The organism is Streptomyces sp. NPDC059256, from assembly GCF_042753785.1.
Classification (GTDB): domain Bacteria; phylum Actinomycetota; class Actinomycetes; order Streptomycetales; family Streptomycetaceae; genus Streptomyces.
Genome location: NZ_JBHYZO010000006.1, coordinates 114186 through 171856, shown reverse-complemented (window position 1 = coordinate 171856; position 57671 = coordinate 114186). Strand labels below are relative to the sequence as shown.

Here is a 57671-nt window from a genome sequence, read left to right as displayed (position 1 = left end):
GCGTCAGATCGAACTCCAACCGGGCGATGTCCTCGGGCAGTTCCACCCCCGGACGGGCGTCCTCGTGCGGCTTGAGCATCTCCAGCAGCCGCCACGCGCCGCCCTCCGCCAGATCGCTGCGGAGCTGGATCCCCTCGGTCGCGGCAACCGTGTCGAGCGCCAGCACCGTGGCCCGCCGCCCGCCGGAGAGGCTGACCTCCGTACGGGTCCCGGGAGCCACCGCGGGAGAGCCGGGCAGTTCGTCGTACTGGCCGCCCTGGCCCATGGGGGGAGCGCTGCCACCGCTGAGCACCCGGATCGGAGCGCCCGTGCGGAAGTCCGCCTGATCGTCCTGCGAGCGGTCCCACGACGCGCCCTGTCCGATCGCCAGCATGCCCATGGCGACCGAGAGCACCAGGAGCAGGACGGGGCCCGCACCGCGCATGGGGCGACGGCTGAACTGCCAGCCGGCCAGGGAGGCGGTCAGCCCCTTCCCGCGTGCGGCGCGGCGCTCGGCGAGCCGTGCGGCCGGCGGCAGGAGCCGCAGGGTCAGCACCGTACCGGCGAGCAGCGCCAGCGCCGGGGCCACCACGAGCAGGGGATCGATGCCGAGCCGGCCTTCGCGGTCGCCGCTGAGCGCACCGCTGCCGAGGGTGCGTCGGTCCAACTGCCAGTAGGCGACCGCCGCGACCGCGAGCAGGGCGACATCGGCACCGGCCCGCAGTGGTCCCGGCAGCGTCCTGGCCCTGCCGCGGGCGGCTCGGGCGGCGCTGAGGGCGGGGATCGTCACCGCTGTCGCACACGCCAGCGCGACCGCGGCACCGATGAGCCACAGCTGTGGTGTCGGTCCGGTGTCGCCCAGTTCGTCCCGGAGCCCGATCCTGGCCAGCAGACCGTGGCCGGCGAGCAGTCGGGTCAGCGGGCCGGCGAGCAACGGAGCACAGACGGCGGCCGGCAGGGCCAGCAGCAGTGCTTCCAGGGCGGCGAGGGCGCCGAGCCTGCGTCGGGAGGCCCCACGCGCCACCAGCACCCGGGTCTCGCTGTCCCGTTCCTGGCCCAGCAGTCGGGCGACGAGCAGCAGGGTGTATCCGGCGAGCAGGACCAGTTGCAGGGAGACCAGCAACAGTGTTGCGCGGGACACCAGGAGCGCTCGTTCCAACTGGTCGAGCACGCTCGGCAGCGAGGTACGGGCGACGACGCCGGTCGTCAGCGCGGGTTGGGCGGACAGCAGTTGCTGGCTCTTCCCGGCGGCGCTGCGCAGGTCGTCGATCCGCTCCGCGTCCAATCCGCCGAAGTCGGCCGTGGCGATCCAGGCCAGCCCACCGGGGCGGATACCGCCCGCGGCGAAGCCGCTGGGGTCGACGAGCAGCGGACCGTACGTGGTGAAGACGTCCTTCTTGACCCCCCGGCCGTTCAGTTCGTCGAGCTGCCAGTAGGAGGCGCTGCGGTCCAGCGGCCGATAGGTGCCGGTGACCTTGATCCGTACGGGTGGGCCGCCCATCCGGTCGGTGACCGTGAGGACCCGTGGCCCCGGAGCGAGCTTGAGCTGCTTGGCCGCGGCCTCGGGCAGCGCGACCGGAATCACCTTGCCGGTCCCCGGCGCCGGCCAGGTCCCCGCCGACAGACGGACGTGCGAGCGGTCGACGGCGGCGAAGAGGGTGAGGTCCGGTTCGCCCTTGCGTGCGGTGGGTGACTGGAGCGCCCGGGGCAGGGCGTACGGACCCGAACGTTCGAACGTGCGCAGGGTGACGGGGAGGCCGTCGAAGGCGAGTCGCGCGCCGCGTTGGGCGTCCCGCGCCGCCTCCACCCGGTCCAACTCGGAGTTCTCCGTGGTGATGACCAAGGCCGCAGCGGATGCGTCCCTGGTCTGTAGGGCGTGGCGCAGTCCGGCGTCCGACACGGATCCCGCGAAGGCGGCCAGTGCGGCGAGTACCGAGGTCGTGAGCAGGATGGCGAGGAGCGCCGCCGCCAGGAGCAGTCGATGCCCCCGGGCGCGCAGGAACAGAAACCCCGCCACGACAATCCCCCTGCTGCGCCAGCCCTCGCCCGGTGAGACCGGTAAAGGTGTAGGCCCCCTGAAAGCCTTTTCTACTTTCGGATGCTTTCAGAAGGTGCGTCTGAAGTGGCGATTGTTGCGTAGGAATTGATGAGATCGTGATCGGAGGGAAGTGGATCGGCCAACGAAACCGGCTGATGAGCGGCTTGCGGGTCGGCGTCACGCAAGCCCGTCAGGCAAACCCGTCACGCAAGCTCTTTCGGCCGTGGCCGCACAAGCCCTGGCAGTCGCGGCGATCCTCACGAGAGGGCGCGGCGAACGACGAGGTGCCCGATCCCACAGGGACCGGGCACCTGAAGTGCGTCCTATACCTCGTCCTATACCTCGGGCCGCTGAGCAGCCGCCGCCTTGCGCTCCTTCTCGGCGCGCTCCTGCTCCTCCATCTCGGCGAAGACATCGATCGGCGGGGGAGCCTTCGCCAGGAACAGCCAGGTCAGATAGACGGCCAGCAGCAGTGGTGGGATCTTCAGCGCCACCAGGACCCAGCCCAGTTGGGTGGTGTCCGCCCACCAGTAGAGCGGGAAGAGGATGGCGCACTTGGCGAGGAAGATCAGACCCCAGGCCCAACTCGCCTTGGCATAAGCCTTCTTGCGGCCGGGGTTGCGGGTCCGCCAGGAGAGGTTCTCCTTGAAGATGGGCCCCAGGATCAATCCCACCAGCGGCACACCGCACAAGGTGGTGATGATGTAGGCGAGTGCGGTGCCCAGCGTGTAGAGCATTCCGGGCAGATAGAAGTCCTTGGCATTGCCCGTCATCATCGCGAAGACGACGCCGAAGGCCACCCCGAAGACACCGCTGAACGCGTGCTTCACGGTGTCCTTGCGCACCAGTCGCACTCCCACCAACAAAAGGGAGACCGTCAGCGCCGCGATGGCGGAGACATGGAGATCCCTATTGATCGTGTAGATCGTGACGAACAACAGTCCGGGCAGAACGGTCTCCACCATGCCCCGAACGCCACCGAACGCCTCGGAGAGCGCCGCCTCCGTGACTGCTTTGGAGTCGTCGTCCTGCTGCGGGTCGTTCGTGGTGGTCGGTTTGTCGAGAGACGTCACCGGCTACTCCTGTCCGAGTGGTCGGAGTTCGTATTTGGGATTGAACAGCACACGGCGGCCGTGGCTCATCGAGATCCTGCCGGACGCTATGAGCCTGCGGCCGGGCTCGATGCCGACGATCGCGCGGCGACCGAGCCAGACGACATCCAGCGGAGCGCTGCCGTCGAAGAGCTCCGCCTCCAGGGCGGGCACCCCCGCACGTGGCCTGAAGGTGACCGTGCGCAACGTACCAGTGACCCTGACGATCTGCCGGTCACCGCACTCGGCTATGCGAACGCACCCCGACGCCTGGGCGTCCTCCCGCAGCTCCTCGGACTCCAGGTCCTGCTGTGAGCTGGAAAGCCGGTCGAGCATGCGGCGAAAGCGACCGGTCGGCCTCGCGGCTCTGCCGTCCTTCGCTGAACCACTCTCCGAGCGGGGTGTTGCACTCATGGAGCAAGCGTACCGGCCACTGCCGACACCTTCCCGGGACCCCGACCGGACGGTGAGGGACGACACCGACCCGTTCCCCACGGAAGGAGGACGCCGAGGACGTCATCCACGACTGTACGGCTGCGCCCGGCCGCCCCGGTGGCGCCCCGGGCCGATCCGAAGGCCGTATGCGGCCCCGAGCGCACGCGACCCGCTCAGAATCGCTCGAACCGGTATCCCATGCCAGGCTCGGTGACGAAATGGCGCGGATGCGAGGGGTCAGCCTCCAGCTTGCGCCGCAGCTGCGCCATGTAGACGCGCAGGTAGTTGGTCTCGGTCCCGTACGAAGGCCCCCACACCTCCTGCAACAGCTGCTTCTGGCTGACCAGCCGGCCGGTGTTGCGCACCAGGACCTCCAGCAGATGCCACTCGGTCGGGGTCAGTCGGACATCGCGTCCGTCCCGGTGGACCTTCTTGGCCGCCAGGTCGACCGTGAACCCCTCGGTCTCCACGACCACCACGTCGTCGTCCCCACCGCCGACCGGCTCCGCCCGCCGCACCGCTGCCCGCAGCCGTGCCAGTAGCTCGTCCATGCCGAAGGGCTTGGTCACATAGTCGTCGGCGCCCGCGTCGAGCGCCTCGACCTTCTCGTCCGAGGTCTGCCGGGCGGAGAGCACCAGGATCGGTACGCGCGTCCACCCCCGCAGTCCGCGGATCACCTCGACACCGTCCATGTCGGGCAGGCCCAGGTCGAGCACGACCACGTCCGGGTGGCGCGCGGCGGCCAGCTCCAGGGCGGTGGCACCGTCCGGTGCGGCATCCACCTCGTACTTGCGCGCCTTGAGGTTGATCACGAGCGCTCGAACGATCTGCGGCTCGTCGTCGACTACCAGCACCCTGGTCATGGCGGGCCTGCCTTTCTGCATCGTCGACTGAGCGACTGTCGTCCCGTCGGGGGCCGGGTGTCGTGCAGGCACGACACCGACCGCTGCTTCCACCGTGCGTCCGCCCGCTGCTTCCACCGTGCGTCCGCCCGGAGCGTTCATGAGGTGACCTGGGCGGGCAGGTCACCGCTCACCGGTTCCAGCCCGGGGGCGGCCTTCAGCGTGAGGACCATGGTCATGCCACCGCCGGGTGTGTCCTCCGCGGTCAGGGTGCCGCCCATCGCCTCGGTGAACCCCCGGGCGACGGCGAGGCCAAGACCCACCCCGGCGCCGCGCGGAGCGTCCCCGTACCGCTGGAACGGTTCGAAGATCCGTTCCTTCTCCTCGTCCGGAACCCCGGGGCCACGATCGGCCACCCGTACCTCCACCCTGTCGCCCAGTGCGCTCGCGGCCACCGTGACGGCCGTGTCGAGGGGGCTGTACTTGACCGCGTTCTCCACGATGTTGGCGACGGCACGCTCCAGCAGCCCCCGGTCGACGGCCACCATCGGCAGCGACTCCGGAATGTCCAGCTCCACGCTCTCCACCGGCACCGACACCAGAGCCATCGGCACCACCTCGTCCAGATCGGTCACCCGGATCAGTGGGGTCACCGTGCCGGTCTGGAGCCGGGACATGTCCAGCAGATTGCCGACGAGGTGGTCCAACCGGTCGGCGCCGTCCTCGATGCCGGCCAACAACTCCGCCTCGTCGTCGTCGGACCAGGCCACGTCGTCCGACCGCAGCGAGGTCACCGCCGCCTTGATGGCCGCCAGGGGAGTGCGCAGATCATGGCTGACCGCGGCGAGCAGCGCCGTACGGATGCGGTTGCCCTCCGCGAGCGCCCGCGCCTCCTCCGCCTCGTCGACCAGCCGCTCCCGGTCGAGGACGACCGCGGCCTGGGCGGCGAACGCGGCCAGGACCCTACGGTCCTCGGCGGGCAGCACCCGGCCCGAGAGCGCGAGTGCCATGTGGTCGCCCACCGGCATGTCCACGTCGGCGTCCTCCGGGCGCACGACACAGCGGGGTCCCACACTGCCGGCGATCGTCCATGGGTCGATGTCCCCCGCGCGCTCCAGCAGGGCGACCGACTCCATGCCGAACGTCTCCCTGACCCTTTGGAGCAGGGCGTCCAAGGTGGTCTCGCCGCGCAGCACACTGCCGGCGAGGAAGGAGAGGATCTCCGACTCGGCGCGCAGCCTGGCCGCCTGATGGGTCCGGCGGGCCGCCAGATCGACCACGGACGCCACCGCGACCGCCACCGCGAAGAAGATCACGATGGCCACGATGTTCTTGGGGTCGTAGACGGTCAGGGTGCGCACCGGGGGAGTGAAGTAGAAGTTCAACAACAGGGAACCCACCGCAGCGGAGGCGAGGGCGGGCAACAGACCGCCGAGGAGCGCCGACAGCACGGTCAGGAAGAGGAAGAGCAGCACGTCGTTGGCGAGCCCCAGCGAGTCACCCATGGCCGTGAGCAGCAGTGACAGCAGGATTGGGGCGACCACTCCCACCAGCCAGCCCGCGATGATCCTGGTACGGCCCAGCCGTGCCCCACGGGCTACGGGCAACCCGCGCCCCTTGCCCGCCTCGTCATGGGTGACGATGTGGACGTCGAGGTCGGGCCCCGAGTCGCGGGCGACGGTGGCGCCGACTCCGGGGCCGAAGATGTACTGCCACGCCTTGCGGCGGCTGGACCCCAGGACGATCTGGGTGCCGTTGACGCCACGGGCGAACTCCAGCAGGGAGACCGGAATGTCGTCACCTATGACGTGGTGGAACGTTCCGCCGAGGTCTTCGACCAGGGTCCGCTGCACCGCCAGTTCCTTGGGCGACGCCGAGGTCAGACCGTCGCTGCGGGCGATGTAGACCGCCAGGATCTCGCTGCCCGAGCCCTTGGCCGCCATCCGGGCCGCCCGACGGATCAGGGTGCGGCCCTCCGGCCCGCCGGTGAGCCCCACCACGATGCGCTCCCGGGCCTGCCAGGTGGAGCGGATGTTGTGTTCGCCGCGGTACTGCTGGAGGTACTCGTCGACCCGGTCCGCCACCCAGAGGAGGGCCAGCTCCCGCAGGGCCGTCAGATTGCCGGGGCGGAAGTAGTTGGACAGGGCCGCGTCGACCTTGTCCGAGGTGTAGATGTTGCCGTGCGCCATCCGCCGCCTGAGCGCCTGGGGTGTCATGTCCACCAGCTCGATCTGCTCCGCCCGGCGCACCACCTCGTCGGGCACGGTCTCCCGCTGGCGCACCCCGGTTATCGACTCGACGACATCGCCGAGCGACTCGAAGTGTTGGATGTTCACCGTCGTGATGACATCGATGCCCGCGACCAGCAGCTCCTGGACGTCCTGCCAGCGCTTGGCGTGACGGGATCCGGGCACGTTGGTGTGCGCCAACTCGTCCACCAGGGCCACCGCCGGCGACCGCTCCAGTACGGCGTCGACGTCCATCTCGGTGAAGACGGATCCCCGGTACTCGATCTGCCGGCGCTGGACCTGCTCCAGCCCGTGCAGCATGACCTCGGTACGGGGACGGTCGTGGTGCTCCACGAAGGCCACCACGCAGTCCGTGCCGCGCTCGACCCGGCGATGGGCCTCGGACAGCATGGCGTAGGTCTTGCCGACGCCCGGTGCCGCGCCGAGATAGATCCTGAGCTTGCCGCGTGCCATGGCCTCATTGTCTTTCAGAAACAGCTGGGTGCGCTGTCATGACCATACGGCGGTGGAATCGGGCATTTCGGGCCAGGGGGGTGCCTGAGCGGCGGATTTGACGTGATTCTGATGCGGTGGGGACGCTGCGCCGCATCCGTGGTCGACGGTTCGCGCAGACCCCGTTCCCGCCCGACCCCGGGTGCACCGCGCATCCCGTGGGCCCGTGACCGACCGTCCCTGGCCCCGCTCGTGCCCGCCGCCCTGCCAGGCTCCACCTGCGCGGCCCCGCCTGCCCGGCCCCGCCCGGTGGGACTACGCGCCCGGTGGGACTACGGACATCACACCGGGTCAGCCCTCGGTGATCTCTCCGTCACTGAGTTCGATCACCCGGTCCGCCAACCCCAACAACTGTGCGTCATGGGTGGCCACCAGGGCGGTCACACCCTCGCCCCGCACCACTGCCCGCAGCAGTTCCATCACGGCGAGCCCCGTGTCGGCGTCCAACTGGCCGGTGGGCTCGTCGGCGATCAGCAGGGCGGGTCGATTGGCCAGTGCACGGGCGATGGCCACGCGCTGCTGCTGCCCGCCGGAGAGCTCCCCGGGGCGTTGGGCGGCGTGGTCCGCGAGGCCCACCAGCGAGAGCAACAGCTGAACCCGGTCCTCCCGCTCGCGCTGGCGCGTCTTGCGCAGCCGCATCGGCACGCCCACGTTCTCGGCGGCCGACAGGATCGGGATCAGTCCGAACGCCTGGAACACGAACCCGATGCGATCACGACGCAGCTCCAGGAGCTGCTTCTCGCCCAGTCCCGCCAGTTCGATCCCGTCGACGACGATGCGTCCCTCGTCGGGGGAGTCGAGGCCGCCGACCAGATTGAGCAGGGTCGTCTTGCCCGAACCTGATCTGCCCTTGAGCGCCACCAACTCCCCGCGACCTATCTCGAAGGAGACACCCCGCAGCGCGTGGACGGCCGCGGCACCGGATCCGTACGAACGGTGCAGGCCCTCCACCCGCACCATCGGACCCTGGGCCGGTTCATCGGCCAGTGCCGTGCTGCCGCGGGCTCCTGTGCTCTCGGTCATGAAGCGCGCCCTTCGTACGGGGGTTCCGGTTCGATCTCGGAACAGTACGAGAAAACACCGCTGGGTCGCACTCCCCAGGGAAGTGCGACCCACCGGTCCGAGCTGTTCAGGAGCGCGTCAGCGCACCTCGGTGATCTCCGGGCCGCGCTGGAGCTGCCCCATGCCACCGGAGAAGCGCGAGCCCTCCTGCTCCTCCTGCTGGACGCCCTCGGGCACCATCTGTGCGTCGTCGGGCAGCTTCAGGACGATCGGGTCGCGCGGCGCCATGGGTCCTTCGCCACGGACGACGACGGTGTCCTTGAAGATCTGCTCCAGCAGACCGGCCGCCTCCGGCTGCACGGCGCCCTGGCCGGAGATCACACCCCGCAGGAACCACCGCGGACCGTCGACCCCGATGAAGCGCACCAACTGCACCCCACCGGTACCGTCGGGCAGCTGCACGGGCACCTGGGCCCGCAGCTCCCAGCCCAGCGGACCTTCGACCTCGTCGATGATGCCGCCCTGCTGGGTGATGCCGGAGGCGATCTCCTCGCGGACCTCGCCCCAGATGCCTTCCTTCTTCGGCGCTGCGAACGCCTGGAGCTGTACGGCGCTGTCGCGCAGCACGACCGTCGCCGCGACGATCGCATCGCCGGCGACCTCGACCCGCAGTTCCATGCCCTCGACCCCGGGCACGAACAACCCACCGAGATCGACACGGCCCTCATCGGCCTTGGAGACCTCGGAGAGGTCCCAGGGGCCGTCCGGCCGTGGCGCGGGCGGCAGGTTCACCCGACGGCCCTTGCCCGGGGCGTCCTCAGTGCCATCAGCATCGTCAGCGTTCTCCGAGTCGAGCTCGGCGACCTGCTCGGCCTCGGCCGCTGCGTCCGCGTCCCCCGCGGAACCACTCTTCTTGCGACGTCCGAACACGTCACTGTCCTTCCCGGTCGGATACGACGGAAGCGTATCGATTCCCACCCGTTGAGCCGTCCACAGCGGCATGACCGCCGGTGGACCCGAAGCCCCCCTCGGCCCGTGCCGAGCCGGGAAGCTCCGCCACCTCGTGGAAGCGCACCTTCTCGACCTGCTGGACAACCAGTTGGGCAATCCGGTCAAATCGCTCGAACCGCACCGTCTCGTGCGGGTCGAGATTGACCACGATCACCTTGATCTCCCCACGGTACCCGGCATCAATCGTCCCCGGGGCATTCACGAGTGCTACGCCGCAGCGGGCCGCCAGTCCGGAGCGCGGATGGACGAAGGCGGCGTACCCGTCGGGAAGCGCGATGGCGACCCCGGTCGGCAGCACGACGCGCTCACCGGGAGCGAGCTCGGCGCTCTCACAGGTGACGAGGTCCGCACCCGCGTCCCCGGGGTGCGCGTACGAAGGCAGCGGCACCTCCGGGTCCACTCGACGGATCAGCAGGTCCACGGGGCTGTTGTGGTCGGACGTGCGGGACATCAGGGATTCACCTCGAAAGCGCGTACGCGTCGGATCTGGTCGGGGTCGGACATGGCGGCCTGGATCTCCGCGGGCCGGCCGTTGTCGATGAAGTGGTCGACCTTGACCTCGATGAAGAGGGCCTTGGCGCGTACGGCGACGGGTCCGTCCGGGCTGCCGATGCGGCCCACGGCACTGGAGTAGATCTTCCGACCGGCGACCGCTGTGACCTCCGCCTGGAGGAAGAGCTGGGTGTCCACCGGCACCGGTCGCACGAAGTCCGTCTCCAGTCGGCCGGTGACGGCGATCGTCCGCAACAGCCAGTTCAGCGACCCGAGCGTCTCGTCCAGTGCGGACGTGAGGACCCCGCCGTGTGCCAGTCCCGGCGCCCCTTGGTGCGCCGGCCGTACGGTGAACTCGGCGGTGATGCTCACGCCGTCGCCCGCCCGCGCTTGCAGATGCAGACCGTGCGGCTGGGCCTCTCCACAACCGAAGCAGTGGTCGTAGTGCGAGCCGAGCAGCTCACCGGGGGCGGGGGCGTCGGGGTGCCGCACCGGAGGTATGGCGTCGGCCGGGGGGACCATGGCCGGATGGCTGGGACTCGACCCCCGGGAATTCTCAGTGCTCACAGGCGCAGACCTTACCCGCGTGACCGGCCCGCAGCCGCACCGTGCCAAGCTAGTCGGCATGCAGCCCTCCGCCCCTGGCGCCACGGCCGTGCGCTACGAAGAACGTCTGACCGCTCCGCCCACCTGGTGGGCCCTGACCCTGCTGGCCGGCGTCTCGGGCGGTCTGGTCACACTCCCCCTCGGTGTCCTTCCCATGCTCGGCGGTCTGGCCGGCGGCGCACTGCTGACCGCGGTCCTGGTGAGCTCCTACGGATCCGCTCGGATCCGGGTGGTCACCGGGTCGCTGGTCGTGGGTGACGCCCGCATTCCGCTGAGTGCGCTGGGGGAGCCGGAAGTCCTGGACGCTCAGGAAGCGGTCGCCTGGCGCTCCTACAAGGCGGATCCACGGGCCTTCATGCTGCTGCGCAGCTACATTCCCACGGCCCTGCGGATCGAGATCACCGATCCGGCCGACCCGACGCCGTACGTCTACCTCTCGACCCGTGATCCACAGGGGTTGGCCGACGCCCTCCGCGGCGCCTGACCGAACCGGCCCGGGGCGCTCTCGGGCCGCCCGGTCGCGCCGGGCGCCGGTCTCGATGCCGGCTCCTTGCCCTGGCCGTCCGGCGGAGTGGCTCAGCCCTCCAACTCGTAGGGCTTCTTCAGGTGCTCCAGTGGCTGCGCGGGCTGCTCCAGTGGCGGCAGCGACGGCAGTGCGTCCCAGGGGACCTGCCGAGTACGGAGATCCTTGCGGATCCGGTCCGCGAGGTGCCGGGTGTCCCGGCGGTTCATCACGGCTCCGACCGCCGCGCCCACCATGAACGGAATCAGGTTGGGCAGGTTGCGGATCATCCGCTTCATGATCTGTTGGCGCAGCTCGCGTTTGAGCCCGCCGCTCATGGCGGCGTTCTTGTACGTCGACGGCTTGGTCACGTCGACGCCGCGCTCGTCCGACCAGGCGGCCAGATAGGCGCTGCTGCGCTCTTTGAGACTGCCCGGGGGCCTCAGGCCATAGACCTCGTGTAGTTCGGCGATCAGCTTGAGCTCGATCGCGGCAACGCCGGTGATCTCTGCCGCCAGCTCAGCGGGCATTGCGGGCGGTACGGGCAGCATCGCGGCAGCGCCCACACCGGCGCCCACCGTCGCCGTGGCATTGGACGCGCCCGCGACCAGCTTGTCAGCGAGCTGTTCGGGACCCAGTCCGGGGAATTGCCCTCGCAGGGTCGCGAGGTCACGCACCGGCACGCGCGGTGCGTTCTCGATGATCCGGTCGGCGATGTAGCCCACGGCCGCCTTGGCGCCCTCGCTGCTTCTCCGCACGCCGTTGCGCACGGAAGCCAGCCGCCCCGGCCGACTCGACCCGTGGGGCCGGTCAGCCGTGTCGCGCGGGAGTGCTTCGAGCGAGGCTGAAGTGTCTCGCCCGCCTTCTCCCGCACCGTAGGGCAGGAGGGCGGACGAGTCCGTGTCGGAGGGCGTACTGCCCTCGTCCGGTCCCGTACCGCCCGGGTACGCCTCTGCGGGCGCCTCCGACGGCTTCTGACGTCGGAAGCGTCGCTTCCTGGACGGTGTTTCGCCTGCCACAGCCGACCGGACCTCAGTCGCAGTCGCGGCAGATCGGCTGGCCGTTCTTCTCACGGGCCAGCTGACTGCGGTGGTGTACGAGGAAGCAGCTCATGCAGGTGAACTCATCGGCCTGCTTGGGCAGCACCCGGACGGCCAGTTCCTCATTGGAAAGGTCCGCGCCGGGCAGTTCCATGCCCTCTGCTGCTTCGAACTCGTCGACGTCGACCGTAGATGTCGACTTGTCGTTCCGTCGTGCCTTCAGCTCTTCAAGGCTGTCGGAATCGACGTCGTCATCGGTCTTACGTGGGGTGTCGTAATCCGTTGCCATGTCGCTCTCCCCCTCTGGGTGATTTCGGTGTCTCCAGCGCACGTAACGCGTGAGAGGCCGGACTTGTGCCCGACCTGAGGCGGAGATTTTGCCTCACATCAAGGTCTGTTACTCAATCGACACCCAACCGGATTCCCCGATGGTGATCAGGTTGGATGGCGAAGGGGACCGTACACGATCCAAATGTCGCAGCTCACGGGCGCCACCCCGTGTACTTCCCGTGATCTCGACCCCGGGAAACCCGGACTTTTCCCGGCTTTCTGGAGGGTCCCTTGATCACGGAGAGTAGATGGCCGGAAAGCCATCTCTGTGATCGATCCCACATGTGCAAGCTGGGAACGGGTCCTGAAAATTCCGCGTAAAGCGAACGAAGTCGTGCGACGCGAAACACGGTCTAGATAGGAAGTGTGACGCGCATCACGAGCCCTCCGCCCTCGCGAGGCTCCGCGATGATACGTCCCCCGTGGGCCCTGGCCACCGATCGGGCGATCGACAACCCCAGTCCCACGCCCTTGTCACTCCCCGTGCGCTCCTGTCGGAGCCGGCGGAACGGCTCCCAGAGGTTGTCGATCTCGTACGCGGGGACCACGGGGCCCGTGTTCGACACCACGAGGATCGCCTGCCCCGCCGCGGTCTCGGTGGTCACCTCGACCCAACCGTCCTCCGGGACGTTGTACCGCACGGCGTTCTGCACCAGATTCAGTGCGATCCGCTCCAGCAGCACTCCATTGCCCTGGACCACGGCCTCGGCGTACTCCCCGCGGATCTCCACACCCTTGCTGTCGGCCTCCGCCCGGGTCTGGTCGATCGCGCGGGTAGCCACCTCGGCCAGATCCACCGGCTTGCGTTCGAAGGTCTGGTTGTCGCTGCGGGCGAGCAGCAGGAGCCCCTCCACCAACTGCTCGCTGCGCTCATTGGTGGCGAGCAGCGTCTTGCCGAGCTGCTGGAGCTCCATGGGGGCGCCGGGGTCGGAGAGGTGGACCTCCAGCAGGGTGCGGTTGATCGCGAGCGGCGTACGCAGCTCGTGGGACGCGTTCGCGACGAACCGCTGCTGGGCGGTGAAGGCCCGCTGCAACCGGTCCAACATCTCGTCGAAGGTGTCCGACAGCTCCTTCAGCTCGTCGTCCGGGCCGTCCAGCTCGATCCGGCGCGTCAGGTCCGATCCGGCGACCTGACGGGCGGTACGGGTGATGCGCCCGAGCGGGGACAGCACCCGGCCCGCCATCGCGTAACCGAAGGCGAAGGCGATGATGCTCAGACCCAACAGGGCGAAGAGCGAGCGGCGCAGCAGATCGTCCAGCGCCACCTCGCGTTGCCGGGCGAAGCACTCCTTGAGGACCGCGTTGGCCTGATCGGCCGAGAGGTCGTGCCGCAGCGCCGGGCAGGAGTTGGCGGTGAGCTCGATCGTGCTCTCGGGGAGCAGCTTGAACGGCAGCGCGTTCCCCGAGTGCAGTGCCTGGGCCGCCAGCAGATAGATGATCGACAGCAGCAGCACGCCCGCGATCAGGAACATCCCGCCGTACAGCAGGGTCAGCCGTATCCGAATCGTCGGACGCAGCAACGGGCGGACCGGGTCACGAGGATCCCAGGTCGGTTTCGGGGGCGCCGACGGATGCGGCGGGGTTGCGGCCACCGCAGCTCAGATCCGGTATCCCGAGCCGGGAACGGTAACGATCACCGGCGGCTCCCCGAGCTTGCGGCGCAACGTCATCACGGTCACCCGGACCACGTTCGTGAAGGGGTCGGTGTTCTCGTCCCACGCCTTCTCCAGCAGCTGCTCGGCCGAGACCACCGCACCCTCGCTGCGCATCAGGACCTCCAGGACGGCGAACTCCTTCGGCGCGAGTTGGATCTCACGGCCGTCGCGGAAGATCTCGCGTCGATTGGGGTCCAGCTTGATCCCCGCCCGCTCCAGCACGGGGGGCAGGGGCACCGTGGTGCGCCGACCCAGCGCGCGCACCCGGGCGATCAGCTCGGTGAAGGCGAACGGCTTGGGCAGGTAGTCGTCCGCGCCCAGCTCCAGACCCTCCACCCGGTCGCTGACATCGCCGGAGGCCGTCAGCATCAGGACCCGGGTCGGCATGCCGAGCTCGACGATCTTGCGGCACACGTCGTCACCGTGGACCAGGGGGAGGTCACGATCGAGGACGACCACGTCGTAGTCGTTCACCTCGATGCGCTCCAGTGCCGCCGCACCGTCGTACACGACGTCCACGGCCATCGCCTCCCGGCGCAGTCCGGTGGCCACCGCATCGGCGAGCAGCTGCTCGTCCTCGACGACGAGTACGCGCACGTCTCGTTTCCTTCCTCCGGGCCCGTCAGCCATGATCAGGGCAGCGTTTTGCACGTGCTGTGCGCCTCCATCCTGCCCGTTACGCGCGTAAACCGGCGGTAAGGCGAGGACGCCCCCGAGCAGCCGGAGCAGGGCCCGGGGAATTGACCCGATTCTCGGGCCAGTTGAGGTTTCCCCCGCGAGCGCTTGGGGGAGGACGCTTAGACATCCCGAGATCACGCCCTGCCTGTGGCGGCGACGTTGGACGTGGCAACGCCACAAACCCGGCCCTTCGGCCAAAGGTGATCAATCACCCCGCTCCCTGCTGCGGCAGGGGGACCCCGAGGCACACCCCCGTGCCACCGACCCACGACGAGGGGGCGCACATGGACGCATTTACCGCAGGACTGCTACAGCGCATCAAGGCCGCGGAGACGGACCTCACATTGGCCCGGGAGACGGGTGACGAGTTCCTGGCCGAGGTCGAGCAGGAGGAGCTGGAAGACCTCCACCGGCTGGCTGCCGAGCACGGTGTGGAGGTACGCGCGGCTTAGTAGGTCGCAGCCTGGCACACCATGGACCCCCGTCGAGTTGAGACGGGGGTCCATGGCGTTCTGGGCGCCTCCTGGCCACAGGCTGCTCCCGGGAGTACCCCTGGGGGCCTGCGTGGCTCCTGGGGTCCTTGGTGGGCCCTGTGGGGGCTGGCTGGGCCGGCCGCACCGTCGGTGTCAGGTCCGTGCCAGGTTGGCGCCCTGCCCTTGCCAGACCGGGGCTGGGTCCTGTCAGAAGGGCGCCGACCTCAGTCGTGCCAGGCGCCGAACTCCTCCAGCAGGCCCTGGAGCGGTTCAAAGACCCCGGGGCTCGCCGCGACGGTGAGGTCGTACGAAGGTCGCTGACCGGGTCGGCCGCCCGTGTGCGCTCCGGCCTCACGTGCGATGAGGTCGCCCGCGGCGAGGTCCCACGGATGTAGTCCGCGCTCGTAGTAGCCGTCCAGCCGCCCGGCGGCGACATCGCAGAGATCCACCGCCGCCGAGCCGCTGCGCCGGATGTCCCTGAGCCGGGGAACCAGCTGGTGGGCGACGATGGCCTGGTGGGTGCGGACGGACTCGACGTAGTTGAAACCGGTGGCCACCAGTGACTGTTCGAGCGGCGCCGCGGGGCGGCACCGCACCGCCTTGTCATTGATGTACGCGCCCCTGCCGAGCACCGCCCGGCAGGTCTCCCCGCGCATCGGCACCTCGACCACGCCGACGAGCGTCGCCCCATCCCGCTCGGCGGCGATGGAGACCGCCCAGGTCGGCAGCCCGTACAGATAGTTCACCGTGCCGTCGAGTGGATCGATGACCCAGCGCACACCGCTGGTGCCGGTGGTGGACGCGCCTTCCTCGCCGAGGAAACCGTCATCGGGCCGGCGTTCCGACAGAAAACCGGTGATGAGCTTCTCGGCGGCGATGTCCATTTCGGTCACCACGTCGATGGGGCTCGATTTGGTCGCTGCCACCCCCAGGTCGGCGGGGCGGCCGTCGCGCAGGAGTTCGCCCGCTCGTCCGGCGGCCTCCAGGGCGAGATCCAACAGTTCGGACAGGAGGGGGTCGCTGGCGTCGGTCACGGCGATTCCTTTACCCGGTGGGATGATCCTTCTAATCCTCGTGCGGTCCGATCGGGCCCGGTCAGGCCGTCATGCGCACTGAGGCACGAGCGGTGAATCACATCGGCGGGGGAGGGGCGACCGGAGCCGAACGCCCCACAGCCGCGCGTCGAAGCGCCGACGGGTGTCGGAGGGTTCTCGATCCGTCCGGAGAATCCCCGTCCAGGGATCAGCCCCTGCGCTCCTCCGCGCCGGCAGCCGCCGGCTTGGGGGTGCGTCCGGGGCAGCAGCCGAGCGGGCACAGATCGTGCGACGGCCCCAGCGAGCCCAGTGCACAGGGCCGGACGTCCGCCGTTCCCCGCTCGCTGGCGGCCCGTTCCACGACCAACTCGCGCAGCGCCGCCGCGAAGCGGGGGTCCGCCCCGACCGTCGCCGACCGCCGGGCCGGGAGCCCCAGCTCCGCCGCCTTGGCCATCGCCTCCGTGTCGAGGTCGTAGAGGACTTCCATGTGGTCGGAGACGAACCCGATGGGAATCATCACCACCGCGGGTGCCCCCGAGCCGTGGAGGTCCTCCAGATGATCGCAGATGTCCGGCTCCAGCCAGGGAATGTGGGGTGGGCCGCTCCGCGACTGGAACACCAGCTGCCAGGGGTGCTCGACGCCCGTCTCCTCGCGTACGGCATCGGCGATCAGCCCGGCCACTTCCCGGTGCTGACGCAGGTAGGCCCCACCGTCACCGTGCCCTTCCACCGGACCCGAGGTGTCGGCCGCCGTCACCGGGATCGAGTGGGTGGTGAAGGCCAGATGGGCTCCGGCGCGCACGTCCTCGGGGAGGTCGGCGAGCGACCTCAGTACCCCTTCGACCAGCGGGCGCACAAAGCCGGGGTGGTTGAAGTAGTGCCGAAGCTTGTCGACGCGTACCCCCGTCAATCCTTCCGCTTCCAGGCTGGCAAGTGCCCCGGCAAGATCCTCTCGATACTGACGGCACCCCGAGTACGAGGCATAGGCGCTGGTCACCAGGACGGCGATACGCCGGTGACCCTCCTGGGCCATCTCCCTCAGGGTGTCGGTCACATAAGGCGCCCAGTTCCGGTTTCCCCAGAACACCGGCAGGTTCAGACCGTGGTCGACGAAGTCCTTACGCAGGGCGTCCAGGAGGGTGCGGTTCTGCTCGTTGATCGGCGAGACGCCGCCGAACAGGAAGTAGTGCTGCCCCACCTCCTGGAGCCGCTCCTTGGGGATGCCCCGGCCGCGCGTCACGTTCTCCAGGAACGGGACGACGTCGTCCGGGCCCTCTGGTCCGCCGAAGGAGAGCAGCAGCAGGGCGTCGTAGGGGGAGGGGTCAAGCGCATCGGACATGGCTCCGATCCTGCCACCCTTCCGCGCGCGGGAAGGACGTACCCCACCGTACTCAGCCGTACTCGGCCACTGCCGCCGATCACACGTGGCTCTCGCCGAGCCGCCCCCGAGGTGAGGGAGACATAAGACATCGGAGTACGTCATGCTGCCGGAAACATCGGCCGGGCTCATCGCCGGCAGGGAAACAAAGGAATCCAGGGGGCAAAAGCACCACTGAGTGACGAGTCGCCTGGATCGCATGAGATGTGCGCAGAATACGGATGTACGGGCCACATATCCGGGCGTAGCCTGTCAGCGCCATCCTTACGCTTGACCGGAGCCTCACTTGCCCAGTCCCTACCGCGCCATTTTCGCCGCCCCTGGCAGCAAGTGGTTCTCCGCCGCCGGCTTCTTCGGCCGCATGCCCCTGTCCATGATGGGCATCGGCGTCGTCACCATGGTTTCCCAACTCACCGGCCGCTACGGGCTGGCGGGCGCCCTCGCGGCCACCCTCGCGATGTCCGCCGCCGTCATCGGACCGCAGATCTCCCGCCTCGTCGACCGCCACGGCCAGGCCCGGGTGCTGCGTCCGGCGACCCTGGTAGCGGTCGCGGCGGTCTCCGGGCTGCTGCTCTGCGCCCAGAACGGCGCCCCGGACTGGACCCTCTTCGTCTTCTCGGCGGGCGCAGGCTGTGTGCCGAGCGTCGGATCGATGATCCGGGCGCGCTGGGCGACCATCTACCGGCACTCTCCGCGCGAACTGCACACCGCGTACACGTGGGAGTCGATCGTCGACGAACTGTGCTTCATCTTCGGTCCGATCGTCTCCATCGGACTGTCCACGGCATGGTTCCCGGCCGCGGGTCCGCTGCTGGCGACCGTCTTCCTCGTGGTAGGCGTCTTCTGGCTGACCGCCCAGCGGGCCACCGAGCCGGTGCCGCACCCCCGCGAGGAGCACACCAAGGCATCCGCACTCCGCTCGCCCGGACTTCAGGTCCTCGTACTCGCCTTCGTGGCCACCGGAGCGATCTTCGGAGCGGTCGACGTGGTCACGGTCGCGTTCGCCGACGAGGAGGGCCGCAAGTCAGCGGCGAGCCTGGTCCTCGCCGTCTACGCGCTCGGCTCCTGTCTCGCCGGGCTCGTCTTCGGGCTGCTCCACCTCAAGGGGTCGCCCGAACGTCGATGGCTGGTAGGGGTCTGCGGCATGGCCGTGAGTATGATCCCCCTCCAAATGGTCGGGAACCTCACATCCCTGGCCGTTGCGCTCTTCATCGCAGGTCTGGCCGTCGCTCCGACCATGGTCACCACCATGGCCCTCGTCGAGGCGCACGTACCGCGCAGCAAGCTCACCGAGGGCATGACCTGGGTGAGCACCGGTCTCGCGGTCGGGATCGCCCTCGGCTCGTCGGGTGCGGGCTTGGCGGTGGACGCGGCGGGCGCGGAGGCCGCGTACGCGGTCGCTGGAGTCGCGGGGGCGGCCGGGATCGCGGTGGCGTTGCTGGGGTACCGCCGGCTGAAAAGGCCGGTCCCGACAGGGGAGGAGCAGCAAGACGATGAGCACGGCCAGCCGGAGAAGTGCGATACGACCACGGCGTAACTGGGCGGGCACCGTGACGGTGCGTCCGACGCGCGAGGTGACCCCGGCATCGGCCGATGAGGTGGTCGACGCGGTGCGCCGGGCCGCCTCGGACGGTCTGCGGGTGAAGACCGCCGGTACGGGGCACTCCTTCACCGCCATCGCGGACACCGACGGGCTGCTGATCCGCCCCGACCTCCTCACCGGCATCCGGCACATCGACCGCGCCGCCATGACCGTCACGGTCGCCTCCGGTACGCCGCTGAAGCGACTGAACGTGGCCCTGGCCCGGGAGGGACTCTCCCTCGCCAACATGGGCGACATCATGGAGCAGACGATCGCCGGTGCCACCAGCACGGGCACGCACGGCACCGGCCGTGACTCCGCTTCGCTAGCCGCTCTGATCACGGCACTCGAACTGGTCACGGCGGACGGCACGGTGCTCCACTGCTCGGCGACCGAGCACCCCGAGGTGTTCGCGGTCGCCAGAGTCGGACTGGGTGCGCTCGGCGTGGTCACCGCCATCACCCTGGCCGTGGAACCCGTCTTCGTGCTGCGGGCGCGGGAAGAACCCATGTCGTTCGACCGGGTCACCGCCGAATTCGACGCCCTCCACACCGAGAACGAACACTTCGAGTTCTACTGGTTCCCCCACACCGACAACTGCATCACCAAGCGCAACAACCGCAGCGCGGGCCCGCCTGCTCCCCCGGGCGCCGTCAGCGGCTGGATCGACGACGAGTTGCTGTCGAACGGCCTGTTCCAGGTGGCCAACTCGATCGGCCGGACGGTGCCGGCGGTCATCCCGGCCCTCGCCAAACTCTCCAGCCGCGCCCTGTCCGCCCGCACCTACGCGGACATCCCCTACAAGGTCTTCACCTCGCCCCGCAGGGTCCGTTTCGTGGAGATGGAGTACGCGTTGCCGCGCGAGGCCGCCGTGGATGCGCTGCGCGAGGTCAGGGCGATGATCGAACGCTCACCCTTGAAGATCAGCTTTCCCGTCGAGGTCCGGACGGCTCCGGGCGACGACATCGCCCTCTCCACGGCGTCGGGCCGGGAGAGCGCCTACCTCGCGGTCCACCTGTACCGCGGCACGCCGCACCGGTCCTACTTCACCGCCGTCGAGCGGATCATGACCGCCCACGGCGGTCGACCCCACTGGGGCAAGATCCACACGCGCGATGCGGAGTACCTCGCCGGTGTCTACCCGCGGTTCGCCGAGTTCACCGCCGTACGCGACCGGCTCGACCCCCAGCGGATGTTCGGCAACGACCATCTGCGACGAGTGCTCGGACCCTGAGCGGAGGCGACGGCTCCACGGTTCATCGACCGCGGCCCGGCCCGGGTTCATCGACCGGCGTCGGGAGCTGAGGGCCCGGGTGCGGGCGCCCCTTCTTCTGTCGGGGGCGCCGGTGCCGGGCCGGACGGCGGGGGTGATCCGTCGGGTGCGCCGGTGCCGGGCGCACCGTCGGGCGAGCCCTCTTCCTCGGTGCTCTCGTCCGGTTCCCCTGCGGGACGCTCTGGAGCCTTCGTCCCGTCGTCGTCCGGGCCGGGCGACGCGCCGCCCCCCGGAGCGGGGCTCTGCTGAGGCTCGTGCGGCCGGTCGTCGTGGGAGTCATCGGGAGTGGGCGACGGGGAGTCCGCCGGGCCGCGCTGATCGGTGCTCCCCCCGCCCCCGCCGACCACCGAGCCGACGGTGGTGCCCGTACCGCCGCTGAGTTCGGAGCCCGAGGCCACCTCGTACGCGGTCACCCCGCCCATCGTCACCCCGAAGACGACGGCCGCGGCGATCAGGGGCCGCTTCCATCCCCGCACTCGGGATCCATGGGTGGTCGCGCTCGTGAACTCACCCGGCTCAGCGGACGTCCATCCCGTCCGGTCCGGTGCGGGCGTCGAGGTCGCGGTGCGCGCGGGCGACTTCCGGCTCATCGGGCGGGCTTGGACCGTCACTTCGCGCAACTGCTCGCCGGTACGGCTGAAGAAGTGCTGGAGGACGGAGCCGCCACAGGTGGCGACCACGCTCACGACCCCGGCGCCGATGATGGTGCCGTACACCCCGAGCCTGGAGGCGAGCACCGCCGCGGTGACCGCGGCGAGTGCGCTCCCCGCGACCTGGGGGACGCTCAGGTCCAGCCTCCGTTCGCGCCCTTGGGTTCGGCCTTCTTCGGTGTCCGGCTTCTGATGCATCCTCAGCCCCTGCTTTCCCTTCTGTCGTTCTGCGTACCTCTGAGGGACAAATGGGAGATGCGAATAGTTCCCTTTGGGAAGATTCTGTGAATCAAGACACCTGTTGCCCGTATACCGCCGGTGAGGTGGCGAACGCGCCGCGAAGTTAGCGGCGCGGCAGACCACTCGGATGGCCCGAATGGAGTACTGTGGCGAGCCTTGGGCAGGGTCTCCCTTGCGGAGTCCTGATCTCAAGAAGGGGGCCGAAAGTGGCGCTCGATCCGGCGACGCCGCGATATCGCGTGGAAATCTGCACGCAGCGTGACGAAATGTGACGCTGAGTGGTTAACAGGTAACCGTGCCATAACGGCGATCCAGGGCCTGTGCCCGACACGCCGGGCAACTCGGCAAGGTTGTGGCAGGCTGCACCCGGGCAGGCCACACTCGACTAGCGGAAGCAGCGACGCACAGGTGACGTCGGCAGGCACCACCCGGGAGGTCCCCATGCCCGAACTGCGTGTCGTGGCCGTCTCCAACGACGGCACACGACTGGTGCTCAAAGCTGCGGATAGCACGGAATACACGCTTCCGATCGATGAGCGGCTGCGCGCTGCGGTGCGCAACGATCGTGCCCGGCTTGGGCAGATCGAGATCGAGGTCGAGAGTCACCTGCGACCCCGAGACATCCAGGCGCGGATACGTGCAGGAGCCTCGGCCGAAGAGGTCGCCCAACTCGCTGGCATTCCGGTGGAACGGGTGCGCCGCTTCGAGGGCCCCGTGCTCGCTGAGCGTGCGTTCATGGCCGAGCGCGCCCGAAAGACCGCCGTACGTCGTCCCGGTGAGAACTCAGGACCCCCGCTCGGCGAGGCGGTCCAGGAGCGACTCACCCTGCGCGGCGCGGAGAAGGACACCACCCTCTGGGACTCCTGGCGTCGTGATGACGGCACCTGGGAGGTGCTGCTCATCTATCGCGTGGCCGGTGAACCGCACTCGGCGAGTTGGACCTACGACCCGCCACGGCGGTTGGTCCAGGCCGTCGACGACGAGGCCCGGGCGTTGATCGGCGAGACCGACGACACCATCACCAGTACGCAGGAACCGAGTTTCCCCTTCGTTCCCCGGATCGCCCGACTGCCTCGCGATCGGCCGTTGGATCGCACCCTCGACCGTCCCGGCGGCCCCGGCGGCCCTGCTGTCGGGGGGGAAGAGCCCAGCAGCGGTGAGCGGGACTCGCTCACCAGCCTGCTGGAAGCGGTGCCCAGCTTCCGCGGCGACATGGTCGTACCCGAGCGTGTGGTGCAGTCGGAGACCGTTGAAGAGGTGGAGCAGGAGCCCGAAGCGGAGGAGCCCGTGGCGCCCGCTGCCTCGGCCGGCGCTGGCTCGGCATATGCGGATGTGCTGATGCCGCGGTCGGTTGCCGGACATCGGGATCGGCTGACGGGCACGACGGATCGTCAAGCGGAAGCGGACGGCGTGCGTCCAGGTCGACGTGCGGCGGTCCCCAGTTGGGACGAGATCGTCTTCGGTACCCGTCGGAAGAAGCAGGACTAGCGCCGGCCCCCTCTTCCGAGGGTGCATGAGCGGTCGGTGAAGGACGGCACCTCGCCCGGCGTCGTGGGCCCAGCGCCCAATGGCGCCGGGCCCACTCTCGTGGAGACGCCCCCACCCATCAACGGCATTCGCCGCTTCGGGTGAAGGACGAACCCGCGGTCGGTCGGGGGAGGGCGGATCAGGGAGCGGCCACCTGGATCAGGGCGTCGAAGATGCGTTGCTGGTTCGGGTCCTCGTGCGCCGTGTCCTCGGGATGCCACTGGACGGCCGTCAGCCACTCCCGTGCACCGACCAGTTCCAGCGCCTCGGGCGTTCCGTCGGCGGCCCGGGCGGTGATGCGCAGTCCTTCACCGAGCCGGTCCACCCGCAGCCGGTGGTAGCAGGAGACCTCGGCCTTCTCGCCTCCGGTGATGCGCGCGATCCGCGAGCCCGGACGGAGCGTCACGGGGTGCACCAGATCCCGGTGTTCCCGCTCGGGTCCCTCGAATCCCTGGCGAAGGGTCCCGCCGAGCACGGTGTTGACGATCTGTAGCCCGCGGCACACCGCGAGCAGCGGTCGACCCAGGCGTAGCGCCTGGCGGGCGACTTCGAGATCGAACCCGTCCTGTTCATCGTCGATCCCGGGCGCCCGCGTCGGCCGATCGTGCTCCTTGAGCTCGTCGTGCTGCTCGTAGTGGTGCGGCGCGAGGTCGTCGCCGCCCGGGAGCACCACGGCGTCGAACCGTGCCAACCTGGCCGCCACGTCCGCCGCGTAGGCGAACCCTCCTGGCGCGTACGGATGGATGGTGACCGGCTCACCGCCGGCCCGCCAGACGGCTTCCACCAGGGCCCGAGCGCTGACTTCGGCCCCGTACCGCACCGCGGACGCGGAGACGGCGAAGCGGGCGGGGATGGCGATCAGCGGTCGGGGAAGGGTCACGTCTGGTCCCGGTCGGCTAGAGGCGGCACGAGCCTGCTGGAAGGGGTCTCAGGGCGTCCTCGACAGGCGGACCGCAGGGCCCGGGTGAGGAGTTGCGCCGCCGGTGGGTGGGGGGAGGCATGGGGTGGTCGTGCCCTCCTGATGACGGGCGGCCGGCAGGAGGGTGGTGCCGGCAGATCGCGGCTCGATGACACCGGCGCTCGCTGCAACGCCCGACGGAACGGTTCGATTCCGAGGTGGCGCTGTGCCTTTGGGCCGTGCGTGGATCACCCGGCTCGTCTGCTGACCCGGATGGTGTCCGCCCCCGGCGCTCGTGAGGTGTCGCCCTTCATTCCGTGTGAGATCAAACGACAAGCGGATGGTAGGCGTGGGGGTCGGTCGACGGCAAGGGCGGCCGGTGGGGGTGCAGCGGAGCATCTGCGCCCCATGAGGTGCCCGTGGCTCTCCCCGGGCAGACACAAGGCCGCGGCACCCCCAGGGTGCCGCGGCCTTGACGCTTTTCGGAGCAGGAGGATTCGTATGGGCCGAGTCGATCACCGCGTACGGCAGCTCGGTCGGCTCCGAATGACGAGTGAGTGGGTCAGGGGCTTCGGACGGTGGTGCCCAACTGCCGGAGAGGTACGGACGCGGGCCGCTCTCCCCGGAGCGGTCGGTCGTACGGCTCGGTTTCCCCCGATCCAGGTCCGGCTGCTGAACTGCCGGGTGCGGTGACCAGGCTGCTCCCGCTGATGGTCGAGTCGGGCGAGGCGAGCAGACGTCGGGGGAGGTAAGCAGACCGGCCCGCGGGATACGACGGGCCTGCCGCCGCACCCCACCGGGATGACCGTGCCGGCTCAGGCGCGCCGTTGGGTGATGAGCCGAGCGCCGCGGGACTCCTTCTCGGCCTCCTGCCACAGCCGGCGCAACATGCGAGCCCGTTCCGCCGGGCGCATGCGTGAGATCGCGATCTCCGCACAGGCGACCCCGTCCCCCCACGGCATCGTCATGGTCGCGCGCTGGTGCGGGATGGGTGTCGGAGCCGGATGGCTCGCAGAGGTGAGCGAGCGGGGTTCACCGGACCTGGAGTCGGTGGCCGCGGCGCGAGCGTCGGCCCGCTGCTTCTGCTGCTGCGGGGTGAGCCGGGACAGATTGCGCACATGGACGACCTTGCGACGTCCGGCGAGCAGATCGGCCTGGAGCTCCGGGCCGAGTTCCAGGACGGACAGCTTGGAGGAGATCGTCGACTGGGCGATGCCGAGCCGCTTGGCCGCCTTGCTCTGGGACCCGTAGAACTCCACCAACTTCTTGAGCGCGTGTGCCTGTTCCAGCGGATTCATGTCGTCCCGGTGGACGTTGGCGACGAAGGCCGCCTCCAGGAGCGACCGGTCGGTCGACACGAGCGCGTCGTCGACACTGACCCGTACATGGGTGAGCCCCGCCCGACGGGCCGCCTCCAGGCGCCGATGCCCGTCGATCACGATGTACCGGGCGCTGGAGTCGAGTTCGACCGCACGGGTCGGACGCTCTCGTACATAAGCTTGGACGGAAGCGACCGTGATGGCGTTGACGAGACCGATCTCCCGCACGCTGGTGGTCAGCGACTCCAAATCCCTCAGGGCTTCGCGTGGATTATCGGGGTTCTGGCTGATGTGACTCAGCGGCAGTTCCGACGGATGGCTGACGGTGGCGTCGGAGGGGGTCTGCCCTGGGGCGGTCATGGTGAACATCTCGGAGGACATACTGATGGAACCCTTCTCTGGCCTGCCGCCCAAGCCCCCCGCGTTCAAGCCCGGGCACTTTGGCAAGATGACAGGGGTCACCAGCCACCGCCTGGCCATGACCTTGCCAATCGCTTGCCACATGGCAATCGATTGCAGAAGATGCATGGCATGACAAACGGGGGAATGCACTTCCGCATCCTGGGAAGGATGGAGTGGCTTTCCCGGGACGTCGCTCTGCCGATCGGACGCCGCCGCGAAAGGCTGTTGCTCGGACTGCTCCTGCTCGACATAGGAAGAGTCGTGCCAGCGCATCGGCTCGTCGATCTCCTGTGGGACGAGGAAGACCCTCCGTCCAGCGCACGTGGCAGCCTTCAGGTCCACGTCTCGCGACTGCGCGGTCGCTTCACGGCGGCGGGGGCCGAGCAGCACGGTTTCTTCCTGTCCCGGGGCAACGACGGATACCTCGTGGACGGGGACCCCGAGGCCGTCGATCTGCACCGCGTCCGCCGTCTGTGGCAGCGCGCCGAAAGGGAGCAGGACGTGCACGAGCGGCTTCGGCTGCTCAATCTGGCACTCGACGACTGGGGTGGCCCGGTCCTTGCCGGTACCGCAGCGGAAGGGCTCGTGCGCCGACTCGGCACCGGCGTGGACGCGTTATACCTCTCGGCGGTCACCCAGCGGGCGGAGGCGCGGCTGGCCCTGGGACACCGGGGGCTCCTGCTGGAGGAGTTGGCGCGGGCGACGGCGGAGTACCCGCACCACGAGCGACTCGCCATGCTCCGTATGATCGCCCTCTACCGCGCCGACCACCGTGGTGAGGCGCTGAAGGTCTACCACGAGACCCGGGCCAGGCTCGCCCAGGACCTCGGTCTCGACCCGGGCGCCGATCTGAATCGCGTACAGGGGATGATCCTGCGGGCGGATCCCGAACTGCTCGACGGACCGATACTGCCGGACGCGGTCCGTGCAGCCCAGCAGGGGTACGGACCTGCCCGCGGCAACCAAGGGCTGCCCGGTTCCGCACCCCGTGCCCGTGCGGCCGGCGGTGTCGAAGGGGGTGCGCCCGGGCCGGGACAGGTGCGGGACTCCGACGGGGATTCGGCTTCCATATCGGCTTCTCCTGTGACCAAGGCTCTCGAAACCCACCAGGCCAGAGCACAGCCTGTCGAAAAGGATGTAAGTCACCGACCCCAAACCAGCCATTCCGATCTGCGCGGTTCCTTGTCGTATCGGGTGGATGATCACTCCGATCCGGGGCCGGTGCCCACCCGCCCGGTCGCGGAATCCGTGCAACGCCGTTCCCGGACGGGCGCGTTCATCGGCCGGGCACATGAACTGGAGCGCCTGACCCAGCTCGCATCGCTGGCACGCGGCGGCTCCGGAGTCGTCATGATCGTGGGCCCCGCAGGCAGCGGAAAGACCGCGCTCGCCCTCCAGTGGTGTCGCGGCAGCACCGATGCCTTCCCCGACGGTCAGCTCTTCCTGAACCTCCGCGGACACGGTGACGAGAGCCCGATGAATCCCAAGGAGGCCCTGTCCGGCCTGCTGCGGGCCCTCGGGGTGCCCTACCAGAAGCTGCCCCACGACGTACCCGCCCTGGCCGAGCTCTACCAGCGCACCCTGACCGGACGCCGGGTGCTCGTCGTCCTCGACAACGCCGAGACCGCCGAGCAGGTCAGACAACTCCTTCCGTACGAAGCCGGCTGTCTCGCACTGGTCACCAGCCGCAACCGACTGGGCGCGCTGATCGTCAGTCACGGCGCTCCCATGCTCCCGCTCTGTCCGCTCGCCGCTGACGACGCGGAAGAACTCGTGCGCAGCGTCATCGGACCCGCCCGCGCCGCGGCCGAGCCCGATGCCCTCGCCGATCTGGTCGCCATCTGCGACCGCACCCCCCTCGCGCTGCGGATCGCCGCGGCCAATCTCGCCCTGCACCCCCAGAGCCTGATCGCCGATCACGTCGCCGAGATGCGCTCGGGCAACCCGCTGGAGAGCCTCGCAGTGGCCGGCGACCCCGACTCCGCGGTCCGAAGGGCCTTCGAGCACTCGTACCGCCGACTGGATCCGCAGGCCAAGGAGGCGTTCCGTACGCTGGGGCTACTGCCCTGTCCCGTTACTACGGCAGCGGCCGTCGCAGCGCTGCTGGGCCGCTCTATCGGCGCCGCACACCGGGTGATCGACCGCCTCTTCGCCGAGCACCTGGTGGAACGCAACGGCCAGGACCGGCTGCGGCTGCACGATCTGATCTGGTGGTACGCACGACTCCTCGCGGACGCGGAGGAGTCGGTCACCGCCCATCGCGAGGCCCGCCGCCGATTGCTGCGCTGGTACACGGCCTGCGCGGACGCCGCAGCTCGGAGCCTGTATCCGCAGATCCTGCGGCTGGACATCGAACCGGTGGCACCCGAGGATCGCCCCGAGACCTTCCTCGATCCACAGGCCGCAGCGGACTGGTTCGATGCGGAACAGGTCGGACTGGTACGACTGATCGAGACCGAGGCCGTCGGCGAGCCCCACCCGGCCGTATGGATCCTCGCCGACACCCTGCGCGGCTACTTCTGGCTCCGCAGGGACGCCGAGACATGGACCGCGGTGGCCACGGTCGCGCTCCGCGCCGCCCAACAGGCGGGCGATCTGCGCGGTCAGGCGGCGGCCCAACAGAGCCTTGGCCTTGTCACCTTCACCCTCGGCGGTCTGGAGCTCAGCAGGACCCACTTCGAGCAGGCCATCGAGTTGGCCAGGCGTTCGGGCTGGGGCGAGTGCGAGTCCGTCGCACTGTCCAACCTCGCCGGAGTCTCGGCCGACCTCGGACTCCTCAGCCACGCGGCCGAGTTCTACGCCCAGTCCATCGGCATCGACCGCGGTCTGCGGCGCACCCCGCACCAGCCCCTCCAGGGCCTGAGCGAAGTGCTCTACGGCATGGGCCGACTGGTGGAGGCGGAGCAGTTGTGCCGACGTGCACTGGCGATCTCCCGACAGATCTCGGCACCCGACAGCATCGCCCGGATCAGCACCACCCTGGCGATGATCTCGCTCGACCTGGGGGATCTCAGCACGGCCGAGGGCCTGGCCAGACAGTCCCTGGAGGGGTTCCAGGCCATCGGCAACCTCGCAGGGGAAGGCGATGCCTTCAGCGCTCTGGCGCTCATCGCAGCGGAGGGCGGGGACGACCTCGCCGCCCTGCGGTACGGGCTCGCCGCTTGCCGCCTGAGCCGTAGGTCCGGCCGCCCCAGGATCAAGCTCGATGCGATGCTGGCCCTCGGCCACGCCCGCTACCACCGCCATGAGTACACCCGTGCCTTCGAACACTTCCGCATCGCCCGCAGGACCGCAGAGCAGATGGGCTATCTCAAGGGACGGACCATGGCCCTCCTCGGCCTCGGGGTCTGCGCGGTCAGGGCCCGTCGCCATCACGAGGCCCTGGGATACGCGGCGGGAGCACTCGCCCTGGCCCAGGCATCCCAACTACGGCTCCTGGAGGGGCAGGCCCAGGCCGTCATCTCCCTGGCACAGGAGCAGAGTGGGCACCCCGCTGCCGCCCAACGGGCCCGGGAACAGGCAGTGGCCATCTACCAGACGTCGGGGTACCGGCCCGTGCGTTCACCGTTCGGGGAAGCAGTGGATTCCGGTACGGCCGCCCCGCGTGCGTGCGGCAGGGCATAGACTTTGACGTACCGTCAGTGCCGATCGTGGGTTGCGCCCTGGCTTTCGCGTCCGCCGACTCGGGTCGGGACAGGAAGGCGGGCAGTGCTTGCGGGAGGGGCCGCCCAAGGGCCCGATCTCGTGCCCGTCATGACGGTTGACTCGCCAATTGCCCCGGCCGTCACCTGCGCATCAGCGATGGACGGGCCCTTTTCGATGTATGTGCCGCTCATCCGTGTCGGTGTTGGTCCGAACGGGTGAGGGGTACGAGGATACGGGTATGAGTAGGTACGAGAGGTACGACGTCACCGACGAGCAGTGGGCGGGGCTGGCCCAGGTCGTCCCGTTGCGCGGACGAGATGAATGGCCGTCGAGGGCCGACCACCGCACCGATCCACGCGAATACGAAGCAGCGCAGCGCCGGTTCATCGTGCTGAGGGTGCAGGTCTTCTCGGATGCCCGAGAAGTCGCCGACTACCTCATGGGCCAGACACCCGTGCTCCTCGACCTCACCGGTGCGGACACCGATGTGGCCAAGCGCATCCTCGACTTCACCAGCGGCGTCGTCTTCGGTCTGGGCAGCGCCATGCACCGCGTCGACCGCAACGTCTTCCTCCTCACCCCGGAAGGAACCGAGGTCGACGGGACCGTGGAGACGACGGACGACACCTTCACGCGCTCCGTCCCCCGTTCGTAGGAAGGCCGCTGAGACGGAACGGTTCGGCGTGTCGAGTGCTGCGTACCGTCCCGCCCATGGCGACGGACATCTCTCCCGACAGCGACCACGACCTCCGACCCACAGTCACTGAGCTGCGGCTCTCCGCCTTCAGAGCCCATCGCGCCGTCACCTTGCCGCTCACCTCGCTCACACTCCTGGCGGGGGCGAGCGGCAGCGGAAAGACGAGCGTCCTCCAGGCGTACGAAGCACTGGGGCGCCTCGCGGCAGGCGACGTACTGCGGGAGGTCTTCCCGGACCCGGCCCTGTGCGTGCCCGAGTGGGCGGGCGGCGATGGCCAGGGCAGAAGGGGCTTTCGCCTCGGCTGCACGGTCGACGGTCCGACCGGGGCGGTGCGCCTCGACCTCGCGGTGCAGGTGGAACCCGCCCTGCGGATCGTGGGCGAGCGGCTGAGCTGTGCGGGGCGGACGCTCTTCTCCACCGCGCTGCGCGATCCGCGCCGATCCCGTGTGGAGGGCGCCTGGTACACGTCCGGACGGTCCACCGTGACCCGAGCGGCACTCCCCGACGACCGACTGGGCACCTCCCTGTTGCCGCTGCGGGTGGCCGGCAGGACCGACGGCCAGTTACACGTCCTGGCCGCGGCGGAGCAGACGGTGCTCGGGCTGCGCTCGGCCTTCGCATGCGACCCCCAGCCCCGCGGGATGCGACGGCCCGTGGCAGTGGGAGAGGGCAGACTGCGGCAGGGCTGCGACAACCTCGCTGAGGTGCTCCACCGAACGCGACGGCAGTGCGCCCAGCGCCATGCCCGACTGGCAGCGGCGGTCCGCGCCGGGTGCGCGGGTGAGATCACGGGGCTAAGCGTCGAGGAGTTGGCCGACGGCACGGTGCGGGCGCTGCTGGCCCGTGGGGAGGGGAGGGCCACTCCGGTGGGCCGGCTCGGGGACGGCGAGTTGCGCTACCTCGCCCTGGCCCTGGTGTTGCTGACCGGCCCCGGAGTGCTGGCGGTGGATCAGGTGACGGAGGTGCCCGACGCGTACCAGTCGCTGACCGTGCTCGCCGATGGCCTCGACCGTTGCTTGGATCGCAGGCAGGCGCGGGAACTGGTCAGGCTGGCCGCTGAGATGGCGGGCCGGGGCCATGTGCGGCTGGTCGGGGCGGTTGCCGACGCCGGCTTCGCACACGGGGTGGAGGGGGTGACGGTGGTAGATCTGGAGCCATGATGAGAGATGAAGGATCGCCGCAGGGGCCCGCACCGTGGAGTAAGGACCGTTCGCCCGGCGGGTCGGATGCCCCAGTTGTCGGCGCGCCGGTTGAGGGCGCCACGACGGGGCCGCATCGAGGCACCGACGACCTGGAGGTGTCCGGTCTCCAACGCAGACTGGCCGACTTTGCTCGGGTGCGGCAGTGGGGGCCGTTCCACACTCCGAAGAACCTCGCGGTCGCCCTCAGCGTGGAGGCGTCCGAGTTGGTGGAGATCTTCCAGTGGCTCACTCCGGAGCAGTCCGCCCGGGTGATGGAGGACGAGGAGTCGGCGCATCGGGTGCGCGACGAGGTGGCTGACGTGCTCGCCTACCTGCTCCAGTTCTGCGATGTCCTGGGGGTGGACGCATTGGCCGCGCTCTCCGAGAAGATCGACCGCAACGAGTCCCGTTTCCCCGCCCCTTGAGGTGCGCTTGGTGCCCCTGGGGAGCGCTTGGTCCAGACCGCATTTTCTTTTGATCAAGGAAATATCACTCTATGGAGTCATTGAGATATCCACAACCGGCCAGCTGTCCACAGATTTCCGAATTCCCCTGGTGTTTAGGCTCAACAAGCCTCACTCTGGGTAATGAACTGAAAGGGTAGTAGTCGTATGAACGGGGGCAGCGTGCATGGATGCGGAACGGCTCGTGACGGTGAGCCGCAATGCCCTGGCGAAGTGCCGGGTGGTACGGGACGTGGTGGCGGAGGCATGGCAGGCCCAGGCGCTCGCCCAGGCGATCGGAGCCTGGCTCGCGGTCTACGGGCCGGCCGAGGTGAGGGGCGAAGCGCGGGCACTGTGTGAGACGGGCGCCCGTGGAGTGCGAGCCCTCGATCAGCCCGACATGCGCAGTGGGGCCATCCGCGCCGCCCAACTGAAGGGTGTGGCCGACGTCCGGGTGACCTTGACGGCACTGGTCGTCCTCTTGGAAGACGTCGGCATCGCCCTGGTGGGCATCGCCTGCACCACGGGGCAGGAGGCGCTGTACTGGCAGTGCATCGAAGCGGTGGACGCTGCGGACGAGTCGACCGATCGTGCTGCCGGGATGCTTCGGATACTGGCCGATCGGGACATCGGCAGACCCCCTGATGCCAGCCGGGGCAGGGCAGGACCGCGGGCCGGGAGGGCGCCCATGGAGATCGACGGCGGCTGCCCCTCTCGTGCGCCCGCCCTTGGCCAAGGAGCACATCAGACGGACAGCGCAGACGCATGGGACGGATCCCGTTCGATGCGCGATTCCGGCTCGGTGGACGCCGGACTGTCCGGGCGCACTCATGGAGCGGACCCCGCAGGCCCGCAGGACGGCTGCCGGCCGGGTGCGCGTGGCGCCTTCCCGGGTACTCGGGGCTCACCCGGAGTCGCGGGCGAACACTGCGCGCGACTCGGCACCGTGGACTCGGCGGCGGGTTCATGGTGACCGCCGAAGCCACGGTGGGGAGGGCGGGAACGGGGACGGCCGAAGTCACGGTGGGAAGGGCGGGAACGGGGACGGACGGGGGAAGTGCGGCGGGTTGCACGGCACCCGACACGAGTCGGGACACCGTCCGTTCGACCCCTGAGCGGCCCCGGACGTGAGCTTCGAGCCCGGTCGCTGAGCTCGGCCCCCCGGACCTGACCTCTGAGCCCGGTCGCTGTGCCTTGATCTCTGAGCTCGATCGACGAGGAGCAGCCGGGTGCTGGGTGCGGCAGACCAGGCCCGTTGTGCTTGGCGTCGAGGGAGCGGCCGGACGAGCGCGGTCGGGGCGGGGGCGGCTCTGGCCCCCACCGGATGGTGGGCTGGGACTGTGAGCTGGCCGCATCGCGGTGAGGGAGGCGGGGGAGGGAGGGGAGGGGGGAGGGGCTCCCGGGCACCGGTGCTCACCCGTCCGTCGACCCTTCTGACCAGCACCTCAGGCCATCGACCGCAGCGGATTCACCCCGCAGAGCCGTCGTTGAGTGTTCGGGCGGCGGGGGCTGGCGGCACTCGGCACATGAAGGTGCAGGATGGTGGACATGGATCTCCGAATCTTCACCGAACCCCAGCAGGGCGCGAGCTACGACACCTTGCTGACCGTTGCCCAGGCCACCGAGGCTCTGGGATTCGACGCCTTCTTCCGCTCCGACCACTATGTGGCGATGGGGTCAGCCGATGGGCTCCCCGGTCCCACCGATGCCTGGATCACCCTGGCCGGTCTCGCCCGGGAGACCCAACGCATCAAACTCGGCACCCTGATGACCGCGGGCACGTTTCGACTGCCGGGAGTACTCGCGATCCAGGTCGCACAGGTCGACCAGATGTCGGGCGGGCGGGTCGAGCTCGGACTGGGCGCTGGCTGGTTCGAGGATGAGCACCGCGCCTACGGAATCCCCTTCCCCAAGGAGAAGTTCGCCCGCCTTGAGGAGCAGTTGGCCATCGTCACCGGGCTCTGGGGCACCGAGGTCGGCAAGACCTTCTCGTACGAGGGCACGCACTACCAGTTGACCGATTCACCCGCGCTGCCCAAGCCGGTACGGGGCAAGGTGCCCGTCCTGATCGGTGGTCACGGCGCCATCCGCACACCGCGGCTCGCCGCACAGTACGCCGATGAGTTCAACATCCCCTTCGCCTCGATCGAGGACAGCGAGCGCCAGTTCGGCCGGGTGCGTGCTGCCGCGGAAGCCGTCGGGCGTCGGCCCGACGACCTGGTGTACTCCAACGCCCTGGTCGTCTGTGTGGGCAGGGATGACGCGGAGGTGGCGCGCAGGGCTGCCGCCATCGGCCGTGAGGTGGACGAGTTGAAGGCGAACGGACTGGCCGGTTCGCCCGCCGAAGTGGTCGACAAGATCGGGCGCTATGGAGAGATCGGCGCCTCCCGGATCTACCTCCAGGTCCTCGACCTCCACGACCTGGACCATCTGGAGCTGATCTCGGCACAGGTCCAGACCGAACTGAGCTGAGGCGCGCCCGTGCGCCCGACCCGTACACTCGCCGCCGCCCTGGCCCGGGGGCCCGTCGTCCTTGACGGCGGACTCTCCAACCAACTGGTGGCGCAAGGGTGTGATCTGAGCGGTGACCTCTGGTCGGCCGGGTTGCTCGCCGATGATCCGGGCCAACTGGTCGCCGCACACAGCGCATATGTGCGGGCGGGGGCACGGGTACTCATCACCGCCAGCTATCAGGCTTCCTTCGAGGGCTTCGCCCGACGCGGGATCGGTCGGACGCGGGCCCGTGGGCTGTTGGCCCGCAGTGTCGAGTGCGCCCGGCTCGCGGGAGACCGGAGCGACGAGGAAGTGTGGGTGGCGGCCTCGGTGGGGCCCTACGGCGCGGTGCTCGCCGACGGCAGTGAGTACCGCGGACGGTACGGGCTCTCGGTGGGTGAACTCGAACGTTTCCACCGGCCCCGTATCGAGGCCCTGGCCGAGGCGGGCCCCGACGTACTCGCTCTGGAGACCGTTCCGGACGTGGATGAGGCCCATGCCCTGCTGCGCGCAGCCGAAGGGTGCGGTCTGCCGCTGTGGCTCTCGTACACGGTTGCCGATGGATGTACGCGGGCCGGCCAGCCACTGTCCACGGCCATGGAGTTGGCCGCCGACCATCCTCAAGTAATCGCGGTGGGGGTCAACTGCTGTCACCCCGGCGAGGTGGGGGAGGCAGTGGCACGGGCGGTGGCGGCGACGGGGAAGCCCGCGGTCGCCTATCCCAACAGCGGTGAGGGCTGGGACGGCCGCCGTCGGGCGTGGTGCGGCAGTTCGGCGTACGACCCCGGTGCGGCGAGGGAGTGGCTGGCAGCGGGCGCCCGACTGGTGGGCGGCTGTTGTCGGGTGGGTCCCGATGCGATCGCCGAACTGGCCGAGGCGCTCGCACCTCCGCTGCCTCCCGGCGCTCCTCCAACGGATCACTGCTAGCGGGCCTTTCCCACCGGTGGCGGTAGGCGGCCAGTCGGCGCATCGCCATGGACACCTGCGGCAGGACTCGACGGGCCCGGTGGGTAGGGCGTGTCCCTTCCCCGATCGGCGTGGGGCGCTCGGCCCCCAAGACACCTCCGAGCGGTGTCCGAACAGGTTGAACGTGCATCGGTCCGGATGCGCGGGCGGTTGCCCGGGCCGGCTCGCACCGTCTGGGTGAGGCACCGGGAAATCGCTTTCTCGACCTGGCTGCATGCACGATAATCGATCGGGTGTTCCTGACAATCAGCACAACTGGCACTCCTGAACGTCCCGCCACCGATCTTGGATTCCTGCTCCACAAGCATCCGGACAAGGCGCAGACGTTCTCCACGTCGTACGGCACGGCGCACGTCTTCTACCCCGAGGCGTCCGTCGAGCGGTGCACCGCCGCCCTGCTGCTGGAAGTGGATCCGGTGGCCCTGGTGCGACGAGGCAAGGGCAAGGGAAGGGGCGGCGCGCCCGACGCCGCACTCGCCCAGTATGTGAACGACCGCCCCTACGCGGCCTCCTCTCTCCTCGCGGTCGCCCTGAGCGCAGTGTTCAGCAGCGCCCTGCGCGGTGTGTGCGCAGCGCGTCCCGAGCGGGCCGAGGCACCCCTGCCACTGCGCATCGAGGTGCCCGCGCTCCCCGCCAGGGGCGGCCCGGAACTGGTGGACAAGCTGTTCCGCCCACTCGGCTGGAGTGTGGAGTCGCAACCGATCCCCCTCGACGAGAAGTTCCCCGAGTGGGGCGATTCGCGCTATGTCCAGTTGGTCCTGGAGGGCGAAGTACGGCTGGCGGATGCGCTGCGACAGCTCTATGTCCTGCTCCCCGTCCTCGACGACGCCAAGCACTACTGGGTATCCCCGGACGAGGTCGACAAACTGCTGCGGGCGGGGGACGGCTGGCTCGCGGATCACCCCGAGCAGAAGCTGATCACCAGTCGTTATCTCTCCCGGCGGTGGGGACTGACCCGACAGGCGATGGAGCGCCTCGAACTGGTTCGGCTGGCCGAGTCCGACGATCTCCAGGTCGAGGACGTCGACAACGCGGTGGACGAATCGACCGACACCGAGGAGAAGCCGGTACCGCTCGCAGAGCAGCGGCGGGAGGCCATCCTGGAGGCGTTGCGAGGCTGCGGCGCGACCCGTGTCCTCGACCTCGGCTGCGGCCAGGGGCAGTTGGTGCAGGCCCTCCACAAGGATGTGCGCTTCACGGAGATCGTCGGAGTGGACGTTTCCGTACGTGCGCTGACGATCGCGGAACGGCGTCTGAAACTGGATCGGATGAGCGAGCGGCAGGCCGCCCGGATCAAACTGATGCAGGGCTCCCTCACCTATACCGACAAGCGGCTCACCGGCTATGACGCAGCCGTGCTCAGCGAGGTCATCGAACACCTCGACCTCCCTCGGCTGCCCGCCCTGGAGTACGCGGTCTTCGGGGCCGCTCGCCCCGTGACCGTCCTGGTGACCACGCCGAACGTCGAGTACAACGTCCGTTGGGAGACCTTGCCAGCGGGCCATGTTCGTCACGGTGACCACCGTTTCGAGTGGACGCGCGGCGAGTTCCGTGCCTGGGCCCTCGGCACCGCCGAGCGGAACGGCTACGACGTCGCCTTCACTCCGGTCGGTCCCGATGACCCCGAGGTGGGGCCGCCCACCCAGATGGCGGTCTTCACCCGTGCCGACCAGCCGGACGGGAACACCCCTCACGGCAGGGACCGGGCACACCGGCCGGGCCGTGAGACCAACGGGAGCCGGCGTACTGACGAACGCACCGACGAGCACACCGACGAGCGCACCGACAGCGAGAGGGAGGCGAAGGCCGCATGACCACGACCACCGACAGCAACGGGACGCTCCCGCACCGGAAGCTCCCCGTCACCGACCTCTCCCTCGTCGTACTGATCGGTGCCACCGGCTCCGGGAAGTCCACCTTCGCCCGCAGGCACTTCAAGCCGACCGAGATCGTCTCGTCCGACTTCTGCCGCGGTCTGGTCGCCGATGACGAGAACGACCAGGGCGCGAGCGGCGACGCCTTCGACGTGCTCCACTACATCGCGGGCAAACGCCTCGCCGCCGGTCGGCTCACCGTCGTCGACGCGACCAGCGTGCAGGCCGAGAGCCGTCGCCAACTGGTGCAGTTGGCTCGGCAGCACGACGTACTGCCCATCGCCATCGTCCTCGACCTGCCGGAAGCGGTCTGCGTTGAGCGCAATGCGCTGCGTCCCGAGCGGGCCGGCATGGACCCCCGCGTCATCCGGCGCCACCAGCGCGAACTGCGCCGCTCCCTGCGCGGACTGGAACGCGAGGGCTTCCGTAAGGTCCACGTCCTGCGCAGCGTCGAAGAGGTGGCGGCGGCCGAGGTCGTCCTGGAGCGCCGCTACAACGACCTTCGCCATCTCACCGGCCCGTTCGACATCGTCGGAGATGTCCACGGATGCAGCTCCGAGTTGGACACCCTGCTCGGGAAGCTCGGTTACGTCGACGGCGTGCACCCCGAAGGTCGTACCGCGGTCTTCGTCGGCGACCTCGTCGACCGGGGTCCCGACAGTCCCGGTGTCCTGCGGCGCGTGATGGCCATGGTGGGCTCGGGGAACGCCCTGTGCGTGCCCGGCAACCACGAGAACAAGCTGGGCCGCTACCTCAAGGGCAGAAACGTCCAGCACACCCACGGTCTCGCCGAGACCATCGAGCAGTTGGAACGGGAGGACGGCACGGACCCCGCCTTCCGGGAGCAGGTGGCGCAGTTCATCGACGGACTGGTCAGCCACTACGTCCTGGACGGCGGCAAGCTGGTCGTCTGTCACGCCGGTCTGCCCGAGAAGTACCACGGCCGCACCTCCGGCCGGGTCCGGTCCCACGCCCTGTACGGGGACACGACGGGCGAGACCGACGAGTTCGGCCTGCCCGTGCGCTACCCGTGGGCGGAGGACTACCGCGGACGCGCCGCTGTGGTCTACGGCCACACCCCGGTCCCCAACACGTCCTGGATCAACAACACCATCTGTCTGGACACGGGCGCGGTCTTCGGCGGGAAGATGACCGCCCTGCGCTGGCCCGAGCGCGAGCTCGTCGACGTACCGGCCGAGAAGGTCTGGTACGAACCGGCCCGTCCGCTGCTCACCGATGCCCCGGGCAGCCGTGAGGGCCGTCCGCTGGACCTCGCCGACGTCCAGGGTCGACGAGTGGTGGAGACGCGCCACCACGCCCGGATCAGCGTGCGCGAGGAGAACGCGGCGGCGGCCCTGGAAGTGATGAGCCGCTTCGCCGTCGACCCTCGGCTGCTGCCCTATCTGCCGCCGACGATGGCGCCGACCGCCACCTCGAAGGAGGAGGGCTATCTGGAGCACCCGGTGGAGGCGTTCGCCCAGTACCGGGCGGACGGTGTGGCCCGGGTCGTGTGCGAGGAGAAGCACATGGGTTCGCGCGCCGTGGCCCTGGTCTGCCGGGACGCCGAGGCGGCCAGGCAGCGGTTCGGGGTCGACGGGCCCACCGGGACCATCTACACCCGCACCGGCCGCCCCTTCTTCGACGACGAGACCGTCACCGAGGAGATCCTCGACCGTCTGCGCACCGCAGTCACGGCGGCCGGCCTCTGGACGGAGTTGGACACCGACTGGCTGCTCCTCGACGCGGAGCTGATGCCCTGGTCGCTGAAGGCGTCCGGGCTGCTGCGCTCGCAGTACGCGGCGGTCGGCGCCGCGTCCGCCGCCGTCTTCCCGTCCGTCACGAGCGTCCTGGAGTCGGCGGTGGCGCGGGGCATCGGGGTCGAGGGACTGCTCGCCGCGCAACGTGAGCGCGCCGCTGACGCAGCGGCATTCACGACGGCCTACCGGCGCTACTGCTGGCCCACCGACGGCCTCGACGGGGTGCGTCTGGCTCCCTTCCAGATCCTGGCCGTGCGTGGCCGCTCGCTGGCGACCGAGCCGCACGATGTCCAACTGGGTTGGTTGGACCGGCTGGTGGAGCACGATTCCACGGGTCTGCTCCAGGTCACTCGACGCCTGGTCGTGGCCACCGGCGACGAGGAATCCGTACGGGCCGGCGTCGACTGGTGGCTGGAGATGACCGGTCGCGGCGGCGAGGGCATGGTCGTCAAACCTCTCCAGGCCCTGGCCCGAGACGGCAAGGGGCGACTCGTCCAGCCGGGCATCAAGGTGCGTGGCCGGGAGTATCTGCGGATCATCTACGGTCCCGAGTACACCCGCCCCGACCAGCTTGAGCGGCTGCGTCAGCGTTTCTTGAACCACAAGCGGTCCCTCGCGCTGCGCGAGTACGCGCTCGGGCTCGAAGCGCTGGATCGACTGGCGGACTCGGAGCCCTTGTGGCGCGTCCACGAGGCGGTCTTCGCGGTGCTCGCCCTGGAGTCGGAGCCGGTGGACCCCCGATTGTGATCGGCGCGGGCGCAGCGAGCCAGGAAGGCACTTCGGTGAACTTCCCCGCTTGCTGCGCCTCGTCCGGGCAGGGCTGGGCCGTGTGCCGCCCGGGATGTTCCGGCAGTTCTCCGAGTGAAGTGGGCGCCGCGCGGTGAGGATGGGGACATGGGATTTCGAGTCGACTCCGAGGCCGGGCGGCTGCGCCGGGTCATTTTGCACCGCCCGGACCTGGAGCTGAAGCGTCTGACGCCCAGCAACAAGGACGCGCTTCTCTTCGACGATGTGCTCTGGGTCCGCCGGGCCCGCCAGGAGCACGACGGTTTTGCGGACATACTGCGTGACCGGGGCGTTGAGGTCCATCTCTTCGGGGATCTCCTGCGGGAGTCGCTGGAGATCCCCGAACCCAGGAAGCTGGTCCTGGACCGCGTCTTCGACGAGAAGGAGTACGGACCCCTCGCCACCGATCACCTACGGGCCGTTTTCGATGGGCTTCCGACGGCCGATCTGGTGGAGGCGCTGGTCGGCGGGATGACCAAGCGGGAGTTCCTCGCCGGCCATCCGGAGCCGACGTCCGTGCGCTTCCACGCGATGGACCTCGACGACTTCCTCCTCGACCCGCTGCCCAATCACCTCTTCACACGCGACACCTCGGCCTGGATCTACGACGGGGTCTCCATCAACGCCATGCGATGGCCCGCGAGACAGCGGGAGACGGTCCACTTCGAGGCGATCTACAAGTACCACCCCCTCTTCACCGGCTCTCGGGCCGGCGCCTTCCACCACTGGTCGGAGGGGCAGGACGACTATCCGTCCACGATCGAGGGCGGTGATGTCCTGGTCATCGGCAACGGCGCGGTGCTGATCGGGATGAGCGAGCGCACCACGCCGCAGGCGGTGGAGATGTTGGCCCGTGGACTGTTCGCGGCGGGTTCCGCCCGGACGATCGTGGCGCTCGACATGCCCAAGCGGCGGGCGTTCATGCATCTCGACACCGTGATGACCATGGTCGACGGCGATACGTTCACCCAGTACGCGGGGCTGGGCAACCTCCGGTCGTACACCATCGAACCGGCCGAGGGGCCGCAGGGGCTCAAGGTGAGCGATCATCCGCCCGAGCAGATGCACAGCGCCATCGCCGCGGCGCTCGGCCTCACTCAGATCCGGGTGCTGACCGCGACCCAGGACGTGCACTCGGCGGAGCGCGAGCAGTGGGACGACGGCTGCAACGTCCTGGCGGTGGAGCCCGGTGTGGTGGTGGCGTACGAGCGCAATGTCACGACCAATACCCATCTACGCAAACAGGGCATCGAGGTCATTGAGATCCCGGGGAGCGAACTGGGGCGGGGGAGGGGTGGTCCGCGGTGCATGAGCTGTCCGGTGGAGCGCGCGCCCGTGTGATCGTGTGCGGTGACATCCAGGGGCGTGCGACGGCAGTGCCTGCGCCCCCCGGGTGCTTCCGGATGTCGCGCAGGACCCACCCCGCACCTGTATAGCAATGCATGCTTTCGTATACACTTCCAAAGTCACCGCATTCGCGACGCAGGAGTACCCACCATGGCGATACATCTCGAAGGCCGCCACGTCCTCAAGGAGCTGGATTTCACGGCCGAGGAGTTTCGCGGTCTGATCGAGCTGTCCGCCCGGCTCAAGGCCGCCAAGCGGGCCGGGGCCGAGGTGCGACTCCTCGGCGGGAAGAACATCGCGCTGATCTTTGAGAAGGCGTCGACGCGTACGCGCTGCGCCTTCGAGGTCGCGGCGGCGGACCAGGGGGCCACCACTACGTATATCGATCCAGCGAGTTCGCATATCGGACGCAAGGAGTCGGCCAAGGATACTGCACGCGTTCTTGGCCGTATGTTCGATGCGATCGAGTTCCGCGGCGACGCACAGGCCACGGTCGAGCAACTGGCCGAGTTCGCCGGGGTGCCCGTCTACAACGGCCTCACCGATGTCTGGCACCCCACCCAGATGCTGGCCGATGTGCTGACGATGACCGAGCACTGCTCCAAGCCGCTCGACGAGATCGCCTTCGCCTACTTCGGCGATGCCCGGTTCAACATGGGCAACTCCTACCTCGTCACCGGCGCCCTGCTCGGCATGGACGTACGCATCGTCGCACCCCGGTCGTTCTGGCCGGCCGAGGAGATCGTGGCCAGGGCCCGGGCCATCGCCGAGGTCAGCGGCGCCCGACTGACCCTCACCGAGGACATCGCCGAAGGGGCTCACGGAGTGGACTTCGTGGCCACGGACGTCTGGGTCTCCATGGGTGAGCCCAAGGAGATCTGGGACGTGCGGATCAAGGCCCTCGGTCCCTACGCCGTGACCATGGACGTACTGCGCGCCACCGGCAACCCCGACGTCAAGTTCCTGCACTGCCTGCCGGCCTTCCACGACCTCGACACCACGGTCGCCCGGGAGATCCACGAGCGCTACGGGCTGACCGAACTCGAAGTCTCGAACGAGGTCTTCGAATCGGATCATTCGGTCGTCTTCGACGAGGCGGAGAACCGGATGCACACGATCAAAGCGGTACTGGTGGCCACCCTCGCAGCCCCGGGGGCGCTGCCGGCCTGAGTGCCGCGGCTCGGTCGAGGCGGCCCCTGCCCCCGCCCCGGAAACCGCGATCGGGCCACCTCGGACCTAGGGGTCGGTCTGGCTCGGTCACTGACTGGTCCGCGGTTCCACTGACCGATCTGCGGTTTCACTGACGGGTCTGCGGTTCACTGACCGGTCCGCAGGGTGAACCACATGGCCTTGCCCTCCGCCGTCGGTCGCTGTCCGCAATCCGAGCTGAGTGCCCTGACCAGCAGTAGCCCACGGCCGTTCTCGCACCACGGGGCAACCGGCCGTCCCGCGTGAGGCGGTGGCTGCCCCGGCAGCATCGGTCCGCCGTCGTGCACTTCCACCTGCCAGCCCGTGGGCAGGAGTTGGACGACCAGCGAGATCGGGTGGGTGACGTGGGTGTGTTCGACCGCGTTCGCCACCAACTCCGCCGTGAGCAGTTCCGCCGTGGCGCTGTCCGCGGTCGCCGTGAGCTCAGCCCACGCCGTGCGGATGAGGGCACGCGCCATCGGTACCGCCGCCGCCGTATGCGGCAGGGCGATGCGCCAGGAGGTCGGGCCGGACACAGTGGACACAGCGGGATCCGTTTCTCGATCGTCACAGTAGGGGCTGGCCGGACGGCCAGGAGGCGGTCGCTCGGCTTCCACAGGAGGAAGCCCCTCGGGTCTTCGACCGGTCGGTGACCCTCCCGATCAGGAGCCCTGCCACAACCGCGGTACGGCAACGGCCCCGCCACACGCCTACCCCCGAGCGCCTCCGTCAAGTAAAAAGAATTTCGCACAGCCATTCGCCGATAAGCTGACTATTTCTTTCGGATTTCGACCGTGGGTAATGGGTGAAGAAAACTTTCCTGTTCGAATTCCTGGTCGTTAGCCTGCCTGGCGACGGGGGCGAGAAGTGCTCTCGGGGGACTCGTAAGGTGAGGTAAGAAATGTCAGCCACCGATGAATATCTGGTGAACAACGAGACGTACGCGCAATCCTTTGGTGGGCCACTCGCGCTACCGCCTGCCCGTCGGCTCGCCGTGGTCGCGTGTATGGACGCCCGACTGAACATCTACGCGCTGCTGGGGCTTCGGGACGGCGATGCCCATGTGATCCGGAACGCCGGAGGCGTCGTCACTCAGGACACCATCCGCTCCCTGGTCATCAGCCAACGGCTGCTGGGCACTCGGAGGATCATGCTGATCCACCACACCGACTGCGGAATGCTCACCTTCACCGACGATGATTTCAAGCGCGAGATCGAGAAGGAGGAAGGAATCCGCCCGCACTGGGCTCCGGAGGCATTCACTGATCTGGAGGACGACGTTCGGCAATCGGTTCGACGAATTCAGGTGGACCCCTTCGTTCCCCACACCGACGCGGTTCGCGGATTCGTCTTCAATGTGAAGAGCGGCCTCCTCAAGGAAGTGAAGTAGCAGGAATTCGCACCCTCGGGGCGCACTGACCGGCGCCTCCGACAGGGGGAGAACAACTGCGCCCGCCGGCTCGTATCCCTCCGGCGGGCGCAGTCGTACGTTGTTCGGTGGACCGTCTCCCCTGTGTGGCCGTCCCCTGTGGTGGCTGTCTCATGTCGCGATGAAGAGTGCTCCCGCGTCCCGTAGCAACTCGTGCAGGGCCGCGAACACCTCGGCGGACCGTGCTCCCGGCCAGCCGACGGGGAGCAGTTCCAACGGCAGGTCCGGATCCGCGTACGGCAGTCGGCGCCAGGAATCCAGGGCCAGCAGATAGTCCCGGTACGCTTCCCGCGGCGTCGGCACCTGCCCTGCCGACCACTTGCGCAACACCGGTTCCTGTTCGTCCAGGAACGCCTGGTGCTGCTTGGCGATCGCAGCCAGATCCCACCAGTTCGCGACCGCCTCCGCCGTCGCGGCGAACCCCAGATGCTCGCCTCGGAAGAGTTCGACGTACGGGTCGAGTTGACGCCGGCGCAACGTGTGCCGGGTCTCCTCGTACAGCCGAGCCGGGGCGATCCAGACATCCGAAGCCGCTGATCCGAAGCCGAGCTGCTCCAATTGGGAGCGGATCTGATGGCGATGATGGCGTTCCGGCTCGGGGGCGGAGAAGACCGCGAGCACCCAGCCGTCCGCCAGCCGCGGAGTGTGCCGGTCGTAGATGCGGCTGTCGCTGTCGGCGAGGAGCTGATGTGCTTGGACCGAGAGCGCGTGTGCCGTGGCTCCCTCCGTGTCCTCTTCGAGGACGAGGAGTCCGCGCTGCTGGAGCCGGGAGACGGAGGAGCGCACCGAAGAACCGTCCACCTGGAGGGCGGCGAGGAGCCTGAGCAGTCGGGTGAGGGGAAAGGGGCTCGGTACCTCGCGTCCGTAGGCTGCATAGAAGGTGACGAGCAGTGAATGGGGGGTGTGCTGGTCGACCACCCGATCACTGTAGGGCCCGCGGTCGCCTGCACCGGAGTTTGCCGACTCGGGCCCATCACCGCGCGTCGTATCGTCGAAACGTGGCCCACATGGCTGCCACCAGCGGATTCCTTCTTCCAGGGCAGCAGATCTTGATCGACTGGTGAGGGCCGGGGGCCGGGCTTACGGTCGATGGGTGGATTGGCGGACGGTCCCGTCCGCTCACCCTCCCGTGAGGGCACGATGCGCCATGACGACCCCCCGACCGGTACCGACCACCTCTACGGCCACCGCCCCGACGAAGGGTGGCGGCCAGGGCATAGCCCTTCTCGTCATCGCCTCCTGTCAGCTGATGGTGGTCCTCGACATCACCATCGTGAACATCGCGCTCCCGCACATCCAGAGCGCGCTGGACTTCTCGACGACCAGCCTCGCCTGGGTGGTCAACGCCTACACGCTCACCTTCGGCGGCCTGCTGCTGCTCGGTGGACGGGTGGGCGACATCCTGGGCCGAAGGCGCGTCTTCATGTTCGGCGTCGCGCTCTTCGCCTTGGCATCCCTGCTCGGTGGCCTCTCCCAGAACTCCTGGCAACTCCTCGCCGCGCGAGCGCTCCAGGGAGTCGGCGGCGCGATCGCCTCTCCCACCGCGCTCGCGCTCATCACCACGACCTTCCGCGAGGGGCCGGAACGGAACCGGGCCTTCGGCGTCTTCGCCGCGGTCTCCGCGGGCGGCGGCGCGATCGGGCTGTTGGCCGGCGGCATGCTCGTCGAGTGGCTCGACTGGCGCTGGGTGTTCTTCGTCAATGTGCCGATCGCCCTGCTCATCCTGGTGGTGACGCCCCGCTACATCCCGGAGTCCGAGCGCCACTCGGGACACTTCGACGTGGCGGGCGCGCTGACGTCCACCCTGGGCATGGTCGCCCTGGTCTACGGGTTCATCCGCGCAGCTCAGGAAGGTTGGCGCGACACGCTCACCATCGGCTCCTTCGTGGCGGCGGTCGTCCTTCTCGGCGTCTTCATCCTGGTGGAGCGGCGCTCGCGGCAACCGATCACACCCCTTCACATGTTCGCGGACCGCAACCGCGCCGGCACCTACGGCATCATGCTCAGCCTGGCCGCGGCGATCTTCGGCATGTTCTTCTTCCTCACCCTCTTCGTCCAGGACGTCCTGGGTTTCAGCCCCTTGATGGCGGGCCTCTCCTTTCTGCCCGTGAGCGCGGTGATCGCGATCGGGGCCGGGGTGACGTCCCAACTGCTGCCGAAGTACGGTCCCAAACCCTTCATGGTGAGCGGCGCGATCCTGGCGGCGTTGGGTCTTGGCTGGCTGACGCAGACGGATGTGAACTCCACGTACCTCGGCAGTGTGCTCGGACCGATGCTCATCTTCAGCTTGGGCATGGGCATGCAGTTCGTGTCCCTGACACTCATGGCCGTCTCCGGGGTCTCCCGGGAGGAGTCGGGCGCCGCGTCCGGTCTGCTGAACGCGATGCAACAGGTCGGTGGCTCGCTGGGACTGTCGATCCTGGTGACGGTGTTCGGTACCGCGAGCCGCAACAAGGCCGATGAGGTCATCCCGCAGTTCCTGAAACAGGCGACCCCCGCCGAACGTCTGACCTTCCAACGGACCGGCGAACTCCCGACGGCCTGGGCGAACCAGGTGCTCGCCTCCGGGATCTCCTCGGCCTTCGTGATGGCCGCGATCTTCACCGCGGTGGCCGCCGTGATCGCCCTGTTGGTGATCCAGGTCCGGGCATCCGACCTGGAGCGACTGAAGGGCGGAGTGAGCCCGGGCGGAGGCTGAACGCCGATCTGCCTGGCGGCCTTCCATCTCCAGGCCCTCATGGCCGTCATGGCCCTCCAGGTCCTCCAGGGGACCGGCCACCGCATCACATGCCGGAATCCCGGGATCCGTGGGGAATCCCGGGCGGCTGGTGACTTGCCGTGGGCCGGGCGCCCAGGGGCGGCGCCCGGCCTGTCAGCCGTCTCGTCGGAAGTTCGGGGCTCGCTTCTCCAAGAAGGCGAGCATGCCCTCCTTCTGATCGGCTCCGGCGAACAGTGAGTGGAAGGACCGCCGTTCGTAGCGGACCCCGTCGGTGAGCCCGGTCTCCAGCGCGCGGTCCACGGTGTCGCGGGCGGCCCGGGCCGCGAGAGTGCTGTAGGAGGAGATGGTGCGCGCCATCGTGGATGCCTCGGCCGCCAGTCGGTCCGCGGGGACGACCCGGGCGACCAGGCCGGAGCGCTCGGCCTCGGCGGCGTCCATGGTGCGGCCGGTGAGGATCAGATCCATCGCCTTCGCCTTGCCCACCAACCGGGTGAGCCGCTGGGTTCCGCCCATGCCGGGGATGACACCCAGCGTGATCTCCGGCTGACCGAAGACGGCTGTGTCGGCGGCGATGATGGTGTCGCACATCATGGCCAGTTCGCAGCCGCCGCCGAGGGCATATCCGGCAACCGCCGCGATCTTGGGGGTGCGCAGTGCCGTGAACTGCTCCCAGCGACCGAAGTAGTCCTCGGCGATCATCTCGGGCGCTGACTTGTGTGCCATTTCCTTGATGTCCGCACCCGCCGCGAAGACCTCTTCGGAGCCGGTGATGACGAAACAGCCGATCCCGGGGTCGTCGTCGAGCGGCTGGAGCACCGCGAGGAGTTCGTCCAGCAACGGTGTGCTCAGCGCGTTGCGCACCCGGGGCCGGTCGAGTCGCACGGTGACCACACGGTCGTCCCGTTCGGCGGTCAGATACATGGCGGGTTCTCCTGAAGGAAGTCGGATGTGGGAGGGGCGATGGTGGAGTCGGCGGGGTGGTGAGTACGGGAACTTCGCACCAGCCTCAGGAGTCCCAGATCGCTCCATACGCGGGAATGCCCCTGCTCTCCAGGCCCTGGACGACGCGCCAGGTGAGCTTCTTGTTGGAGATGCAGATCACCGCCTCAGCGTCGAAGTCCCGGTGGGCGGCCTGGGCGAGGGCGAGCATGTCGGGCTTTCCGTGCTCGGCGGTGTCCCAGATCCTTGCTTCAGGTTGGACGGCGAGAATCTCGTCCACGAGGGCGTCGCCGTAGGTCGTCCGGGGACTGCGGGTGGCCCAGACCAGCAGGGCGGGCACCTCCGCCGCGAGGAGATGGGGGAGACACGGACCTATACCGCTGCCGGTGGCGACGTACACCACCCGGGTGAACAGGGTCTCCACGTTGGCAACTCCCGCCGTGGTGATTCCCTTGGTCCAGACCTCGGTGGGGAGGTCGTCGATGAACTGGCCCGTCCAGTCACCGGCCCGGGAGATGGTCAAGCGGTAGCCGCTGCGGCCGGGCTCGGGCACATTGGCGAAGGAGTGCCACTGCCCCAGCGGTCTGCGGCTGATCGCGGTCGAGGATCCGGCGAAGGGGGTGACCCCGTAGTCGAATCGCGCGAGCGCCACATGGGTGGACGGCCGCTCCACGGCGACCGCCACCCGGCGCAGCCGGAGCCAGGGCAGCGCCACGCTGAAGGTGATCAGGGCCAGCAGCCAGACGGCGGATGAGGCGAGAGGTGACTGGTGCTGCTCGTGCGCGACGAGCAGGGTCTGTGCCCAGAGCAGGAGGAGCGCTGCCCAGCCGCCGTACCGGTGGATCCGTTCGAAGTGGTCGTGGAATCGCGCCCGGAAGGGCGGTAGCGCGGTCGAGATGATCGCGATCAGCAGTACACCCAGGGCGTACGAGACCGCGAGGACCGGTGTGGACGCGCCCCGGAGGGCCATGGTCACGACGAGGGCCAGGAACCAGAGGGTTCCGGCGGCGGCCCCGCCGACGTGCAGCCCTCCGAAGTGGTACACCTTCGCCAGGGTTCGGCGGATGCTCAACGGCCAGGAGGTCGGGGCCGCTGTCGCCACCCGGAACAGCAGGTTGATCACATACTGCTGGCGGATGACGACGGCGAGCGCGACATTGATCAGCGCGGCGTTGGAGAGCTCCCGTTCGGACAGGGTGCTGCCGCTGCTCGTCCCCTGAGCGAGGAAGGCCAGGTTGACGACGATGACCAGGGCGGCCAGCCGGTGGTAGTGCATCAGCAACGGCCCCTTCAGCGCGTGGCGCAGTCGGCCGGGGCGCTGCTGGGGCGCGAGAGCTGGGGCGTCGTCGAGCCGCACGGGTGCGGTCATGACGTCGCCTCCGCCCGCAGACGCCGGGCGACGGTCAGCAACCGCGCCTTGTCGACTTTGCCCCGGCTGGTCAGGGGAAGGGTCTCGCATGCGTGAACCAGGTCGGGAACGCAGTAGTACGGCAGCGTCCCGGCGACCTCCTGCCGTGCCTCCTCGGCTCCGATGCTCTCCGGGGTGACGAACGAGATCAGGGTTCGGTCGTCGAGTTTCAGGGTCACCGCCTGCTGGCATCCGGCGACCGACTCCAGGACGGCGGACACCGAGTCCAGTTCGACTCTGAATCCGCGGACCTTCACCTGATCGTCGGTGCGGCCCAGATGTTCCAGTTCGCCCTCGGGTGTCCAGCGGCCGAGGTCGCGGGTGCGGAACATCAGATGCCCGGTTCCGAGGAAGGGGTCAGGGAGGAAGCGCGCGGCGTTGAGCGCTGGATTGTTCAGATAGCCGGCGCTGACCCCGGCCCCGCCCGCCCACATTTCGCCGATCGCGCCGATGGGCAGTGGCCGCTGGTGCTCGTCGAGGACGTAGACGGTGTTGTTGGGTGTGGGTCGTCCGATGGTGAGCCGGTCCGCTGAGCGCCTGTGGCGCTGGAGGGTGTTGACGATGGTGGTCTCGGTGGGGCCGCAGCCGTTGTGGAAGGCGCTGACGTCCGACCACCGATCGGCGAGTGGGCGCGGGCAGGGCTCTCCGGCCACCGCGACGGTCCGGATCCGCTCGCACTGCTTCGGGTCGAGGCCGGCGAGGATCGTCGGGGTGGCGATGAGGACGTCCGCGGTACGCGCGGTCTCGGCGAAGTCGCGCCCCCTGAGCAGCAGGGTGGCACCGTGGCTGAGCGCGCCGAGGATCTCCCAGGCCGCCATGTCGAAGGCGATGTTGAGGAGTTGGGCTACCCGCTGTCCCGGCCCGATGCCGAGGTCACCGGGGGCGCTCAGCAGCACATTGCAGACATTGCCGTGGGTGACGGCGACTCCGTTGGGCGGACCCGTGGTCCCCGAGGTGAAGAGCACGTAGCAGGCGTCGTCCGCGCATGGCGTCCGGACCGGCCGGAAGGGCGGATGGCCGGGCTCGTCCGGCTCCGTCATCAGCGCGTCGAGGGTGATCAACTGCTGTCCGGCGCGGACCGGGATCCGGTCGGCGTACTCGGTGAGCGTCAGGACGACCCGGGGCCGGGTGGTCCGCAGTACATGGCGCAGCTGTGCGGCGGGGGTGATTCTCATGTCCTGGGGCACATAGGCGGCTCCTGCCTTCAGCGCGCCCAGGAGAGCGACCAGCATGGGTAAGGAGCGGTGGACGAACACGGGGACCAGGTCCCCCGGCCCCACCCCGAGGTCCGCGAGCCGGTGGGCGAGCCGGTCCGCGCGGCGGTCGAGTTCGCCGTAGCTGATCGTGGTGCCGAGGTGTTCGGCGGCGGTCGCCAGGGGCCGGGTGGCTGCCTGTTCCTCGAACGCCCGGTGGACGAGGGCATGGGGTATCGCCAGGCGAGGTCCTGTCCCGTACTGCTGGAACAGTGACCGGTCCGCCGGGGAGAGTCCGTCGAGCAGCTCGCTCGCCCAGGCCCCCGAGGGCAGTTGGGTCGTCCGCGCACTTGGTTCGGCCAGGTCTTCACGCATGGTCCGAGCACCTCCTGAGACACGACATCGGTCGGATGCGGCTCAGGAAACCGGCTGGGCGACAAGGGCGACCAGTGGTACAGACCACTCGTAAGACTTTCGTAAGACACCGGCTTGCCAAGGGAGTCGCCGGAGACGACGTGTGGGAGTGCGGGTGCGGGATGTGTTCACGGGTTGGGGGTGGTGCGGCCCGGGTCGTGGTGGTCCGGGTCGTGGTGGTCCGGCTGGCGCGGGTGCTCAGCGCGGGCGGGGCTTTGGGGGCGCCATGACTGCCGCGGTGGCTCGGGTGGGGGCGATCTGCCGTGCGGGGGCGGCGGAGAGTACGACCTCGAATCGGCAGCCGCCCGGGATGTTCCCTGCTTCCACCCGGCCCGCGTGCGCCTTGACGATTCCCCGCACGATGGCGAGCCCGAGTCCTCCGCCAGCCGGTGGCGTCCTCGCCTCGGTACCGCGCCAACCGGCGTCGAACACCCGGGGGAGATCGGCCTCCGGGATGCCGCCGCAGCCGTCGCTCACGGAGAGGATGACGGTGTCGCTCCGGCGCTCCGCCACAACCGCGACGGTGCCGTCCGCGGGCGTGTGGCGGATGGCGTTGGCCAGCAGATTGACCAGCACCCGGGTCATCTCCCGGGCGTCGGCCTCGACAGGGACGGCGTTGACCTGGTTGGAGACCAGACGAACACCGTTCTCACGCGCGAGGGGGACGACGCATTCGAGTGCCTCGCCGATGAGATCGTCCGCCGATATTCGGGCCAGCGTCAGGACGAGGGTTCCGGCATGGATGCGGGAGAGCTCGAAGAGATCGCCGACCATGGTGTTGAGCCGGTCGACTTCTTCGCGGATCCGGCGGTGGTAGCGGGCCGGGTCGGCGACCACGCCGTCCTCCAGCGCCTCGGACATGGCGCGCAGCCCCGCCAGCGGGGTGCGCAGGTCGTGGGAGATCCAGGCGACGAGTTCGCGTCGGGATGCCTCCAGTGCACGTTCGCGCTCCCGGGACTCGGCCAGCCGGCGACAGGTGGTGGCCAGTTCGCCGCTCAGCGCGGCGATCTCCGCGGGTGCGGCACCCTCGGGTGCGGTGAAGGCCCCGCCCTCGCCGAAGTTCCGGGCCGCGACGACCAACGCACGGCAGCTTCCGACGACTCGGCGGCCGAGGATCAGTGCGGTGCCGAGGGAAATCACGGACGCCATAGCAACCACCAGGGTGACGACGGTCAGATCGTGCGCTGACAGGAACATCGCCCAACACACCGTCAGCGTTCCGGAGAGCATGGCCGCCACGGCGACGGCGGCGACCACCATGAGGGACGCGGCGATCGAACAGCACTTGAGCATCCGCAGGACCAGCTCGCCCAGCAGTCCCGCGGTGGCGGCGCCCACCAGGGCGTGTGCCGCGATGAGGAGCATGTCGGAGAGGGGCATCACTACTCCGGGTGCCCGTCGAAGCGGTAGCCCGCCCCCCAGACGGTAAGGATCAGACGGGGGTGCGCGGGATCCTCCTCTATCTTGCTGCGCAGTCGGCGGACATGGACCGTGACGGTGGACAGATCGCCGAACTCCCACCCCCACACCTCCCGCATGAGCTGTTCCCGCCCGCAGGTCGTTCCCGGGTGGCGCATGAAGTGGCCGAGCAGGTCGAACTCGCGCAGAGTCAGTGCCAGTTGGCGCCCGCACCGGGTCACCCGCCGGGCTGCGGGGTCGAGTTCGAGACCCGAAGCCCGTAGGACAGGCCCGGTCGCCACGGACCGCTCGGTGCGGCGAAGTACGGACTCCACCCTCAGGACCAGCTCGCGAGGGCTGAACGGTTTGGTGACGTAGTCATCGGCCCCCACTTCGAGGCCGAGTATGCGGTCCTCCTCACCACTGAGCGCGGTCAGCATGATCACGGGTACCGGGCCGTCGCGCCGCAGGGTCTGACAGACCTCGAATCCATCCATACCGGGCAGCATCAGATCGAGGATGACGAGCTTCGGCCGACGGGCCGCCGCCGCCGCGAGCGCTGCGGGACCGTGGGCGGCAAGGTCCACGGAGAAGCCCGCGCGGCACAGATAACCGGCGACCACTTCGCCGATGGTGGGGTCGTCGTCCACGACCAGCACATGGTGAGGGGTCATGCGGTCAGCGTGGCATCAGCGCGCGGCCCCGGAGGCGCCGAACTGGGATTCGTGAAGTCCGTCGGCCACGGAAGTCGCCCTTGACCCCGGCCCCGGCCAACAGACGCCCGACGGCGCGGCGGGTCGCGTCCGTGTTTTTTTGCGCAGCGGCGTGCTCTTCTGCCTCGTGCGGGTACCCGTGGTGCTGCCGCCATCGATGTGGGGCGTGATCGTCATCAGCCGGGAGGCGAATTCCAGAACTTCTTGCCGGATCGCTAGCCCGTCGAGGGTTACCAGGCCGTTCTTGCGAAGCCGCGCGGCCATCACGGCGCCAGCGTGCGGGGCACGGAGATCGACGTAATGGTCCGCGAAGAGCGTCTCGTAGCCTGCGGAGGCGTCGAGCACCGCCGTACTCCTTCGATCGGGTTCGGTGCTATCAGAGTGGGAAGAAGGGATGGCCGGGGTAAAGCGACTGATTGTCGACTCGGATAATTCGGTCTCCACGGTGATGGGCTGAAGGAGCGTGCTACGTTCCGGCGGCCCGGCTCGCACACCGCAGGACGAGGACCGTCATGACGTACACGCCGCCGCTCTGGCCCGTCTCGGTGAAAGGCGTTGCGCTCGACGCGCGTGATCGTGTTCTGCTGCTGAGAAACGAACGCGACGAGTGGGAGCTGCCCGGAGGTCGCCTGGAGATCGGCAGCCCTGATGGCGCACAACAGCCGGACGGCAGTCCGGAGGCGGCGCTGGAGCGCGAGATCTTGGAGGAGACCGGCTGGGATGTCAAGGCTGGTCCACTCATCGAAGGCGGTGCGTGGATCTATCAGCCCATCCCCGGGCGACGTGTGTTGATCGTGACCTACGGTTGTACCGTCCTGACGCCCGACCGGCTGCCGGTCGTCAGTCACGAGCACAAACAACTGGGCATGTTCACCGCTGATGAGGTGCCGGAGCTGAACATGCCGGACGGCTACAAGCAGACCATCGCTATCTGGTTCGGACGGGGGCACGTCGCTCCGACTGGCCTGGACCACGACGGGCGGATGTAGCGGGTCATGGCGGGCGGCGAGATCGCGGCACGGGTGGTTGAGAGCGGTATCCCGCATCCACGGCCGTCAGCGCAGCATGCCCAGTGGCACTGGGCCACGCCGGAGGCCCGACTTGTACTGGCATCTGGCGAACTGGCTGATGTCCTCCGCTTCTATCGTCGGGTGTACTGCTTGAACCAGACCGCACTCGGTGAACTTCTCGGCTACGACAAGACCTATATCTCCGCTTTGGAACTGGGAAAGCGTGCTCTCGACGACGTCGGCTCCTGTCGCCGGGTCTGCGACGCCCTGCGGCTACCGCCCCACGTCCTCGGTGTCACCGACCCCGCCGACACGGACTACCGGGCGATGCTGCAGTTCGGTGGGTCGACCGTCCGACTAGCCGAAATCGCTCGCCAGTCCGGACATGCCTCCGAAGCTGTCTCCGAGCTGTGGCCGCTCGTCGCCAGACTCGAAGCCCGTATCGACGATGGTCATGCCGAGCGCGATGTCCTGCACCTGCTGGCTCGGGCCCGTGTCGGCCTGGGCGTCGCTTCAACGTCCTGCCAGAGGAACGCCTGGCCACCGCCGCCCACTGGACGGCCAAGAGTCTGGAGATCGCTGAGCACTTCGGTGGTCCGAGGATGACCTCGTATGTACTTCGCATGCACGGCAACGAACTGCGCAAGGCCGGACTGCGGGGCGCGGCAGTCCAGAGTTTGTGCCGTTCCGCAGCCACCGCTTCCGATGAGAGGGCCCGTGCTGACGTCCTGCCGCTCCGTGCCTGGGCCGCTGGCGCACTTGGCGGCAGTTCTATGTTCGACCGGGTGATGCGTGAGACTGGCGTACTCCTTGACCGCGTCGACCACACCAGCTTGTTCAACCCCTTCTCGTTGCACGAGATCCGCTTGCGCGGGCTGGTCGCTACCGGACGCACCAAGGCGGCTATGCGGCTGGTGGATCAGAGTCCGACTCCCACGACAGTCGTGGCTCCACAGTGGCGCGTTATTGAGCTGATCACCGTCGCGAACGTTCAACTGCTGGCCGATGATCGTAGCGGTGCTTCCCAGTCGCTGGACATCGCGATCCGGGAGGCTGAGACGCAGCGCCTTCCGCATCAGCTCCAGCGCATCCTGCGCACGGCGGGGACACGGCTGCCCGTGCAGCACGCCGCGGCGTCCCAGTGTCTGAACCGGATACGAAGCGAGATGGCGGCCTGAGCTGGGCGCTACTCAGAGCCTTGGCGACGCTTGCAGCATCTGCGCGGAATGGGCGTCGGCATCCCGGCCTTGCGGGTCCTGCCTTGGCATTGTCGTGCTCCGTTGGAGGGCACGGAAGGAGCCTGTGAACGCCTACAGATCGCAAAAGAAGTGCCGGAGGAGTCCCACAGACGCGGGCCGCATCCCCACCTGACCCACGTCTCAGAACGCCAGGCAGAGTGCGGCAACCGTTCTTCAAGTGAGTCTTTAGATGTCCCGGAAGATCTCGATCTGCGCCCCCACTGAGTTCAGGCGCTCCGCCAACTCCTCGTACCCGCGGTTGATGACGTACACGTTCCGCAGCACGGACGTGCCTTCGGCCGCCATCATCGCCAGTAGGACGACCACGGCGGGCCGCAGCGCGGGTGGGCACATCATCTCCGCCGCGCGCCAGCGGGTCGGGCCCTCCACCAGGACGCGGTGGGGGTCGAGGAGTTGGAGCCTGCCACCGAGGCGGTTGAGGTCGGTGAGGTAGATGGCCCGGTTGTCGTAGACCCAGTCGTGGATGAGGGTCTGGCCCTGTGCGACCGCGGCGATGGCGGCGAAGAACGGCACGTTGTCGATGTTGAGGCCCGGGAAGGGCATGGGGTGGATCTTGTCGATCGGGGCTTCCAGCTTCGAGGGCCGCACGGTCAGATCGACCAGCCGGGTACGCCCGTTGTCCGCCGTGTACTCGCTGGAGCGGTCGTGGTCGAGACCCATCTCCTCCAGTACGGCGAGCTCGATCTCCAGGAACTCGATCGGCACCCGACGGATCGTGAGCTCGGATTCGGTGACGACGGCCGCGGCCAGCAGGCTCATCGCCTCGACCGGGTCCTCGGAGGGCGAGTAGTCGACGTCGACGTCGATGGTGGGCACGCCGTGGACGGTCAGCGTCGTGGTGCCGACGCCGTCGACGCGTACGCCGAGGGCCTCCAGGAAGAAGCACAGGTCCTGGACCATGTAATTGGACGACGCATTGCGGATCACCGTCACCCCCTCATGGCGGGCAGCCGCCAACAGGGCGTTCTCGGTCACGGTGTCGCCGCGCTCGGTCAGGACGATCGGCCGGTCGGGCGCGGTCGTCCGCTCGACCTGTGCGTGGTAAAGGCCCTCGGTCGCCGTGATGTCCAACCCGAAGCGGCGCAGCGCGATCATATGCGGCTCGATGGTGCGGGTTCCCAGGTCGCAGCCGCCCGCATAGGGCAGTCGGAAGGACTCCACCCGATGCAGCAGCGGTCCCAGGAACATGATGATCGAGCGGGTGCGGCGGGCCGCGTCCGCATCGATGGCGTCCAGGTCGAGTTGAGCCGGGGGGACGATCTCCAGGTCCACGCCGTCATTGATCCAGCGGGTGCGTACACCGATGGAGTTGAGGACCTCCAGCAGACGGAAGACCTCTTCGATGCGGGCCACGCGGCGCAGCACCGTGCGGCCCTTGTTCAGAAGGGAGCCGCACAGCAGCGCCACACAGGCGTTCTTGCTCGTCTTGACATCGATCGCGCCGGACAGACGACGCCCGCCCACGACCCGCAGATGCATCGGGCCGGCGTAGCCCAGGGACACGATTTCGCTGTCCAGCGCCTCACCGATGCGCGCGATCATCTCAAGGCTGATGTTTTGGTTGCCACGCTCGATACGGTTGACCGCGCTCTGGCTCGTGCCGAGAGCGTCTGCGAGTTGAGTCTGTGTCCAGCCGCGATGCTGTCGAGCGTCACGGATGAGCTTACCGATGCGTACGAGGTAGTCGTCTGCCATGAAGGGGAGGTTATCTCAGATATGAGATGAAGCGCACGGCGGGGGTGGCGTTCGGGTGAGCCTGCGGCGAGCCCCGCTCGCGGTTTGACGGTCCGTCGGGAGCTCTCGCGCGTCAAGCGGTGCGGGTCCATCCGGGTGTTGGGGTGCGGTGTTCCGGTTTCACGCGAGTGTTCGTGGGGCGGGGGTTGCCATCGACGCTGGACTCGGAGAATCGTGGTGCGCCGACGACGAGAAGGCGAGGGAAGGCGAGGGAAGGCGAGGGGAAGACGAAGAGACAGGGGAGGAGAAGGGGAGGAGAAGGGGACGTCCACGGTGAAGTCCCTGAAGGGCACTCATATCGCCACAAGTGCGCTGATGGGTTGCGCTGACCGGGACGCGCTCCAGCGGCGCCGACCCGGAAGGCTCGACCTCTGTATCTGGGTTCGTGGGTGAAGGGGCTCACGCCGCCCCAGTGCGGATGTGGAGTCCGGTGACGTTGTTCGACTGCCGTGCGGGTTTGCCGTCCGTCGCCGCGCGGTGAGCACGCCTTGCCGCGGACCTTGGCGGTCGTACGAGTCGGGGGTGGTCTTCGCCGCGCCGAATCGGCTCTGACCTGGTGTGATCGCCTTGAGTCTCGGTCCGTGCGCTGGTGCGTTCTCGGGTGCGACGGCGGGCTGTATCGGGGTACGCGTGATACAGCACACCGCGCCCATCGGACGCCCGGGCATGACCGAGCCGCACCGATGTACTAGAGTTATCTCGACATCGAGATATCTGCCGAAGACGTGCCAGGGGCCGCCACTCGGTAAGGGTGACCTAACTAAGCCCTACCTTAGCGGATCGGCAAGGAGCCGTGGCGGCAGCATGGACGTAGTACGCGCACATTGATGAAGGAGACTGTCGTGTCGGCGAACAGCTTCGACGCCCGCAGCACGCTGCGCGTGGGTGACGAGTCGTACGAGATCTTCAGGCTGGACAAGGTCGAGGGCTCTGCACGCCTCCCGTACAGCCTGAAGGTGCTGCTGGAGAACCTGCTCCGCACCGAGGACGGCGCGAACATCACCGCCGACCACATTCGGGCGCTCGGCGGCTGGGACTCCCAGGCACAGCCAAGCCAGGAGATCCAGTTCACTCCGGCCCGTGTGATCATGCAGGACTTCACCGGTGTGCCGTGCGTCGTGGACCTCGCCACCATGCGTGAGGCCGTCAAGGAGCTGGGCGGCGATCCGGCGAAGATCAACCCGCTGGCCCCGGCCGAGCTGGTCATCGATCACTCCGTCATCGCCGACAAGTTCGGCACCAGCGACGCCTTCGCGCAGAACGTCGAGCTGGAGTACGGCCGCAACCGGGAGCGCTACCAGTTCCTGCGCTGGGGCCAGACCGCGTTCGACGAGTTCAAGGTCGTCCCGCCCGGCACCGGCATCGTCCACCAGGTGAACATCGAGCACCTCGCGCGTACGGTCATGGTCCGCAAGGGCCAGGCGTACCCCGACACGCTCGTGGGCACCGACTCGCACACCACCATGGTCAACGGCCTCGGCGTGCTCGGCTGGGGCGTCGGCGGCATCGAGGCCGAGGCCGCGATGCTCGGTCAGCCCGTCTCCATGCTCATCCCGCGCGTCGTCGGCTTCAAGCTGACCGGTGAGCTCACCCCCGGTACGACCGCCACCGACCTGGTGCTCACCATCACCGAGATGCTGCGCAAGCACGGCGTCGTCGGAAAGTTCGTCGAGTTCTACGGTGAGGGCGTCGCCGCCACCTCGCTCGCCAACCGCGCCACCATCGGCAACATGTCGCCGGAGTTCGGCTCCACCGCCGCCATCTTCCCGATCGACGGCGAGACCCTGAAGTACCTGCGTCTCACTGGCCGCGACGAGCAGCAGGTCGCGCTCGTCGAGGCGTACGCCAAGGAGCAGGGCC

The 57671-nt window shown here is 68.8% G+C and carries 48 protein-coding genes and 1 pseudogene (2 of these 49 cut by a window edge); 22 read left to right on the top strand and 27 right to left on the bottom strand.

What is annotated here, in order from left to right:
* From ACFXJL_RS16600 to ACFXJL_RS16560, 9 genes are all read right to left on the bottom strand, one after another.
* A protein-coding gene (locus ACFXJL_RS16600; protein WP_384692935.1) for an FtsX-like permease family protein crosses the window boundary here: on the bottom strand, positions 1-1996 show its 5' portion. The gene continues 1370 nt to the left of window position 1, outside the view; only the first 1996 of its 3366 coding nucleotides appear in the window; the start codon lies at positions 1994-1996; its stop codon lies off the left edge, out of view.
* A 356-nt stretch (positions 1997-2352) separates the two neighbouring features.
* Positions 2353-3090, bottom strand: a complete 738-nt coding sequence (locus tag ACFXJL_RS16595) for a DUF3159 domain-containing protein (RefSeq protein ID WP_384692932.1) — start codon at positions 3088-3090, stop codon at positions 2353-2355.
* Positions 3091-3093: 3 nt separating this feature from the next.
* Positions 3094-3522: an OB-fold nucleic acid binding domain-containing protein gene (locus ACFXJL_RS16590; RefSeq protein WP_383535821.1), complete on the bottom strand. Its 429-nt coding sequence runs from the start codon at positions 3520-3522 to the stop codon at positions 3094-3096.
* A gap of 194 nt (positions 3523-3716) precedes the next feature.
* Positions 3717-4406, bottom strand: a complete 690-nt coding sequence (locus ACFXJL_RS16585) for a response regulator (RefSeq protein WP_329024270.1) — start codon at positions 4404-4406, stop codon at positions 3717-3719.
* A gap of 137 nt (positions 4407-4543) precedes the next feature.
* Positions 4544-7087: an ATP-binding protein gene (locus ACFXJL_RS16580; protein ID WP_358880334.1), complete on the bottom strand. Its 2544-nt coding sequence runs from the start codon at positions 7085-7087 to the stop codon at positions 4544-4546.
* 330 nt (positions 7088-7417) lie between these two features.
* On the bottom strand, positions 7418-8149 hold the full coding sequence (locus ACFXJL_RS16575) for an ABC transporter ATP-binding protein (protein WP_384632998.1): 732 nt from the start codon (positions 8147-8149) through the stop codon (positions 7418-7420).
* A 117-nt stretch (positions 8150-8266) separates the two neighbouring features.
* Positions 8267-9058: a DUF3710 domain-containing protein gene (locus tag ACFXJL_RS16570; protein WP_329024277.1), complete on the bottom strand. Its 792-nt coding sequence runs from the start codon at positions 9056-9058 to the stop codon at positions 8267-8269.
* Position 9059: 1 nt separating this feature from the next.
* Positions 9060-9590, bottom strand: a complete 531-nt coding sequence (gene dut / locus ACFXJL_RS16565) for a dUTP diphosphatase (RefSeq protein ID WP_329024278.1) — start codon at positions 9588-9590, stop codon at positions 9060-9062.
* Entirely contained in the window at positions 9590-10153 is a 564-nt protein-coding gene (locus ACFXJL_RS16560) for a PaaI family thioesterase (RefSeq protein ID WP_358880386.1), read from the bottom strand. Before ACFXJL_RS16560 ends, dut begins: the two co-directional genes overlap by 1 nt.
* Positions 10154-10256: 103 nt before the next feature.
* Here ACFXJL_RS16560 and ACFXJL_RS16555 point away from each other — a divergent pair, with 103 nt between their 5' ends.
* Complete coding sequence (locus tag ACFXJL_RS16555) at positions 10257-10721, top strand: DUF3093 domain-containing protein (protein WP_384632994.1); 465 nt, start codon at positions 10257-10259, stop codon at positions 10719-10721.
* A gap of 92 nt (positions 10722-10813) precedes the next feature.
* On the opposite strand, the gene ACFXJL_RS16550 is transcribed toward ACFXJL_RS16555, so the two are convergent.
* The 4 genes from ACFXJL_RS16550 to ACFXJL_RS16535 all read right to left on the bottom strand — a co-directional run bounded on the left by ACFXJL_RS16550 (position 10814) and on the right by ACFXJL_RS16535 (position 14361).
* Positions 10814-11758 (bottom strand): hypothetical protein, encoded by a 945-nt coding sequence (locus ACFXJL_RS16550; RefSeq protein WP_358880331.1) that lies wholly within the window; start codon positions 11756-11758, stop codon positions 10814-10816.
* 13 nt (positions 11759-11771) lie between these two features.
* Complete coding sequence (locus tag ACFXJL_RS16545) at positions 11772-12068, bottom strand: DUF4193 domain-containing protein (RefSeq protein ID WP_005310959.1); 297 nt, start codon at positions 12066-12068, stop codon at positions 11772-11774.
* A 394-nt stretch (positions 12069-12462) separates the two neighbouring features.
* Positions 12463-13701, bottom strand: coding sequence for a HAMP domain-containing sensor histidine kinase (locus ACFXJL_RS16540; protein ID WP_358880330.1), 1239 nt, complete (start codon positions 13699-13701; stop codon positions 12463-12465).
* A gap of 6 nt (positions 13702-13707) precedes the next feature.
* Positions 13708-14361 (bottom strand): response regulator transcription factor, encoded by a 654-nt coding sequence (locus tag ACFXJL_RS16535; protein WP_329024286.1) that lies wholly within the window; start codon positions 14359-14361, stop codon positions 13708-13710.
* Between the two features lie 365 nt (positions 14362-14726).
* Here ACFXJL_RS16535 and ACFXJL_RS16530 point away from each other — a divergent pair, with 365 nt between their 5' ends.
* Entirely contained in the window at positions 14727-14894 is a 168-nt protein-coding gene (locus tag ACFXJL_RS16530; RefSeq protein ID WP_329024288.1) for a hypothetical protein, read from the top strand.
* 245 nt (positions 14895-15139) lie between these two features.
* Here ACFXJL_RS16530 and ACFXJL_RS16525 read toward each other — a convergent pair whose 3' ends face one another.
* Together ACFXJL_RS16525 and ACFXJL_RS16520 are read right to left on the bottom strand one after the other, a co-directional pair.
* Positions 15140-15949, bottom strand: coding sequence for an inositol monophosphatase family protein (locus tag ACFXJL_RS16525; protein WP_358880329.1), 810 nt, complete (start codon positions 15947-15949; stop codon positions 15140-15142).
* 208 nt (positions 15950-16157) lie between these two features.
* Positions 16158-17288 (bottom strand): ferrochelatase, encoded by a 1131-nt coding sequence (locus ACFXJL_RS16520; RefSeq protein WP_384692922.1) that lies wholly within the window; start codon positions 17286-17288, stop codon positions 16158-16160.
* A gap of 325 nt (positions 17289-17613) precedes the next feature.
* Here ACFXJL_RS16520 and ACFXJL_RS16515 point away from each other — a divergent pair, with 325 nt between their 5' ends.
* Together ACFXJL_RS16515 and ACFXJL_RS16510 are read left to right on the top strand one after the other, a co-directional pair.
* Positions 17614-18864 carry an MFS transporter gene (locus ACFXJL_RS16515; protein ID WP_384692919.1) on the top strand — a complete coding sequence of 417 codons (1251 nt, stop codon included), beginning with the start codon at positions 17614-17616 and terminating at the stop codon, positions 18862-18864.
* Entirely contained in the window at positions 18821-20143 is a 1323-nt protein-coding gene (locus ACFXJL_RS16510; protein WP_384692916.1) for a D-arabinono-1,4-lactone oxidase, read from the top strand. The genes ACFXJL_RS16515 and ACFXJL_RS16510 overlap by 44 nt, the downstream gene beginning before the upstream one ends.
* 47 nt (positions 20144-20190) lie before the next feature.
* On the opposite strand, the gene ACFXJL_RS16505 is transcribed toward ACFXJL_RS16510, so the two are convergent.
* Positions 20191-21030, bottom strand: a complete 840-nt coding sequence (locus tag ACFXJL_RS16505) for a hypothetical protein (protein WP_384692913.1) — start codon at positions 21028-21030, stop codon at positions 20191-20193.
* A 450-nt stretch (positions 21031-21480) separates the two neighbouring features.
* Between ACFXJL_RS16505 and sepH the strand changes: the two genes are divergently transcribed.
* Positions 21481-22560, top strand: coding sequence for a septation protein SepH (gene sepH, locus ACFXJL_RS16500; RefSeq protein ID WP_358880324.1), 1080 nt, complete (start codon positions 21481-21483; stop codon positions 22558-22560).
* A gap of 178 nt (positions 22561-22738) precedes the next feature.
* Here sepH and ACFXJL_RS16495 read toward each other — a convergent pair whose 3' ends face one another.
* Together ACFXJL_RS16495 and ACFXJL_RS16490 are read right to left on the bottom strand one after the other, a co-directional pair.
* Positions 22739-23479, bottom strand: a complete 741-nt coding sequence (locus ACFXJL_RS16495) for a gamma-glutamyl-gamma-aminobutyrate hydrolase family protein (RefSeq protein ID WP_384632959.1) — start codon at positions 23477-23479, stop codon at positions 22739-22741.
* 833 nt (positions 23480-24312) lie between these two features.
* A complete protein-coding gene (locus ACFXJL_RS16490; RefSeq protein ID WP_384692908.1) occupies positions 24313-25197 on the bottom strand; it encodes a ParB/RepB/Spo0J family partition protein in 885 nt (294 codons plus the stop codon).
* A 189-nt stretch (positions 25198-25386) separates the two neighbouring features.
* Here ACFXJL_RS16490 and ACFXJL_RS16485 point away from each other — a divergent pair, with 189 nt between their 5' ends.
* The 11 genes and pseudogenes from ACFXJL_RS16485 to argF all read left to right on the top strand — a co-directional run bounded on the left by ACFXJL_RS16485 (position 25387) and on the right by argF (position 41577).
* On the top strand, positions 25387-28842 hold the full coding sequence (locus tag ACFXJL_RS16485; RefSeq protein ID WP_384692905.1) for a BTAD domain-containing putative transcriptional regulator: 3456 nt from the start codon (positions 25387-25389) through the stop codon (positions 28840-28842).
* 259 nt (positions 28843-29101) lie between these two features.
* Positions 29102-29518, top strand: a complete 417-nt coding sequence (locus ACFXJL_RS16480) for a cell division protein SepF (protein WP_384692902.1) — start codon at positions 29102-29104, stop codon at positions 29516-29518.
* Between the two features lie 56 nt (positions 29519-29574).
* Positions 29575-30720, top strand: coding sequence for an ATP-binding protein (locus ACFXJL_RS16475; protein ID WP_384632953.1), 1146 nt, complete (start codon positions 29575-29577; stop codon positions 30718-30720).
* Between the two features lie 137 nt (positions 30721-30857).
* Positions 30858-31166 (top strand): nucleotide pyrophosphohydrolase, encoded by a 309-nt coding sequence (locus ACFXJL_RS16470; RefSeq protein ID WP_384692899.1) that lies wholly within the window; start codon positions 30858-30860, stop codon positions 31164-31166.
* 205 nt (positions 31167-31371) lie between these two features.
* A pseudogene (locus ACFXJL_RS16465) lies at positions 31372-31863 on the top strand (DUF6099 family protein); the annotation flags it as partial.
* A gap of 869 nt (positions 31864-32732) precedes the next feature.
* Positions 32733-33656 (top strand): LLM class F420-dependent oxidoreductase, encoded by a 924-nt coding sequence (locus tag ACFXJL_RS16460; protein ID WP_358882485.1) that lies wholly within the window; start codon positions 32733-32735, stop codon positions 33654-33656.
* A 9-nt stretch (positions 33657-33665) separates the two neighbouring features.
* A complete protein-coding gene (gene mmuM, locus ACFXJL_RS16455; protein WP_384692896.1) occupies positions 33666-34604 on the top strand; it encodes a homocysteine S-methyltransferase in 939 nt (312 codons plus the stop codon).
* A gap of 272 nt (positions 34605-34876) precedes the next feature.
* Positions 34877-36457, top strand: a complete 1581-nt coding sequence (locus ACFXJL_RS16450; protein ID WP_384692893.1) for a 3' terminal RNA ribose 2'-O-methyltransferase Hen1 — start codon at positions 34877-34879, stop codon at positions 36455-36457.
* The gene (locus ACFXJL_RS16445; protein WP_384692890.1) at positions 36454-39021 is read left to right on the top strand and encodes a polynucleotide kinase-phosphatase; all 2568 of its coding nucleotides are present in this window, start codon (positions 36454-36456) and stop codon (positions 39019-39021) included. Before ACFXJL_RS16450 ends, ACFXJL_RS16445 begins: the two co-directional genes overlap by 4 nt.
* 147 nt (positions 39022-39168) lie before the next feature.
* Positions 39169-40401 carry an arginine deiminase gene (locus ACFXJL_RS16440; protein WP_358878327.1) on the top strand — a complete coding sequence of 411 codons (1233 nt, stop codon included), beginning with the start codon at positions 39169-39171 and terminating at the stop codon, positions 40399-40401.
* A gap of 156 nt (positions 40402-40557) precedes the next feature.
* The gene (gene argF / locus ACFXJL_RS16435; RefSeq protein WP_384692886.1) at positions 40558-41577 is read left to right on the top strand and encodes an ornithine carbamoyltransferase; all 1020 of its coding nucleotides are present in this window, start codon (positions 40558-40560) and stop codon (positions 41575-41577) included.
* A 146-nt stretch (positions 41578-41723) separates the two neighbouring features.
* Here argF and ACFXJL_RS16430 read toward each other — a convergent pair whose 3' ends face one another.
* Positions 41724-42140: an ATP-binding protein gene (locus tag ACFXJL_RS16430; RefSeq protein ID WP_384692883.1), complete on the bottom strand. Its 417-nt coding sequence runs from the start codon at positions 42138-42140 to the stop codon at positions 41724-41726.
* A 356-nt stretch (positions 42141-42496) separates the two neighbouring features.
* Between ACFXJL_RS16430 and ACFXJL_RS16425 the strand changes: the two genes are divergently transcribed.
* Positions 42497-42985: a beta-class carbonic anhydrase gene (locus ACFXJL_RS16425; RefSeq protein WP_384632938.1), complete on the top strand. Its 489-nt coding sequence runs from the start codon at positions 42497-42499 to the stop codon at positions 42983-42985.
* A gap of 150 nt (positions 42986-43135) precedes the next feature.
* On the opposite strand, the gene ACFXJL_RS16420 is transcribed toward ACFXJL_RS16425, so the two are convergent.
* A complete protein-coding gene (locus ACFXJL_RS16420) occupies positions 43136-43942 on the bottom strand; it encodes a PaaX family transcriptional regulator C-terminal domain-containing protein (RefSeq protein WP_384692879.1) in 807 nt (268 codons plus the stop codon).
* Positions 43943-44171: 229 nt separating this feature from the next.
* Here ACFXJL_RS16420 and ACFXJL_RS16415 point away from each other — a divergent pair, with 229 nt between their 5' ends.
* The gene (locus ACFXJL_RS16415) at positions 44172-45722 is read left to right on the top strand and encodes an MFS transporter (protein ID WP_358878332.1); all 1551 of its coding nucleotides are present in this window, start codon (positions 44172-44174) and stop codon (positions 45720-45722) included.
* A gap of 174 nt (positions 45723-45896) precedes the next feature.
* Here ACFXJL_RS16415 and ACFXJL_RS16410 read toward each other — a convergent pair whose 3' ends face one another.
* The 6 genes from ACFXJL_RS16410 to ACFXJL_RS16385 form a co-directional block, all read right to left on the bottom strand.
* The gene (locus tag ACFXJL_RS16410) at positions 45897-46664 is read right to left on the bottom strand and encodes an enoyl-CoA hydratase-related protein (RefSeq protein WP_358878333.1); all 768 of its coding nucleotides are present in this window, start codon (positions 46662-46664) and stop codon (positions 45897-45899) included.
* A gap of 85 nt (positions 46665-46749) precedes the next feature.
* The gene (locus tag ACFXJL_RS16405) at positions 46750-48051 is read right to left on the bottom strand and encodes a hypothetical protein (RefSeq protein ID WP_384692876.1); all 1302 of its coding nucleotides are present in this window, start codon (positions 48049-48051) and stop codon (positions 46750-46752) included.
* Positions 48048-49658, bottom strand: a complete 1611-nt coding sequence (locus ACFXJL_RS16400) for an amino acid adenylation domain-containing protein (protein WP_384692873.1) — start codon at positions 49656-49658, stop codon at positions 48048-48050. Before ACFXJL_RS16400 ends, ACFXJL_RS16405 begins: the two co-directional genes overlap by 4 nt.
* A 237-nt stretch (positions 49659-49895) precedes the next feature.
* Positions 49896-51077: a sensor histidine kinase gene (locus tag ACFXJL_RS16395; protein ID WP_384692870.1), complete on the bottom strand. Its 1182-nt coding sequence runs from the start codon at positions 51075-51077 to the stop codon at positions 49896-49898.
* A 2-nt stretch (positions 51078-51079) separates the two neighbouring features.
* Complete coding sequence (locus tag ACFXJL_RS16390) at positions 51080-51769, bottom strand: response regulator transcription factor (RefSeq protein WP_384632921.1); 690 nt, start codon at positions 51767-51769, stop codon at positions 51080-51082.
* Between the two features lie 15 nt (positions 51770-51784).
* Positions 51785-52153 (bottom strand): hypothetical protein, encoded by a 369-nt coding sequence (locus ACFXJL_RS16385; RefSeq protein WP_384692867.1) that lies wholly within the window; start codon positions 52151-52153, stop codon positions 51785-51787.
* A gap of 167 nt (positions 52154-52320) precedes the next feature.
* Between ACFXJL_RS16385 and ACFXJL_RS16380 the strand changes: the two genes are divergently transcribed.
* From ACFXJL_RS16380 to ACFXJL_RS16370, 3 genes are all read left to right on the top strand, one after another.
* Positions 52321-52797, top strand: coding sequence for an NUDIX domain-containing protein (locus ACFXJL_RS16380; protein WP_384632892.1), 477 nt, complete (start codon positions 52321-52323; stop codon positions 52795-52797).
* 171 nt (positions 52798-52968) lie between these two features.
* Entirely contained in the window at positions 52969-53424 is a 456-nt protein-coding gene (locus ACFXJL_RS16375) for a hypothetical protein (protein WP_384692864.1), read from the top strand.
* 17 nt (positions 53425-53441) lie between these two features.
* The gene (locus tag ACFXJL_RS16370) at positions 53442-53996 is read left to right on the top strand and encodes a hypothetical protein (protein WP_384692861.1); all 555 of its coding nucleotides are present in this window, start codon (positions 53442-53444) and stop codon (positions 53994-53996) included.
* Positions 53997-54242: 246 nt separating this feature from the next.
* On the opposite strand, the gene ACFXJL_RS16365 is transcribed toward ACFXJL_RS16370, so the two are convergent.
* Positions 54243-55772, bottom strand: coding sequence for a UDP-N-acetylglucosamine 1-carboxyvinyltransferase (locus ACFXJL_RS16365; RefSeq protein WP_329024359.1), 1530 nt, complete (start codon positions 55770-55772; stop codon positions 54243-54245).
* 881 nt (positions 55773-56653) lie between these two features.
* Between ACFXJL_RS16365 and acnA the strand changes: the two genes are divergently transcribed.
* Positions 56654-57671, top strand: partial view of an aconitate hydratase AcnA gene (gene acnA, locus ACFXJL_RS16360; RefSeq protein WP_358878339.1) — the beginning only. It continues 1697 nt past the right edge of the window; 1018 of the gene's 2715 nt are visible here — the first part of the coding sequence; its start codon is at positions 56654-56656; its stop codon lies off the right edge, out of view.

What these genes read in the sequence shown, in the direction of transcription:
- ACFXJL_RS16560 (WP_358880386.1), bottom strand. Translation starts at nt 10,153, where the DNA reads ATGGTCCCCCCGGCCGACGCCATACCTCCGGTGCGGCACCCCGACGCC.
- ACFXJL_RS16395 (WP_384692870.1), bottom strand. Translation starts at nt 51,077, where the DNA reads ATGCCCCTCTCCGACATGCTCCTCATCGCGGCACACGCCCTGGTGGGC.
- ACFXJL_RS16415 (WP_358878332.1), top strand. Translation starts at nt 44,172, where the DNA reads ATGACGACCCCCCGACCGGTACCGACCACCTCTACGGCCACCGCCCCG.
- ACFXJL_RS16580 (WP_358880334.1), bottom strand. Translation starts at nt 7,087, where the DNA reads ATGGCACGCGGCAAGCTCAGGATCTATCTCGGCGCGGCACCGGGCGTC.
- ACFXJL_RS16365 (WP_329024359.1), bottom strand. Translation starts at nt 55,772, where the DNA reads ATGGCAGACGACTACCTCGTACGCATCGGTAAGCTCATCCGTGACGCT.
- ACFXJL_RS16405 (WP_384692876.1), bottom strand. Translation starts at nt 48,051, where the DNA reads ATGACCGCACCCGTGCGGCTCGACGACGCCCCAGCTCTCGCGCCCCAG.
- ACFXJL_RS16590 (WP_383535821.1), bottom strand. Translation starts at nt 3,522, where the DNA reads ATGAGTGCAACACCCCGCTCGGAGAGTGGTTCAGCGAAGGACGGCAGA.
- ACFXJL_RS16575 (WP_384632998.1), bottom strand. Translation starts at nt 8,149, where the DNA reads ATGACCGAGAGCACAGGAGCCCGCGGCAGCACGGCACTGGCCGATGAA.
- ACFXJL_RS16410 (WP_358878333.1), bottom strand. Translation starts at nt 46,664, where the DNA reads ATGTATCTGACCGCCGAACGGGACGACCGTGTGGTCACCGTGCGACTC.
- ACFXJL_RS16585 (WP_329024270.1), bottom strand. Translation starts at nt 4,406, where the DNA reads ATGACCAGGGTGCTGGTAGTCGACGACGAGCCGCAGATCGTTCGAGCG.
- ACFXJL_RS16400 (WP_384692873.1), bottom strand. Translation starts at nt 49,658, where the DNA reads ATGCGTGAAGACCTGGCCGAACCAAGTGCGCGGACGACCCAACTGCCC.
- argF (WP_384692886.1), top strand. Translation starts at nt 40,558, where the DNA reads ATGGCGATACATCTCGAAGGCCGCCACGTCCTCAAGGAGCTGGATTTC.
- ACFXJL_RS16480 (WP_384692902.1), top strand. Translation starts at nt 29,102, where the DNA reads ATGAGTAGGTACGAGAGGTACGACGTCACCGACGAGCAGTGGGCGGGG.
- ACFXJL_RS16555 (WP_384632994.1), top strand. Translation starts at nt 10,257, where the DNA reads ATGCAGCCCTCCGCCCCTGGCGCCACGGCCGTGCGCTACGAAGAACGT.
- ACFXJL_RS16445 (WP_384692890.1), top strand. Translation starts at nt 36,454, where the DNA reads ATGACCACGACCACCGACAGCAACGGGACGCTCCCGCACCGGAAGCTC.
- ACFXJL_RS16490 (WP_384692908.1), bottom strand. Translation starts at nt 25,197, where the DNA reads ATGTCCTCCGAGATGTTCACCATGACCGCCCCAGGGCAGACCCCCTCC.
- ACFXJL_RS16475 (WP_384632953.1), top strand. Translation starts at nt 29,575, where the DNA reads ATGGCGACGGACATCTCTCCCGACAGCGACCACGACCTCCGACCCACA.
- ACFXJL_RS16425 (WP_384632938.1), top strand. Translation starts at nt 42,497, where the DNA reads ATGTCAGCCACCGATGAATATCTGGTGAACAACGAGACGTACGCGCAA.
- ACFXJL_RS16520 (WP_384692922.1), bottom strand. Translation starts at nt 17,288, where the DNA reads ATGTCCGATGCGCTTGACCCCTCCCCCTACGACGCCCTGCTGCTGCTC.
- ACFXJL_RS16370 (WP_384692861.1), top strand. Translation starts at nt 53,442, where the DNA reads ATGCACGGCAACGAACTGCGCAAGGCCGGACTGCGGGGCGCGGCAGTC.
- ACFXJL_RS16545 (WP_005310959.1), bottom strand. Translation starts at nt 12,068, where the DNA reads ATGGCAACGGATTACGACACCCCACGTAAGACCGATGACGACGTCGAT.
- ACFXJL_RS16485 (WP_384692905.1), top strand. Translation starts at nt 25,387, where the DNA reads ATGGAGTGGCTTTCCCGGGACGTCGCTCTGCCGATCGGACGCCGCCGC.
- ACFXJL_RS16440 (WP_358878327.1), top strand. Translation starts at nt 39,169, where the DNA reads ATGGGATTTCGAGTCGACTCCGAGGCCGGGCGGCTGCGCCGGGTCATT.
- ACFXJL_RS16390 (WP_384632921.1), bottom strand. Translation starts at nt 51,769, where the DNA reads ATGACCCCTCACCATGTGCTGGTCGTGGACGACGACCCCACCATCGGC.
- ACFXJL_RS16530 (WP_329024288.1), top strand. Translation starts at nt 14,727, where the DNA reads ATGGACGCATTTACCGCAGGACTGCTACAGCGCATCAAGGCCGCGGAG.
- ACFXJL_RS16460 (WP_358882485.1), top strand. Translation starts at nt 32,733, where the DNA reads ATGGATCTCCGAATCTTCACCGAACCCCAGCAGGGCGCGAGCTACGAC.
- ACFXJL_RS16380 (WP_384632892.1), top strand. Translation starts at nt 52,321, where the DNA reads ATGACGTACACGCCGCCGCTCTGGCCCGTCTCGGTGAAAGGCGTTGCG.
- dut (WP_329024278.1), bottom strand. Translation starts at nt 9,590, where the DNA reads ATGTCCCGCACGTCCGACCACAACAGCCCCGTGGACCTGCTGATCCGT.
- ACFXJL_RS16505 (WP_384692913.1), bottom strand. Translation starts at nt 21,030, where the DNA reads ATGCATCAGAAGCCGGACACCGAAGAAGGCCGAACCCAAGGGCGCGAA.
- ACFXJL_RS16510 (WP_384692916.1), top strand. Translation starts at nt 18,821, where the DNA reads ATGAGCACGGCCAGCCGGAGAAGTGCGATACGACCACGGCGTAACTGG.